Annotated in this window: 54 protein-coding genes; 29 read left to right on the top strand and 25 right to left on the bottom strand. The window is 72.3% G+C overall.

From position 1 onward, the window contains the following. Positions 1-161: 161 nt before the first annotated feature. From ACGFZK_RS19950 to ACGFZK_RS19960, 3 genes are all read right to left on the bottom strand, one after another. On the bottom strand, positions 162-1,184 hold the full coding sequence (locus ACGFZK_RS19950; RefSeq protein WP_393850189.1) for a LuxR C-terminal-related transcriptional regulator: 1,023 nt from the start codon (positions 1,182-1,184) through the stop codon (positions 162-164). A gap of 297 nt (positions 1,185-1,481) precedes the next feature. Further along, positions 1,482-1,853 (bottom strand): cupin domain-containing protein, encoded by a 372-nt coding sequence (locus ACGFZK_RS19955; RefSeq protein ID WP_393850190.1) that lies wholly within the window; start codon positions 1,851-1,853, stop codon positions 1,482-1,484. 71 nt (positions 1,854-1,924) lie between these two features. Beyond that, positions 1,925-2,659, bottom strand: coding sequence for an alpha/beta hydrolase (locus tag ACGFZK_RS19960; RefSeq protein ID WP_393850191.1), 735 nt, complete (start codon positions 2,657-2,659; stop codon positions 1,925-1,927). A gap of 114 nt (positions 2,660-2,773) precedes the next feature. On the opposite strand from ACGFZK_RS19960, the gene ACGFZK_RS19965 reads away from it, so the two are divergent. From ACGFZK_RS19965 to ACGFZK_RS19975, 3 genes are all read left to right on the top strand, one after another. After that, a complete protein-coding gene (locus ACGFZK_RS19965) occupies positions 2,774-3,922 on the top strand; it encodes an adenosine deaminase (RefSeq protein WP_393850192.1) in 1,149 nt (382 codons plus the stop codon). A 139-nt stretch (positions 3,923-4,061) separates the two neighbouring features. Continuing rightward, positions 4,062-4,319, top strand: coding sequence for a hypothetical protein (locus tag ACGFZK_RS19970; protein WP_393850193.1), 258 nt, complete (start codon positions 4,062-4,064; stop codon positions 4,317-4,319). Between the two features lie 118 nt (positions 4,320-4,437). Next, entirely contained in the window at positions 4,438-5,226 is a 789-nt protein-coding gene (locus tag ACGFZK_RS19975; protein WP_393850194.1) for a hypothetical protein, read from the top strand. Between the two features lie 25 nt (positions 5,227-5,251). Here ACGFZK_RS19975 and ACGFZK_RS19980 read toward each other — a convergent pair whose 3' ends face one another. The 5 genes from ACGFZK_RS19980 to ACGFZK_RS20000 all read right to left on the bottom strand — a co-directional run bounded on the left by ACGFZK_RS19980 (position 5,252) and on the right by ACGFZK_RS20000 (position 8,548). Next, entirely contained in the window at positions 5,252-5,452 is a 201-nt protein-coding gene (locus ACGFZK_RS19980) for a PspC domain-containing protein (RefSeq protein WP_393850195.1), read from the bottom strand. 38 nt (positions 5,453-5,490) lie between these two features. Continuing rightward, positions 5,491-6,069 carry a VanZ family protein gene (locus tag ACGFZK_RS19985; RefSeq protein WP_393850196.1) on the bottom strand — a complete coding sequence of 193 codons (579 nt, stop codon included), beginning with the start codon at positions 6,067-6,069 and terminating at the stop codon, positions 5,491-5,493. Between the two features lie 141 nt (positions 6,070-6,210). Beyond that, positions 6,211-6,855: a PH domain-containing protein gene (locus ACGFZK_RS19990; RefSeq protein WP_393850197.1), complete on the bottom strand. Its 645-nt coding sequence runs from the start codon at positions 6,853-6,855 to the stop codon at positions 6,211-6,213. Positions 6,856-6,880: 25 nt separating this feature from the next. Beyond that, positions 6,881-7,498: a class F sortase gene (locus ACGFZK_RS19995; RefSeq protein WP_393850198.1), complete on the bottom strand. Its 618-nt coding sequence runs from the start codon at positions 7,496-7,498 to the stop codon at positions 6,881-6,883. 81 nt (positions 7,499-7,579) lie between these two features. Further along, entirely contained in the window at positions 7,580-8,548 is a 969-nt protein-coding gene (locus ACGFZK_RS20000; RefSeq protein ID WP_393850199.1) for a hypothetical protein, read from the bottom strand. A 244-nt stretch (positions 8,549-8,792) separates the two neighbouring features. Between ACGFZK_RS20000 and deoC the strand changes: the two genes are divergently transcribed. From deoC to ACGFZK_RS20015, 3 genes are read left to right on the top strand one after another with little or no spacing between them, the layout of a single operon-like run. Next, a complete protein-coding gene (gene deoC, locus ACGFZK_RS20005; RefSeq protein ID WP_393850306.1) occupies positions 8,793-9,755 on the top strand; it encodes a deoxyribose-phosphate aldolase in 963 nt (320 codons plus the stop codon). Between the two features lie 5 nt (positions 9,756-9,760). Beyond that, the gene (locus ACGFZK_RS20010; RefSeq protein ID WP_393850200.1) at positions 9,761-11,197 is read left to right on the top strand and encodes an aldehyde dehydrogenase family protein; all 1,437 of its coding nucleotides are present in this window, start codon (positions 9,761-9,763) and stop codon (positions 11,195-11,197) included. After that, positions 11,190-12,089, top strand: coding sequence for an aldehyde dehydrogenase family protein (locus ACGFZK_RS20015; protein WP_393850201.1), 900 nt, complete (start codon positions 11,190-11,192; stop codon positions 12,087-12,089). Before ACGFZK_RS20010 ends, ACGFZK_RS20015 begins: the two co-directional genes overlap by 8 nt. Before the next feature lie 86 nt (positions 12,090-12,175). Here the strand turns inward: ACGFZK_RS20015 and ACGFZK_RS20020 are convergent, their stop codons facing one another. Then, on the bottom strand, positions 12,176-12,526 hold the full coding sequence (locus ACGFZK_RS20020; RefSeq protein ID WP_393850202.1) for a hypothetical protein: 351 nt from the start codon (positions 12,524-12,526) through the stop codon (positions 12,176-12,178). A gap of 51 nt (positions 12,527-12,577) precedes the next feature. Here ACGFZK_RS20020 and ACGFZK_RS20025 point away from each other — a divergent pair, with 51 nt between their 5' ends. Then, a complete protein-coding gene (locus ACGFZK_RS20025; RefSeq protein ID WP_393850307.1) occupies positions 12,578-13,279 on the top strand; it encodes a uridine kinase in 702 nt (233 codons plus the stop codon). A 41-nt stretch (positions 13,280-13,320) separates the two neighbouring features. On the opposite strand, the gene ACGFZK_RS20030 is transcribed toward ACGFZK_RS20025, so the two are convergent. Further along, complete coding sequence (locus ACGFZK_RS20030; RefSeq protein ID WP_393850203.1) at positions 13,321-14,217, bottom strand: hypothetical protein; 897 nt, start codon at positions 14,215-14,217, stop codon at positions 13,321-13,323. A gap of 359 nt (positions 14,218-14,576) precedes the next feature. Between ACGFZK_RS20030 and ACGFZK_RS20035 the strand changes: the two genes are divergently transcribed. Genes ACGFZK_RS20035 through ACGFZK_RS20050 form a run of 4 tightly spaced genes read left to right on the top strand, consistent with a single transcriptional unit; the run spans position 14,577 to position 19,989 of the window. Further along, entirely contained in the window at positions 14,577-16,835 is a 2,259-nt protein-coding gene (locus ACGFZK_RS20035) for a HAMP domain-containing protein (protein ID WP_393850308.1), read from the top strand. A gap of 6 nt (positions 16,836-16,841) precedes the next feature. After that, positions 16,842-18,398 (top strand): poly-gamma-glutamate synthase PgsB, encoded by a 1,557-nt coding sequence (gene pgsB, locus ACGFZK_RS20040; protein WP_393850204.1) that lies wholly within the window; start codon positions 16,842-16,844, stop codon positions 18,396-18,398. After that, entirely contained in the window at positions 18,395-18,877 is a 483-nt protein-coding gene (locus tag ACGFZK_RS20045) for a poly-gamma-glutamate biosynthesis protein PgsC/CapC (RefSeq protein ID WP_030009641.1), read from the top strand. The genes pgsB and ACGFZK_RS20045 overlap by 4 nt, the downstream gene beginning before the upstream one ends. Before the next feature lie 41 nt (positions 18,878-18,918). Continuing rightward, positions 18,919-19,989, top strand: a complete 1,071-nt coding sequence (locus ACGFZK_RS20050; RefSeq protein WP_393850205.1) for a C40 family peptidase — start codon at positions 18,919-18,921, stop codon at positions 19,987-19,989. A 152-nt stretch (positions 19,990-20,141) separates the two neighbouring features. On the opposite strand, the gene ACGFZK_RS20055 is transcribed toward ACGFZK_RS20050, so the two are convergent. Continuing rightward, entirely contained in the window at positions 20,142-20,840 is a 699-nt protein-coding gene (locus ACGFZK_RS20055; RefSeq protein WP_393850206.1) for a SigE family RNA polymerase sigma factor, read from the bottom strand. Between the two features lie 189 nt (positions 20,841-21,029). On the opposite strand from ACGFZK_RS20055, the gene afsQ1 reads away from it, so the two are divergent. The 3 genes from afsQ1 to ACGFZK_RS20070 are packed head-to-tail and all read left to right on the top strand — an operon-like array spanning position 21,030 to position 23,819. Next, on the top strand, positions 21,030-21,707 hold the full coding sequence (gene afsQ1, locus ACGFZK_RS20060) for a two-component system response regulator AfsQ1 (protein ID WP_063754818.1): 678 nt from the start codon (positions 21,030-21,032) through the stop codon (positions 21,705-21,707). Positions 21,708-21,760: 53 nt separating this feature from the next. Beyond that, positions 21,761-23,191, top strand: a complete 1,431-nt coding sequence (locus ACGFZK_RS20065; RefSeq protein ID WP_393850309.1) for an ATP-binding protein — start codon at positions 21,761-21,763, stop codon at positions 23,189-23,191. Then, positions 23,184-23,819, top strand: a complete 636-nt coding sequence (locus ACGFZK_RS20070) for a hypothetical protein (protein WP_393850310.1) — start codon at positions 23,184-23,186, stop codon at positions 23,817-23,819. Before ACGFZK_RS20065 ends, ACGFZK_RS20070 begins: the two co-directional genes overlap by 8 nt. 323 nt (positions 23,820-24,142) lie before the next feature. Here the strand turns inward: ACGFZK_RS20070 and ACGFZK_RS20075 are convergent, their stop codons facing one another. From ACGFZK_RS20075 to ACGFZK_RS20085, 3 genes are all read right to left on the bottom strand, one after another. Next, positions 24,143-25,795 (bottom strand): phospho-sugar mutase, encoded by a 1,653-nt coding sequence (locus ACGFZK_RS20075; RefSeq protein ID WP_393850207.1) that lies wholly within the window; start codon positions 25,793-25,795, stop codon positions 24,143-24,145. A gap of 28 nt (positions 25,796-25,823) precedes the next feature. Then, a complete protein-coding gene (locus ACGFZK_RS20080) occupies positions 25,824-26,630 on the bottom strand; it encodes a purine-nucleoside phosphorylase (RefSeq protein WP_393850208.1) in 807 nt (268 codons plus the stop codon). A gap of 176 nt (positions 26,631-26,806) precedes the next feature. Continuing rightward, positions 26,807-27,244 (bottom strand): gamma-glutamylcyclotransferase, encoded by a 438-nt coding sequence (locus ACGFZK_RS20085; RefSeq protein ID WP_030012228.1) that lies wholly within the window; start codon positions 27,242-27,244, stop codon positions 26,807-26,809. A gap of 173 nt (positions 27,245-27,417) precedes the next feature. Between ACGFZK_RS20085 and ACGFZK_RS20090 the strand changes: the two genes are divergently transcribed. Further along, a complete protein-coding gene (locus ACGFZK_RS20090) occupies positions 27,418-28,857 on the top strand; it encodes an NAD(P)H-quinone dehydrogenase (protein WP_393850209.1) in 1,440 nt (479 codons plus the stop codon). Between the two features lie 175 nt (positions 28,858-29,032). Next, positions 29,033-29,980: a DeoR/GlpR family DNA-binding transcription regulator gene (locus ACGFZK_RS20095; protein WP_393850210.1), complete on the top strand. Its 948-nt coding sequence runs from the start codon at positions 29,033-29,035 to the stop codon at positions 29,978-29,980. Between the two features lie 166 nt (positions 29,981-30,146). On the opposite strand, the gene ACGFZK_RS20100 is transcribed toward ACGFZK_RS20095, so the two are convergent. Then, the gene (locus ACGFZK_RS20100) at positions 30,147-31,910 is read right to left on the bottom strand and encodes an acetyl/propionyl/methylcrotonyl-CoA carboxylase subunit alpha (RefSeq protein ID WP_393850211.1); all 1,764 of its coding nucleotides are present in this window, start codon (positions 31,908-31,910) and stop codon (positions 30,147-30,149) included. Between the two features lie 569 nt (positions 31,911-32,479). Between ACGFZK_RS20100 and ACGFZK_RS20105 the strand changes: the two genes are divergently transcribed. Then, a complete protein-coding gene (locus tag ACGFZK_RS20105; RefSeq protein ID WP_393850212.1) occupies positions 32,480-32,743 on the top strand; it encodes a hypothetical protein in 264 nt (87 codons plus the stop codon). Positions 32,744-32,848: 105 nt separating this feature from the next. Further along, entirely contained in the window at positions 32,849-33,325 is a 477-nt protein-coding gene (locus ACGFZK_RS20110; protein WP_393850213.1) for a hypothetical protein, read from the top strand. On the opposite strand, the gene ACGFZK_RS20115 is transcribed toward ACGFZK_RS20110, so the two are convergent. The 4 genes from ACGFZK_RS20115 to ACGFZK_RS20130 all read right to left on the bottom strand — a co-directional run bounded on the left by ACGFZK_RS20115 (position 33,306) and on the right by ACGFZK_RS20130 (position 36,017). Then, positions 33,306-33,935 (bottom strand): nucleoside triphosphate pyrophosphatase, encoded by a 630-nt coding sequence (locus tag ACGFZK_RS20115; RefSeq protein WP_393850214.1) that lies wholly within the window; start codon positions 33,933-33,935, stop codon positions 33,306-33,308. The genes ACGFZK_RS20110 and ACGFZK_RS20115 overlap by 20 nt on opposite strands. A gap of 43 nt (positions 33,936-33,978) precedes the next feature. Continuing rightward, the gene (gene mmpB, locus ACGFZK_RS20120) at positions 33,979-34,113 is read right to left on the bottom strand and encodes a morphogenic membrane protein MmpB (RefSeq protein WP_257789492.1); all 135 of its coding nucleotides are present in this window, start codon (positions 34,111-34,113) and stop codon (positions 33,979-33,981) included. 80 nt (positions 34,114-34,193) lie between these two features. After that, positions 34,194-34,403, bottom strand: coding sequence for an acyl-CoA carboxylase epsilon subunit (locus tag ACGFZK_RS20125; RefSeq protein WP_393850215.1), 210 nt, complete (start codon positions 34,401-34,403; stop codon positions 34,194-34,196). Positions 34,404-34,421: 18 nt separating this feature from the next. Continuing rightward, positions 34,422-36,017 (bottom strand): acyl-CoA carboxylase subunit beta, encoded by a 1,596-nt coding sequence (locus ACGFZK_RS20130; RefSeq protein WP_393850216.1) that lies wholly within the window; start codon positions 36,015-36,017, stop codon positions 34,422-34,424. Positions 36,018-36,148: 131 nt separating this feature from the next. On the opposite strand from ACGFZK_RS20130, the gene ACGFZK_RS20135 reads away from it, so the two are divergent. From ACGFZK_RS20135 to hutH, 5 genes are all read left to right on the top strand, one after another. After that, complete coding sequence (locus tag ACGFZK_RS20135; protein WP_393850217.1) at positions 36,149-37,015, top strand: biotin--[acetyl-CoA-carboxylase] ligase; 867 nt, start codon at positions 36,149-36,151, stop codon at positions 37,013-37,015. Between the two features lie 206 nt (positions 37,016-37,221). After that, positions 37,222-38,391 carry an adenylate/guanylate cyclase domain-containing protein gene (locus ACGFZK_RS20140; protein WP_393850218.1) on the top strand — a complete coding sequence of 390 codons (1,170 nt, stop codon included), beginning with the start codon at positions 37,222-37,224 and terminating at the stop codon, positions 38,389-38,391. Positions 38,392-38,415: 24 nt separating this feature from the next. Continuing rightward, the gene (locus tag ACGFZK_RS20145; protein WP_393850219.1) at positions 38,416-39,231 is read left to right on the top strand and encodes an enoyl-CoA hydratase/isomerase family protein; all 816 of its coding nucleotides are present in this window, start codon (positions 38,416-38,418) and stop codon (positions 39,229-39,231) included. A 102-nt stretch (positions 39,232-39,333) separates the two neighbouring features. After that, entirely contained in the window at positions 39,334-40,449 is a 1,116-nt protein-coding gene (locus ACGFZK_RS20150) for a diguanylate cyclase domain-containing protein (RefSeq protein ID WP_393850220.1), read from the top strand. Between the two features lie 107 nt (positions 40,450-40,556). After that, positions 40,557-42,098, top strand: a complete 1,542-nt coding sequence (gene hutH / locus ACGFZK_RS20155) for a histidine ammonia-lyase (protein ID WP_393850311.1) — start codon at positions 40,557-40,559, stop codon at positions 42,096-42,098. A gap of 61 nt (positions 42,099-42,159) precedes the next feature. On the opposite strand, the gene ACGFZK_RS20160 is transcribed toward hutH, so the two are convergent. Then, positions 42,160-42,501, bottom strand: a complete 342-nt coding sequence (locus ACGFZK_RS20160) for a hypothetical protein (RefSeq protein WP_393850221.1) — start codon at positions 42,499-42,501, stop codon at positions 42,160-42,162. 152 nt (positions 42,502-42,653) lie between these two features. Between ACGFZK_RS20160 and ACGFZK_RS20165 the strand changes: the two genes are divergently transcribed. From ACGFZK_RS20165 to ACGFZK_RS20175, 3 genes are all read left to right on the top strand, one after another. Beyond that, positions 42,654-42,950 (top strand): hypothetical protein, encoded by a 297-nt coding sequence (locus ACGFZK_RS20165; protein ID WP_393850222.1) that lies wholly within the window; start codon positions 42,654-42,656, stop codon positions 42,948-42,950. A 133-nt stretch (positions 42,951-43,083) separates the two neighbouring features. Beyond that, positions 43,084-44,352: an Ig-like domain-containing protein gene (locus tag ACGFZK_RS20170; RefSeq protein ID WP_393850223.1), complete on the top strand. Its 1,269-nt coding sequence runs from the start codon at positions 43,084-43,086 to the stop codon at positions 44,350-44,352. 105 nt (positions 44,353-44,457) lie between these two features. Then, on the top strand, positions 44,458-45,420 hold the full coding sequence (locus ACGFZK_RS20175; RefSeq protein WP_393850224.1) for a GNAT family N-acetyltransferase: 963 nt from the start codon (positions 44,458-44,460) through the stop codon (positions 45,418-45,420). On the opposite strand, the gene ACGFZK_RS20180 is transcribed toward ACGFZK_RS20175, so the two are convergent. Next, the gene (locus ACGFZK_RS20180) at positions 45,410-46,324 is read right to left on the bottom strand and encodes a helix-turn-helix transcriptional regulator (protein WP_393850225.1); all 915 of its coding nucleotides are present in this window, start codon (positions 46,322-46,324) and stop codon (positions 45,410-45,412) included. The genes ACGFZK_RS20175 and ACGFZK_RS20180 overlap by 11 nt on opposite strands. 168 nt (positions 46,325-46,492) lie before the next feature. On the opposite strand from ACGFZK_RS20180, the gene ACGFZK_RS20185 reads away from it, so the two are divergent. Both ACGFZK_RS20185 and ACGFZK_RS20190 read left to right on the top strand, forming a co-directional pair. Then, positions 46,493-47,584 carry an NAD(P)-dependent alcohol dehydrogenase gene (locus ACGFZK_RS20185; RefSeq protein WP_393850226.1) on the top strand — a complete coding sequence of 364 codons (1,092 nt, stop codon included), beginning with the start codon at positions 46,493-46,495 and terminating at the stop codon, positions 47,582-47,584. Positions 47,585-47,677: 93 nt separating this feature from the next. Beyond that, a complete protein-coding gene (locus tag ACGFZK_RS20190) occupies positions 47,678-48,481 on the top strand; it encodes an NPCBM/NEW2 domain-containing protein (RefSeq protein WP_393850227.1) in 804 nt (267 codons plus the stop codon). A 181-nt stretch (positions 48,482-48,662) separates the two neighbouring features. Here the strand turns inward: ACGFZK_RS20190 and msrA are convergent, their stop codons facing one another. The 4 genes from msrA to ACGFZK_RS20210 all read right to left on the bottom strand — a co-directional run bounded on the left by msrA (position 48,663) and on the right by ACGFZK_RS20210 (position 53,673). Then, the gene (gene msrA, locus ACGFZK_RS20195) at positions 48,663-49,331 is read right to left on the bottom strand and encodes a peptide-methionine (S)-S-oxide reductase MsrA (RefSeq protein ID WP_393850228.1); all 669 of its coding nucleotides are present in this window, start codon (positions 49,329-49,331) and stop codon (positions 48,663-48,665) included. A gap of 78 nt (positions 49,332-49,409) precedes the next feature. Then, positions 49,410-50,549: a hypothetical protein gene (locus tag ACGFZK_RS20200; RefSeq protein ID WP_393850229.1), complete on the bottom strand. Its 1,140-nt coding sequence runs from the start codon at positions 50,547-50,549 to the stop codon at positions 49,410-49,412. Beyond that, the gene (locus ACGFZK_RS20205; RefSeq protein ID WP_393850230.1) at positions 50,546-52,144 is read right to left on the bottom strand and encodes a M48 family metallopeptidase; all 1,599 of its coding nucleotides are present in this window, start codon (positions 52,142-52,144) and stop codon (positions 50,546-50,548) included. Before ACGFZK_RS20205 ends, ACGFZK_RS20200 begins: the two co-directional genes overlap by 4 nt. 422 nt (positions 52,145-52,566) lie before the next feature. After that, complete coding sequence (locus ACGFZK_RS20210) at positions 52,567-53,673, bottom strand: hypothetical protein (protein ID WP_393850231.1); 1,107 nt, start codon at positions 53,671-53,673, stop codon at positions 52,567-52,569. 74 nt (positions 53,674-53,747) lie between these two features. On the opposite strand from ACGFZK_RS20210, the gene ACGFZK_RS20215 reads away from it, so the two are divergent. Next, positions 53,748-54,905, top strand: a complete 1,158-nt coding sequence (locus ACGFZK_RS20215; RefSeq protein WP_393850232.1) for a cystathionine gamma-synthase — start codon at positions 53,748-53,750, stop codon at positions 54,903-54,905. The last annotated feature ends 169 nt before the right edge of the window (positions 54,906-55,074 follow it).

Below are 55,074 nucleotides of genomic sequence, written 5' to 3' on the forward strand. Positions count from 1 at the left end.
GGCTCGACGGCCACCCCGCCACCCCGCCGGTGGCGGAGGTCTCGCGCGGCCTCCCCCCCCGCCCCGCCCGCCCCCCCCGGCACCGGGAACCCCCGCCCCCCCCGCCCCACCCCCCGGCGAGGCTGAATACGGCCCGGCGAGGCTGACGGTGGCCCAGGCCGTTACGGGACGGGGGGTGGGGTCGGTGGGGTCGAGAGCAAGTAGCCGGCCTGGAAGCGGGACTTGGCGCCCACCGCGCGCATGATCTCGGCGATGTGCCGCTGGCACGTCCGCTCCGACATGCCCAGGCGGCGCGCGATCACCTTGTCCTCCAGCCCCTCCGACAGCAGCCGGACGATCGTCTGCCGCAGCTCGTCCGAGATCGACCGGGCCGCCTCCGGGCTCACCGACGTGGGGAAGGGCTCCGCGCCCAGCCAGGACCGCTCGAAGGTCGCCGTCATGAAGTGCACGACGCTCGGCTCCCGCACCACCAGCGCCGCCCCGCTGCGGTCCGGCACCGCCATCAGGCCCGTGTGGTCGTCGAAGATCAGCATGCGCATCAGCCCGTCGCCCAGCGTCCGTACCTGCGCCCCCAGGGCCGTCACCCGCTCCACGTACGCCGCCGTGGGCCGCGAGTAGCGCGCCGTGTGCTGGTAGATCGTCCGCATCGCGACCCCGCGCGTCAGCAGCGACTCGTCCCGCCCGATCGACTCCTCCAGCGTCTCCAGGGGCCGGCCCCCGCCGGGCTGCGAGGTCAGCAGCTCCCGCTCGCACGCCGCGACCAGCTCGGCGATCAGCCCCCGTACCGCGCCGAGGTCCGTGACCAGCTCCAGGCGGCCCGACCCGCTCAGGTCCCGGTGCGCGGTCCCCGCCTCGTACGCCGGCACCAGCGCCTCCAGCCGCCCGCGCAGCCGGTCCATCTCGTCGTGGGCCTCCCGGACGAGCAGGGCCAGCGGGGCCAGGGCCCGGGCCGCCGCCGCCCGGGGCGCCACGGCGCTCCAGCGGTCCGGGGCGCCGCCCGGGGCCCGCTGCAGCAGGTGCGCGGCGGCCAGCTCGGTGACGGCGGTGGCCGCGCGCACGCCCAGGACCCCGATGGCCTCGGCCGTGTCGAAGGCGGGCCGCTCGACGGCGTACGCGTACAGGCGCAGGGCGGCTGGGCTCAGCTCCCCGGCGGCTCCGGCCGCCCCGGTTTCCTCGGCAGGCATATGCGTATGCGTCCCGAGTTGTGCGGATTTATAAACCCCTCGTGTTCCCGCAAGGCGGCAATACGACGCCTGGAAGGGCGCCGTCGGCAGATGCCGACGAGGCACAGTGGCCTTCACGGCGCGAGGGGGAAGCGCGGTGCGCGCAGCGGACGCCCAGGCGAGAACGGGGGCCGTGTCCTGCTGAGCCCGCGGCCCGCCGTGGTGGGGTGGTCGCGCCAGGTCCATCGGTGCCATCCGACCGTGAGGGGGCGGAGCGGCGGGTACGACGGACCGGCGCGACTCCCCAGGGGCCACCCGTCAGCCGGAGGCCGGCTTCGCGTAGTCGCTGTAGCCGGTCCAGTCCAGCACGACGCACGGTTCGTCCCCCAGGACCCAGGCGTCGTGCCCGGGTGCGATCTGGATGAACTCGCCCGGACCGAGGTCCGCGCTCTCCCCGTCGTCCATGACTAGCTTCATCCGGCCGCTCACGACGTACCCGGTGTGGGCGGACTCGCAGCTTTCGGTGCCGGCCAGCGGCTTGATGTGCATCGACCACCGCCACCCCGGCTCGAAGACCGCGCGCCCCACCGCCCCGCCCTCGGTGTTGAGCAGGTCCAGCCTGCCCGTCCTGGCTTCGAAGGGCCGTGTCTCGTCCGGCTCGTCGAAGTTCCTGTGGACCAATCCGGCCATGGCAGGTCGCCTCCGGGAGAAGAGAAGCACCCCGAGTCCACTCCTCACGGTACGCGCGCCGCGCCCGCCGTTCACCTCCTCAGGGACCTCCCGAAGCCCGAGGCCAGCGGCATCCGCAGGCCCAGCGGCGGTGGGGCGGCCAGGGCGTCCGTGACCGGCCGCGAGTACCGTCCGGAGAACACCGCGCCGAGGACGAAGTCCACGGCCAGCGCCACCACTTCCGGCTGGTGCTCGCGCAGCCCGTGCCCGTCCGAGTGCACCTCGAACCGGCACGTCGACCGGTTCGCCTTCTTCGCCCGCGCCGCCAGCCGGAAGGAGCTTTCCGGGTCGCTGCGCGCGTCGTTGGTGCCGTGGACGATCAGCACCTGGCGTCCCGACAGCTGTTTCACCGGTTCAGGGGAGCCGGACCGGGCCTCGGCCGCTAAGCAAGGGGCGATCGCCACCACCGAACTGACGGCCCCGTGCCCTGCCGCCCGCAGCGCGGCCAGGCCCCCTGCGTCATAGCCGGCCAGGCACACCGGCACGTCCCCGTACCGCCGGACCACCTCGTCCGCCGCCCACTCCGCCTGCTCCTCCCGGGCGGAGTCCCCGCCGTGGATGACCGTGTGCGTGACCAGCCCCTCCGCCCCGCCCGCCCGGGCCAGCGCCCGCGCGAGCGGACGTACTGGACCGGGGGAGAATCTGGACGCTCCGGGAAGCAGGAGCACCACCCCGTTGACCGGGCTTTCCGTCGAATCCGAGCCGGTTCTCGCGCCGGCCGCCCGCCCCAGACGGGCCCTGCGCGCCGGCGGCGCATGCTGTGCCATGGCGGAACAGTCTCAGACCCCGAGGTGTACGCCATCCGTCCGCACGGTCTCTGTTACATATCGACGCCCGCCGTGGGGACCCCGCTCTACGCGCGTAGGAGTTAGAGTGCGCAGATGACGAGCGAGACCCCCAACCTGCCGAGCCCGGATCAGATCCGCCGTTCCCCGAAGGTGCTGCTGCACGATCACCTCGACGGTGGACTGCGCCCCGGGACCATCATCGAGCTGGCCCGCGACGCCGGCTACGAGAACCTCCCCGAGACCGACGCCGACAAGCTCGGCATCTGGTTCCGCGAGGCCGCCGACTCCGGTTCCCTCCCGCGCTACCTGGAGACCTTCGCGCACACCTGCGCGGTCATGCAGACGAAGGAGGCGCTCTTCCGGGTCGCCGCCGAGTGCGCCGAGGACCTGGCCGAGGACGGCGTCGTGTACGCCGAGATCCGTTACGCGCCCGAGCAGCACCTGGAAGCCGGCCTGACCCTCGAAGAGGTCGTCGAGGCCGTGAACGACGGCTTCCGCGAGGGTGAGCGCCGTGCGAAGGCGAACGGCCACCGCATCCGCGTCGGCGCCCTGCTGACCGCGATGCGCCACGCCGCCCGCGCGCTGGAGATCGCCGAGCTGGCGAACCGCTACCGCGACAACGGCGTGGTCGGCTTCGACATCGCCGGCGCCGAGGCCGGGTTCCCTCCCACCCGCCACCTCGACGCCTTCGAGTACCTCAAGCGCGAGAACAACCACTTCACCATCCACGCGGGCGAGGCCTTCGGCCTGCCGTCGATCTGGCAGGCCCTGCAGTGGTGCGGCGCCGACCGCCTCGGCCACGGTGTGAAGATCATCGACGACATCGAGGTCGCCGAGGACGGTTCCGTGACCCTGGGCCGCCTGGCCTCGTACGTCCGGGACAAGCGCATCCCCCTGGAGATGTGCCCGACCTCGAACCTGCAGACCGCCGCGGCCGCCTCGTACGCCGAGCACCCGATCGGTCTGCTGCGCAAGCTGCACTTCAGGCTCACGGTCAACACGGACAACCGCCTGATGAGCGGCACCAGCATGAGCCGCGAGTTCGAGCACCTGGTGGACACCTTCGGCTACACGCTCGACGACATGCAGTGGTTCACCGTCAATGCGATGAAGTCCGCGTTCATTCCTTTCGATGAACGACTGGCCATGATCAATGAAGTGATCAAGCCCGGTTATGCGGAGCTGAAGTCGGAGTGGCTGTTCCGGCAGACCGCTTCGACCAGCGGTTCTGTCTCGGCCTAGGCCACGGCATGACGTTATGGAAGCGCCCGGGAGGGATAATCCCCGGGCGCTTTCTCGTATTTACGGATGTTTGCGGGCGGGGGTTTGAAGTGACTAGTTTGCGGAGCCGCTCATTTCCCCGTCGCAAGGACAACTTTTCATGAAGAAGTCAGCTGCCAAGACCCTCGGTACCGCCGCTCTCGGTGTCGCCTTCGCCGCGGTCGCCGCCGGTACCGCCTCCGCCGCCGTCCCGGCGGTCGGACTGACCGACGCGCTGGGCACCGCCACCGGCGCGCTCCAGGGCGTGACCAGCCAGCAGCACGTGAGCCCCGAAGGGCAGCAGTCGAGCGACCCCACCTCTCAGGTCACCGGAGCCCTGACCCCGCTGACCGGCGCGCTGAACGGCCTCGGCGGCTGAGACTGACGCCGCTGCGACGCGTACACGTGTGCGGCGGGAGCGTGCCCTTTCGAACGGGTATGTGTCCCGCCGCGCCGTGTGCCACGATCGCCACCAACTGCCCGCCGACGCTTTGGGTATGAGGTTCTCGGTCATGCGCATGAAGGCACGAGCGACGATGGTCGCGCTGGTCCCCGCCCTGCTGTTCGCCGCCGTGGGGTGCAGCGGTGCGAACACCCCCGCGACGGGCAAAACCCCCGACCCCAAGGGCTCCGCGGGCAGCTCCGGTGTGCCCGGAGCCCCGGCGCCGTCCGCCGCAGCGACCGGACCGGCGGCGCCGAAGACCGGTGGCAGCGCCCTGGAGCGGTCCGCGCTGGCACAGGGCGATCTGGCCGGGTACCAGGTCTCCGCCCAGGGCAAGAACCCCAATGCCCCGGACGGTCAGCCGCAGGCCGACAAGAAGGCCTGCCAGCCGCTGGCCGACGTCATGGGCGACGAGCCGGACCCGTCCGCGCGCGAGACCCTCAGCCGCGGCGTCGGGTCCCAGAAGCAGATCGGGCTCGCCGTGTCCGCCTCCGTCAGCTCGTACTCCGAGAGCGACGCCAAGGCGCTGATCGCCCGCCTCAAGGCCGCCGTCGCCGCCTGCGGTACGGGCTTCGCCGCCAAGGTCGAGAAGCAGACCGGCAGCTACCGCGAGGTGCGGGCCGCCGACTACCGCACGAGCGGGGACGAGAGCGTCAGCTGGACCATGACCGCGGCCGCGGAGGGCGTATCGGCGCAGGTCCACCTGGTCGTCGTACGCGAGGGCGACACCGTCGTACGGCTGATGGCCCTCAACGTGGCGGCGGCCCAGCAGAAGGCGCAGGTGCCGCAGGAAGTGGCGGACAAGCAGGTGGAGAAGGTCCAGAAGGTCCAGAAGACCGGCTGACCGGCCCGCCACCCGCCCGCCCGGTCTACCAGGCCGTGGAAGCCGCCTTCTCGTTCGGCAGCAGCACCCACAGCGCGATGTAGATCAGGAACTGCGGGCCGGGCAGCAGGCACGAGACGACGAAAATGGCGCGCATCGCGTTCGCGGATATTCCGAAACGCCGCGCCAGTCCGGCGCAGACTCCGCCGATCCAGCGGCCGTCACGGGGGCGGACCAGGGCGCTCATGGGGTTCTCCTTTGTCGGGATCGCTTTCTTGCGATGCCTCAATACTCCCGCTGGACCGCCGACAGAACGTCGGTCCAGGGGCCGAGCCCGACCCTGGAAATCTTCGGGGTGTCCCCCTGATAAACGGTGTGTGAGCGCCGCAGCCGGGCCCGCAGCGCCGGAACGACGGCCACGTGCGCGAGCACCACACCGAGGGTGTTCAGCAGCACCGAGTCCACGTTGACGACCTGACCGGGGACTGCGGTCTGGAGCATCTCGATGCACACCGAGACCAGCGCGCCCGCGGCGGCCGTGCGGGCCAGCGAGGACCACGCGGACAGGGCCGACGGCGCGAGCCTGCCGCTGATCAGCGGCAGCAGCACCCCGAGCGGAGCCAGCAGCGCGAGCCCCTCACCGATCCGCCGGGCGGCCTCCAGCGGCCCGAGGGCGAGGTCGGCGGTGATCCCCTCCAGCGGGCTCAGATTGGCCGCCGCGGCCCAGGGCACGTCCAGGGGCCGCAGGGTCAGCCAGCCGACGGCCACGAAATGGGCGGCGAGCAGGACCCCGGCCAGAAGACGGAGACGGAGGTGGATCGCGGTGGCGGTGGCGGCACTTTCGCCGTCCTCAAGACGCTGCACACCTGCGAGGACGCATCACCCGGTAGCCCCGGTTCCGGCCCGTAGGGGGGTGTGGCGCGAAGCACGCGAAACGGGCCGGGTGCGGCGTTCCGGCCGGTCAGCGGGTGCGGAGCCGGTGGGTGCCGAGTCGGCGGATGAAGATCAGCGGAGGGCGATGAGGACGATCAGGATCAAGGCGCCGGCCAGGGCGGGCGCGATGATCTCGTAGGACCAGCGCACGCGCACGCCGCCCTGCGCGCCGGGCCGTTCGGCGCCGCGCTCGGCCATGGCCTGCAGCTCGTCGACGATCCGGTCGGCGCCGGCCCGCATCGGCTCGGACGGGGCGGCGCTGCGGGCGCCCGCACCCGGGTCGCCCGGTTCGCGGCGGCTCTGCGCGCTGCGGCGCAGCTGCTGCCGGTTGGCCTTCTTCCGCTCCCGCAGCGAGACCGGCACGGACCACAGCTGGTACTTGGACCCCTCGGCCAGCACCTCGGCCGAGTACCCGGCGCGCACCGCGTCCACGGCCGCCCAGGGCAGCTCGATGATCCGGAAGGGGTTGCGCACGCGCATCCGGTCGTCATTGGCGAAGACGGCCGGGCGGATCGTGAACGCGACGATCAGCGGTACGGCGCACAGCGCCACCGCCAGCGCGATCCACGGGGAGTTGCCCGAGCCCCGCACCACGGCGTCGCCGCAGAGCCAGGCCGTCAGTGCGAGCAGCAGTACCCCCGAGACGACGCCCATGGAGGAGCGGTAGACCCGGTCGTCGTAGACCGGCTCATCGGTCGGCTGCTGCTGGCTGCTCATGGGGTCGATTCTGCCCCACGCCGTCTCAGCCCACGAGATCGGCGTACAGGATGATGTTGTCGGGCCGGTGGCCGTCCGTGATCTCGCCGCCGCAGGTGATGACGCGCAGCTCGGGACGGGCGGTGTTCCCGTACACCTTCTCGGTCGGGAACTCCTTCTTGCCGACCTGCTCCAGCTCGCGGACGCGGAAGACGGCGGCGGTGCCGTCCGCCCGGGAGACGGTGATCTCCTCGCCGGTGCGCACGCGCGAGACGTCCTTGAGCACGGCCGGTCCGCGCGCGGTGTCGAAGTGGCCGATCAGCACGGCGGGACCGGTCTCGCCGGGCGTGACGCCCTTGGTGTACCAGCCGATCCTGTCGGCGTCGGCCACCGAGGGCACCTCGACGGTGCCGTCGGCGGCCAGTCCCAGCTTCAGTACCGGGGAGGCGTCCACTCCGGCCGCGGGGATCCGTACGCGTACGGGCTCGGAGGCGGGCATCGGGGTGGCGGTCGCAGACGGTGCGGGGGCGGCGGTGGGTGCGACGGACGGCGCTGCGGTGGACGACGGCGCGGTGGCGGTGGGCGCACCGGTGGCCGCCCCGCAGCCGGTCAGGGCGAGGCAGAGGAGGGCGGCGGCGAGGGGGAGGCGTACGCGGTGGGCCATGAGGGTGCTCCGGAGACGACGTCCGGCGGGCCACCGGGTCGGTGGCCCGCCGGACGGAGGGCGAGGGAAGTGCCGGGTGCGTCAGCGCTGGGTGCGGGCGCGGCGGCGGGTCAGGAAGGCCGCGCCGAGGCCGGCGACGATGGCGGCGAGACCGGCGCCGGCGTAGACGGTCGTGGAGTCGTCGGTGTCCCGGGTGGCGATCTCGGCGCCCGCGGCGACGCCGCCCTTGGGGACGACGGAGGTCTGGCCGGCCGTCTGGGGCCTGGGCGCCGCAGAGGTGGTGGCGGACGGCTTCGTGGACGGTTCGGTGGACGGCTTGGGGTCCGGCTGCGGCTTCTCGGTCGGCGCCTGGAAGGTGTAGTCGAAGGTGCAGCCCTTGGGCAGCTTCGGGAACGTCGCGTGGCCGTACCAGTCGTTGCCGCCCTGGGTCTTCCACTCGAAGACCGGCTTGGCGGAGCTCGCGTTCAGGATGCGGGCGACGATGCCGGCGTCCTTCGGGAGCGAGGGCGTGTTGCGGTCCAGGACCTCGACGTTGTCCGTGGGCGTGGGGTCGAAGTCCAGCTGGACGATCGGGCCGTTCGGGGACATCAGCAGCCGGGCCAGCCCGCCCGCCCCGATGGACTCCGTCACGGGCTCGCTCGTGCACTGCGGGCCCTGGCCCTTGGGCAGCGGGTAGGAGCTGGTCTTCCCGTCCTTGGTCACCGACAGGACCGGGTGGTGGACGTCCTCCTCGACGAGCCTGAGCTCCAGGCCGGACACCGAGGCCGCCGGGTGCTCGGAGTCCAGCGTGGCGAGCACGCGGCTCATGTACTCGTCGCCCGGCTTCCAGTCCTCGGGGACCGCGCGGATCCAGGCCTCGGGACCCTCGGACTTGTTGCGCAGCACCGCGACGACGCCCTTGTCGATGGAGACGGGGGTGCCGGCGTAGCGGTCGGGGACGGCCGCGGCCGGCGCGGCGGTCGTGGCGGCGTACGCGGTGCCCGCGACCGGGGCGAGGAGGGCACCGGCGAGGAACGCGGTGGCGAGGGAGGTACGGAGGGCGGTACGCATAACGACTCCTTGAAGCGAGGTCTCGGGAAAGTGGAGGAGAGTCGCATGCCGCGGTTTTCTCTGTCCGTGAGAGCCGGGTGAGTGTCTGGCGGGCTGCTGGGAACAACGTTACGGATCCCGTGCGTGCGGACGATCCGGCTCCTGTCATGGGCCCGTAACGGAGAGTGGAGGTGTCAATTCCATAGCGGATTCGGGGGCGGGGGTGACAGGTCGCTACGCGCGTAGATATGCTCATCTGGTGACCATGCCCACCACCCTCACCGCATTCGCTGACGTGACGACGTCCGACAGTGCGCTGCGCCGCTTCCTGCACGGGCTGCCCGGCGTCGACGCTGTCGGCCTGGAGGCCCGCGCGGCCTCCCTCGGCACCCGTTCGATCAAGACGACGGCCAAGGCGTACGCCATCGACCTGGCCATCTCGATGATCGACCTGACGACGCTGGAAGGCGCGGACACCCCGGGCAAGGTCCGGGCGCTCTCCGCCAAGGCCGTCCATCCCGATCCGACCGACCGCACGACCCCGATGACGGCCGCCGTCTGTGTCTACCCCGACATGGTGGCCACGGCGAAGGCCGCGCTGAACGGCGCCGACGTCAAGATCGCCTCCGTCGCCACCGCCTTCCCGGCCGGCCGCGCCGCCCTGCCCGTCAAGCTCGCGGACACCCGCGACGCCGTCGCCGCGGGCGCCGACGAGATCGACATGGTCATCGACCGTGGCGCCTTCCTCGCCGGCCGCTACCTGGAGACGTACGAGCTGATCAAGGCGATCAAGGAGGTCTGCGTCCGCGAGGACGGCAGCGCCGCGCGCCTGAAGGTCATCTTCGAGACCGGCGAGCTGTCGACCTACGACAACATCCGCCGCGCCTCCTGGATCGGCATGCTCGCGGGCGCCGACTTCATCAAGACGTCGACCGGCAAGGTCGGGGTCAACGCCACTCCGGCGAACACCCTGCTCATGCTCGAGGCCGTACGCGACTTCCGCGCGCAGACTGGAATCCAGATCGGCGTGAAGCCGGCCGGCGGCATCCGCACCACCAAGGACGCGATCAAGTTCCTGGTCCTGGTCAACGAGACCGTGGGCGAGGACTGGCTGAGCAACCACTGGTTCCGCTTCGGCGCCTCCAGCCTGCTCAACGACCTGTTGATGCAGCGCCAGAAGCTGAGCACCGGCCGTTACTCCGGTCCCGACTACGTGACGGTGGACTGATCACCATGGCATCTGTATTCGAGTACGCACCGGCTCCCGAGTCCCGCTCGGTCGTCGACATCGCCCCCTCCTACGGGCTCTTCATCGACGGCGAGTTCACCGACGCCGCCGACGGCAAGGTCTTCAAGACCGTCTCGCCGAGCAGCGAAGAGGTCCTGGCCGAGATCGCCCAGGCCGGCACCGCCGACGTGGACCGCGCCGTGAAGGCCGCCCGCAGGGCCTTCGAGAAGTGGTCCGCGCTGCCCGGCTCCGAGCGCGCCAAGTACCTCTTCCGCATCGCCCGGATCATCCAGGAGCGCAGCCGCGAGCTCGCCGTCCTGGAGACCCTGGACAACGGCAAGCCGATCAAGGAGACCCGCGACGCGGACCTCCCGCTGGTCGCCGCCCACTTCTTCTACTACGCGGGCTGGGCCGACAAGCTCGACCACGCGGGCTACGGCGCGAACCCGCGTCCGCTCGGCGTGGCCGGCCAGGTCATCCCCTGGAACTTCCCGCTGCTGATGCTCGCGTGGAAGATCGCCCCGGCGCTCGCCACCGGCAACACGGTCGTCCTGAAGCCCGCCGAGACCACGCCCCTGTCCGCGCTGTTCTTCGCGGACATCTGCCGCCAGGCGGGTCTGCCCAAGGGCGTCGTCAACATCCTCCCCGGTTACGGGGACGCGGGCGCCGAGCTGGTCGCCCACCCCGACGTCAACAAGGTCGCCTTCACCGGCTCGACCGCGGTCGGCAAGGCCATCGCCCGCCAGATCGCCGGTACCGGCAAGAAGGTCACCCTGGAGCTGGGCGGCAAGGGCGCCAACATCGTCTTCGACGACGCCCCCATCGACCAGGCCGTCGAGGGCATCGTCAACGGCATCTTCTTCAACCAGGGCCAGGTCTGCTGCGCGGGCTCCCGCCTGCTGGTCCAGGAGTCGATCCACGACGAGCTGCTGGACTCCCTCAAGCGCCGCCTCTCCACGCTGCGCCTGGGCGACCCGCTCGACAAGAACACCGACATCGGCGCGATCAACTCCGCCGAGCAGCTCGCCCGGATCACCGCGCTCGCGGAGACCGGCGAGGCCGAGGGCGCCGAGCGCTGGTCCCCGGCGTGCGAGCTGCCGTCCTCCGGCTACTGGTTCGCCCCGACGCTCTTCACGAACGTCACCCAGGCGCACACCGTCGCCCGCGACGAGATCTTCGGCCCGGTGCTGTCCGTGCTGACCTTCCGTACGCCCGACGAGGCGGTCGCCAAGGCGAACAACAGCCAGTACGGCCTGTCCGCCGGCATCTGGACGGAGAAGGGCTCGCGCATCCTCGCGGTCGCGAACCAGCTCCGTGCCGGTGTGGTGTGGGCCAACACGTTCAACAAGTTCGACCCGACCTCGCCCTTCGGCGGCTACAAGGAGTCGGGCTTCGGCCGCGAGGGCGGCCGCCACGGCCTGGAGGGCTACCTCGATGTCTGAGTCTTCTGTGACCCGCCTGAACGTCTTCAAGACCTACAAGCTGTACGTCGGGGGCAAGTTCCCCCGCTCCGAGAGCGGCCGGGTGTACGAAGTGACGGACTCCAAGGGCAAGTGGCTGGCCAACGCCCCCCTGTCCTCCCGCAAGGACGCGCGTGACGCGGTCGTCGCGGCCCGCAAGGCCTTCGGCGGCTGGTCCGGCGCGACCGCGTACAACCGCGGGCAGATCCTCTACCGCATCGCCGAGATGCTGGAGGGCCGCCGCGAGCAGTTCGTCCGCGAGGTCGGCGAGGCCGAGGGCCTGTCCAAGTCCAAGGCCGGCGCGGTCGTCGACGCGGCCATCGACCGCTGGGTCTGGTACGCGGGCTGGACCGACAAGATCGGCCAGATCGTGGGCGGGGCCAACCCGGTCGCGGGCCCGTTCTTCAACCTCTCCACCCCGGAGCCGACCGGTGTGGTCACGGTCGTCGCCCCGCAGGAGTCGTCCTTCCTGGGCCTGGTCTCGGTGATCGCCCCGGTGATCGCGACGGGCAACACCGTCGTCGTCATCGCCAGCGAGAAGTCCCCGCTGCCCGCCCTCTCCCTGGGCGAGGTGCTCGCCACCTCCGACCTGCCCGGCGGCGTGGTCAACATCCTGTCCGGCAAGGCCGGCGAGATGGGCCCCCACCTGGCGTCCCACCAGGACGTCAACGCGATCGACCTGGCCGGAGCCGATGCGGCCCTCGCCAAGGAGCTGGAGATCGCGGCGGCCGACAACCTCAAGCGCGTCCGGCGTCCACAGCCTGTGGACGACTGGAGCGCCGACCCGGGCACGTCGCGCATGACGGCGTTCCTGGAGACCAAGACCGTCTGGCACCCCACCGGGTCGCTGGGCGCGGGCGGCTCGTCCTACTAGTCCTCCTCGGACAGGCCCCCGTACGAGACCGGCCCCGGCAGCGTCCCCCGCGCTGCCGGGGCCTTCCCGTACCCGCTTGCGCGCGGCTACTTCCCGGGGAGCACCGGACCGAGCAGCGAGGAGGCCGCCGCGGTCGGCAGCTCGCCGACCGAGGGCCCCTGGGTCAGGATGCCGGTGACCATGCCGGTCCCCACGGACGGGAAGTCCGCGACCTTCGTGGCGACGCCGTTGTCCAGCGGGTCCACGCCGGTGTGGGCCAGCGGGTTCACCTTGAGGTTCGCGATGGGGTCGGCGACCCCGGCCAGCGCCGCCGGGACGTCGAGCTCGCCGGCCTGGGCGCCGCCCGCGGCCATCGCCAGGGCCGCACCGGCCATCGAAACCGTCAGTCCGGCGCTGCGGAGCCGGTTCGGAAGGGAAGGGGCTGCGTGACGTGCCATGGAGATCCCGCCTGAGGTCGTAGTCGCGTGCGCACGCAGCGTAGTCGAGGTGTGTTCCTGGACACCAACCGGTCACCGGGAGGATCCCCTACCCGGGGGAATGGTTCAGACTGGTGTCCCGTGAGCTCCTCCTCTCCTGCGCCGACCCGAGTCGTCCTGCTGACCGGTCCGTCGGGCTCCGGCAAATCCTCGCTGGCCGCCCGCTCAGGGCTGCCCGTGCTGCGCCTCGACGACTTCTACAAGGAGGGCGACGACCCCACCCTCCCGCTCGTCGACGGCAGCTCCGACATCGACTGGGACTCCCCGCTGTCCTGGGACGCGGACGCGGCGGTCGCCGCGATCGCCGAACTGTGCGCGGCGGGCCGGACCGACGTCCCGGTGTACGACATCGCGACGAGCTCCCGCTCGGGCGCCGAGAGCCTCGACATCGCCCGTACCCCGCTCTTCATCGCGGAGGGCATCTTCGCCGCCGACGTGGCCGCCCGCTGCCAGGAGCTCGGGCTCCTGGCGGACGCCATCTGCCTGCGGGGGCGCCCCTCGACGACGTTCCGCCGCCGGCTGGCCCGTGACCTGCGGGAGGGCCGCAAGTCCGTGCCGTTCCTGCTGCGCCGGGGCCTGCGGCTGATGCGCGCCGAACGCGGCATCGTGGCCCGCCACGTCGCCCTGGGCGCGCACGCCTGCGCCCGCGACGAGGCCCTCGGCCGTCTGGCGGCAGCCGCGGCGGGCCGCCGCCGCACGACGACCTTGGCGTAGCCGCCGGGAAGCCCTACGGGTTCCGTTGCACGAAACCGGCGTCACCGGCGGGACCACCGGTCCGTCAGGGTGGTGATGGCGGCCGCGGCCCGGTCGAGGCCGCGGTCGTCGCCGCGGAGCGTCTTGTTCAGCTCGACGTGCAGGAAGCGGGACTGCCGGTCGGCGGCGGTCCGGCCCTGTTCGTTCTCCCGGCCGGCGAGCTTGCAGCGTGCGGAGTACGCCGTGCAGACCTCCAGGCCGTCGCGCCGCAGCGCGGCGGTCAGCTGTTCCGCGTCCGCCACGGCGCTGTCGCCGGCTCCCGTGGAGACCACCGCGTCCCGTCCGCGGAACGACTCGTCGGCGAATCCGTGCAGCTGGACCCCCGGCAGGTTCCTCCGTGCCAGCTCGTCCACCACGCCGTGGAAGACCGAGTCGTCGCGGTGTGCCACGTCCGCCGCGCCGTCCTCGCCCGCATCGCGGTGGGCCCCCGCGAGCACGAGCACTCCGCCGGGTGCGCCGCGCAGCACCCGTGCTCCCAGGAGCTCGGTGCGGGCATCGGCGACGGGGTGGGGGACCTGGACCGACCAGCGTGCGGGCCCGTCGAGGTCGACGTACACCCGGCCCCAGCCGCGGGCGGTGTGGCCCGATTCACTCACCGCGTCCGTCACCTCGGCGTACCGGCGTCCGCCGGCGGCGTCCGTGACGGTGCGGAGGGTGAAGTCGATCTCGGCCAGGCCGGTCCGCGCTGCTTCCGTCTCACCGTCGAGCAGGTGGGCGAACGCCTTGGTGAACGCCAGTCGTTCCTGGTCGGTGGGGGTGCGGTACCCCCCGCGCTCGCTGAAGCCGGCGGTGAAGCGGGCGATCCGCTGCTCCAGGTCGGTGTCGGCGGAGGGGTGGGGAGCGGGGCCGGCCGGGCGGGCCGGCGGTGCGCTTCCCGTACCTGCATCCCAAAGCGCCAAAACGGCACAAAGAGCGATGAAAGCGCCGCACAGAACCGCAATCGTTATTCGCCTGGTCAGTGGAGCTCTCATAGTCATATGAAAATAACGGAGTGATGTGCTCCGCTTCCCGGCCCTCCGCTCTTCGTTCCGGTTCGCCCGACCCCGTGCCCGACGGGAACACCCGCCCGGCCGGGCCCCGCCGACGGACCGGACCGCGCTGACCGGACGCACCGAGGCCCTCCCGGCACTCCGCGCGCCCCGTAAGCCCAGATCATCACACTCTCCAGGCCGCACCGGCTCCAGGACAGAACGAAGAGGAGCCCGCGTTGGCCGCGTCGCGATCGAAGCGGCGGCACCGGACCCGCCGGCGGGCTGACATGTCGCTGCTGGGCGGCATCCGTCCGCCCATCGCGGCCCTGTCCGCCCTGCTGCTGGCCCTCGCCGCCCTCACCGCGTTCCAACTCGGACACGTGGGCAGGGAGACCGTACCGCCGGCCGTTCTCAACTCCCAGCAGTACTTCGCGGAGGACGGCGCCATCGCTCTGCGCGCCTCCCTGGACGAGAGCATCACGGACATCGGCAGGACCGCCGCCCTGTTCAGCTCCGGCGAACCGGTCTCGCCCGACTCCGTGCTCGACAAGCTCGGCAGCGTCTACCAGAAGTGGCGTGGCACGGCCGTGATCGAGATCAAGTCGGGCCGCCTGGAGGCGCAGCGCGGCGAGAACCTCCCGCTGACCGCCCTCGACCTGACCGCGCTGGGCGGCGAGTCAGGCCTCGCCCCCCGCATGGTCCGGCTCGAGAACGGCGAGACCCGCCTGCTCACCCTCGCCCTGCTGTCCTGGCCCGACCGCCCCCAGCAACTCCTGGTCGCCTCCAGCAGCCTGAAGGTCCCGGGCATCAGCCTGGGCCGGTCCCGCGCCATCGCCGTCCTCGACTCCTCCGGCCAGGTCCTCGGCAGCGACGGCGTCGGCAGTTCCGGGCAGGAGAAGAAGCAGCTCGGAAAGTTCGCGAAGACCGTCGCCCAGAAGGCCGGGCGGCACCCCCTCCAGGCCAAGGAGCCCGGCTCCGGCGGCTTCGCCGGCGTCAGTGGCAGCCTGCTCGGGGACTCCAGGGACGGTCACCGCTCCGTGGCCGGCTACGCGAAGCTCACTGGTTCGCAGCCCGGTGAGGGCACCGACGCGACCGCCCTCGGCCTCACCGTCGTCTCGTTCGTCGGCGTCGCCGAGCAGCGTTCCGCCGCAGTCGACTCCTTCTTCTGGATCGCCGCGTCCGGCGCTCTGCTGGTGCTCGGAGCACTGGCCGTGGCCCTGCTCGTGGTCACCGTGCAGCGCCCGCTGCTCCGGCTGTTCCTGGAGAGCCGCCGGATCGGCCGCGGCGACCTGAACCGGCCGGTCACCGTGCCGAAGTACGGGGAGACCGCCCGCATCGGCGCCGCCCTCGACCGGCTGCGCCGCCAGCTCCTCGGCGAGCCCGGAGCGCAGACCCCGAGCCCTCGCGCGGGCCGCCGCGCCCGGATCGGGACCCGCGCCCTCCTCGCGGTGTGCGGAATCCTGCTCCTGGTGTGGTCGGCGCCGCTCCTGCTGACGCTCAACCGCGCGGGGGCCTCCGTCGCCGTGCCCCGGACGATCGTCGACGACCAGCGTGAACGCACCGACACCCTGGCCGACCGGGTACGCCGCGCCCTCAACGAAGGACACGCCGACCTCACCTCCGTCGCCTCCGTCATCGGCGACAAGACCACCCCCGCCGAGATGACGAAGCTGCTGGAGCGCACCCGGAGCCAGCACGGACGCTACGCATCCCTCTACGTCCTGAAGGCCGACGGCACCGTCCTGGCCCGCTCCGGCGGCAAGCCCCACCACCCCGTCGGCAAGGGCCCCTCGAAGCAGCCCGTCACCCTGGTCGACAGCGGCAACCAACCGGTCATCACCGAGTACGCCGAGGCACCCGGCCTGGCCGGCGCCGCCGTGGTCGGCGAGCTGCGCATCGACTTCCTCAACGCCATGCTCAAGCGGCCGGGCCTGGGCGAGGTCCGCGTCGTCGATGCCGGGCACCGGGTGATCGGCGGCAACAACGGCTACCTTGCCTTCGCATCGCTGTCGGACGCCAAGCTCGACGCCCTGGTGAACGCCGCGAACGAGAAGAGCGGCGCGAACGAGAAGAGCGGCGCGAACGAGAAGACGGGGAAGGGCCCGAGCGCCAGGAGCGCCCTCCTCCGCGACGGTGGCGTCTCCATCGCCGCCGCGGCACCCATGACCGGTGGGGGTGTGGCCCAGCCCCTGGACTGGACCGTCGTCACCCGGCAGCCGGCCGAGGGCCTGGAGATCCCCGCGTACACCGCGCAGAACCGCACCGTCCTGGCCGGACTGCTCGGCCTCACGGGCGCCGCGGCCTGCCTCGGCTGGATGCACGTCATCGTGGTGCGGCCGCTGCGCGACCTCGCCGAGCGGGCGGAGGCCCTCGCCGACGGAGACCGCCGCACCGTCGTCTACCCGACCCACCACGACGAGGTCGGCGCCGTCACCCGCAGCCTCGAAGTCATCCGCCAGCAGCTCCTGGAGCAGCGCAAGCGGGACGCCGCCGGCGGCGCCACCGGCCGGACGCCCGGCGGTGCCACCCCGGCCGGAAGGAACTGATCCACCGTGCTCTTCCTCTACTGCGTGCTGCTCTTCTGCTGCCTGGCCATGCTCGTCGCGGGCGTCGTCGAGCAGCGCCGGCACTACGCCAACCTCGCGCACATACCGAACCGGGTGCTGGTCAACGGCATCCGCGGCAAGAGCTCCATCACCCGGCTGTGCGCGGGAGCCCTGCGCGGCGGCGGGCTGGTGACGGTCGCCAAGACGACGGGCACCGCGGCCCGCTTCATCCACCCGGACGCCACCGAGGAGCCCGTCTACCGGAAGTTCGGCATCGCCAACGTCGTCGAACAGATCGGCATCGTCCGGCGCGCCGCCGCCTACCGGCCGCACGCACTGGTCATGGAGTGCATGGCGGTCATGCCCGCACTTCAGGAGATCAACCAGTCGAAGCTGATCCAGTCGACCATCGGCGTGCTGTGCAACGTCCGCGAGGACCACGTCGCCGAGATGGGACCCACCCTCGACGACATCGCGCGCTCCCTGTCGCGCTCGATGCCGCACGGCGGAATCTGCGTCACCGCCGAGAAGGAGCGCTTCCACGTGCTCCAGGAGGAGGCCGACGCGAGGAACTGCACGCTCGTCTACGCCGACCCCGACACGGTCAGCGACGAGGAGCTGCGGGGCTTCAGCTGGTTCACCTTCAAGGAGAACGTCGCCATCGCGCTCACCGTCGCCGACCTCCTCGGCGTCGACCGCGAGACCGCCCTCCAGGGGATGTACGACGCCCCGCCGGACCCCGGCGTGCTCTCCGTCGAGCGGTACGTGGCTCCCGGCGGCAAGCGGGTGCGCTTCGCCAACGTCTTCGCCGCGAACGACCCCGAGTCGACGCTGATGAACATCAACCAGCTCCTCGACCTCGGCGCCGTCGACCGCCCCCTCAACGTCGTGATCAACTGCCGCCCGGACCGCGTCGAGCGAAACGGCCAGATGGGCGCGATCGTCCCGGACCTGATGCCCGACAAGGTCTTCGTGATCGGGCACCCGGCCAAGAGCGCCATCGACGCGATCCCGGCCGATTGGCGCGGGCGCGCCGTCGACCTCGGCGGCGACCAGCGCGACGGTGAGGAGTTCATGAACGAGCTCCTCGGCCACCTGGGCGAGAGCTCCTCGCTGGTCGCCATCGGCAACATCCACGGCCAGGGCGAGATCCTCCTGGAACACCTGGCGGAACTCCCCGGCTTCGAGGACGAGCCCGACCGGGAGGAGCCCCACCGGGTGGCCCCGGACCGCGGGCCCGCCGTACCCCGGCAGGCCGCCCCCGCGCAGCCGCTGTACGTCCCGCACCTCGACCCGTACGCCGACCTCACCGCCGCGCAGGAGGCCCGGTTCGGGCAGCCCCCCGTGCCGAGGCAGTACGTCCACGTGCCCCAGCAGCACCCTCTGCCCACCCCCCAGGGCCGACCGCCGTACGAGGGGCAGGGCCCGTACCCGCGGCAGCCGGAGGGGCAGCGGCCCCAGGGGCCCCACCCGCAGCAGCAGCCGCACGAGCAGCCCTGGCCGCCCCACCCGTACGAGCCCCACCCGAATCCGCAGTGGCAGAGCCCAGGAGACCCCCGTTGATCCCCGCAGTCCTCACCCCCGAGATCGCCGCGATCGGCATCGCGCTGGGCCTGCTGTTCTCCCTGCTGTGCTACCTGACGACGAACCTCTCGCCCGGCGGCATGATCACCCCCGGCTGGCTCGCGCTCACCCTCATCGAGGACCTGCAGCGCGCGGCGCTCGTCGTCGGCATCACCGCCCTGACGTACGCGCTCACCCTCGTCACCCAGAAGTTCGTCATCCTCTACGGCAAGCGCCTGTTCGCGGCCGTCGTCCTCATCGGTGTGCTCCTCCAGGCCACGGTGGTGATCGTGCTCCAGATGAAGTTCCCCCTGCTGTACGCGAACCAGACCCTCGGCTTCATCGTCCCCGGACTGATCGCCTACCAGCTCGTCCGCCAGCCCAAGGGCGCCACACTGCTCGCCACCGGGTCCGCGACCCTCATGACGTACGTCGTCCTGACCTCGGGCATCCTGCTCGGCTTCATGCCGCACGCCTGACCGACGCCAGCCCGATCACCCGCACCGCCCGGAGCACACCGATGACCGCCAAGCCCGCCCGCCGCACCCGCCCCGTCCTGCACGCCGTCGTCGTGGCGCTCCTGCTGGCCGGCAGCGCGTACTTCACCTACGAGCTGCGCAAGGAGGAGCAGGCCAAGGCCCCGGCGGTGCTGCGCGTCACCGACCAGGCGCAGACCGGCGGCGGCCAGGAGGGCGCCCGGAAATGGGAGCGGTTGAAGAACCCGGAGCGCTCGGTCCTGCGGGGCGCGGACGGCGCCGTCCTCGCCACCTTCACGGACGGCGCGCGCACCGCGTCGCTCACCGGCAAGAGCCGTACCTTCTCCGAGCCGGCCACCACCCGGACCCGAGTCGTCACCGACAGCTGGGTCCGCCTGCTGCCGGAGAGCTGGCGCAGCGGCGCGGAACGCGAGCAGTGGTTCCAGGACTGGTTCAAGAAGTACTACGGGAGCGAGGAGGACGACCTCTTCGCCATCGCCTTCCAGTACGGGGACCAGGCACCGGTCAAGAAGGACGCGAACGGCGTCCAGTACGCGGGCGACGCGGCCTTCGGGCCGCTCAACCCGAACGGCTCCGCGGGCAACGACCTGCGCCTGGAGCAGTCGGACTTCTACGACTACCTCGGCACCCCGTACACCTTCCGCAACGGCACCACGGAACAGCCGGAGAAGGCCAAGCACCGGGCCCTGGACTGCTCCGGCTTCATCCGCACGGTCTTCGGCTACCGCGGCCGCTTCCCGCTGATGGCCTCCGACACGGGCGGCAACGGACTGCCGCGCACCGCCAACGGAATGGCCCGCTCGAAGGCCGGCGTGGACATCCTGGCCCTCAAGGGCGTCGGCCCGCAGGACCGGCCGGCCTCCGTCGACGTCCTCCAGCCGGGCGACCTGGTGTTCTTCAAGCTCGACGGGCGCACCGGCGAGCGTCTGGACCACGCCGGCATGTACCTCGGCAACGACACCGACGGGCACAAGATCTTCATATCGAGCCGCGAAGAGGCCAACGGCCCCACCATCGGCGACAAGGGCGGCGCCTCCCGCATCGACGGCAACGGCTACTACGCCGCCGCCCTGCGCAGCGCCAAGCGCCTCTGACCGGCCGTCCCGCGGGGCGCGCAGGCGCACCGGACATGTGAAAAGGCGGGATCAGGCGGACCCCCGGCCGCTTGATCCCGCCTTTTCCCCCCGCGGCCCCCGTCCCACCCCCGTAGGACGGGCCCCCTGGCCCGATGGCTTTCGTGTGCCCGTTACGCGACGAGCTCCCCGAAGGACTCCGCCTCGTCACGGCCGAAGCTCAGCGCCTCGTCCTCCCGCAGGCGGCGCAGCGAGCGCCAGATGCTCGACTTCACCGTGCCGACGCTGATGCCGAGGATCTCCGCGATCTCCGGGTCCGTGCGGCCCTCGTAGTAACGGAGCACCAGCATGGTGCGCTGCGGCTCCGGGATGCGGGTCAGCGCCTGCCACAGGACCGCGCGCAGTTCCGTGCCGCGCATCGCGTCCGTGTCGGAGGCCGTCTCCGGCAGTTCCTCGGTCGGGTACTCGTTCAGCTTCCGCCGGCGCCACGCGCTGATGTGCAGGTTGGTCATCGTTCGGCGCAGATAGCCGCCGACGGCCGCCTTGTCGCTGATCCGGTCCCAGGCGCGGTACGTGGAGAACAGCGCGCTCTGCAGCAGGTCCTCGGCTTCGTAACGGTCGCCGGTGAGGTGGAAGGCCGTCGCGTACAGGGCGGCCCGCCGCTCCTGGACGTACGCCGTGAACTCCGCCTCCGAGGTGGAGGAGGGCGTCTGCTCGGTGGCGGGAACCGCCTGGTACTGGTTTGCGTCAATGGCTACGACGTGGGCCGGCCGGGGACGGGCGACCGCCACCGTACGGACACCCGCCCGGCGGTTCACATCGTGCAGCCGCGTGACAACCGCGCTGGTCGTGGTGCTGTGCAGCGTGTTCATCTCGCGCCCCCCGTCGTGGAGTGTGTCTGCTTCGGTCCGTAGTGCGTTGATTAGAAGATTGCCCCGCCGACTTAACCGGGGTGTCCGTCGACTGTCACAGCCCTGTCACAGCGACTTCTGACAGGACGCGGACAGGATCGCGCGGCCCGACGGTCGAACTCCCGACTGCCGATGGGACAGAATGAGCCCGTGCCTTTCCTGTTGCTGATCGAGGACGACGACGCCATCCGCACGGCCCTCGAACTCTCCCTGTCCCGCCAGGGCCACCGTGTGGCCACCGCGGCGACGGGCGAGGACGGCCTGAAACTGCTGCGCGAGCAGCGGCCGGACCTGATCGTGCTGGACGTGATGCTGCCCGGTATCGACGGTTTCGAGGTGTGCCGGAGGATCCGCCGCACCGACCAACTGCCGATCATCCTGCTCACCGCGCGCAGCGATGACATCGACGTGGTCGTCGGCCTGGAGTCGGGCGCCGACGACTACGTGGTCAAGCCCGTCCAGGGCCGGGTCCTCGACGCCCGCATCCGGGCCGTGCTGCGCCGCGGCGAGCGCGAGTCGAGCGATTCGGCGAGCTTCGGCTCCCTGGTCATCGACCGGGCCGCCATGACGGTGACGAAGAACGGCGAGGACCTCCAGCTCACGCCGACCGAGCTGCGGCTGCTGCTCGAACTGAGCCGCCGGCCAGGGCAGGCGCTGTCGCGCCAGCAGCTGCTGCGGCTGGTCTGGGAGCACGACTACCTCGGTGACTCCCGGCTCGTCGACGCCTGCGTACAGCGGCTGCGCGCCAAGGTCGAGGACGTGCCGTCCTCGCCCACCCTGATCCGGACCGTCCGGGGCGTCGGCTACCGCCTGGACTCCCCGCAGTGATCCGGTCGTTGCTCGCGGGCCGGCGCTGGACCAGCCTGCGGCTGCGGCTCCTCATGGTCTTCTGCCTGGTCGCGCTGACGGCCGCGGTCTCGGCCTCGGGCATCGCGTACTGGCTCAACCGGGAGGCCGTCCTCACCCGCGTCCAGGACGCGGCCCTCGGTGACTTCCGGCAGGAGATGCAGAACCGGGCCGCCGCGCTGCCCGCCGACCCCACCGCGGAGGAGCTGCAGCGCACCGCCGAGCTGATGGCGGGCAGCAGCCCCGGCTACAGCGTGCTGCTGGTGCAGGTGGGCAAGGACAACCGGCAGGTCTTCGGCGCGGCGGGCCCCGACTCCTTCGGGCTGGCCAACGTACCGAAGTCCCTGCAGAACGCGGTGAACGACCGGCAGAAGACGACCGCCGCGAACGACGCCGAGTACCACATGTACTGGCAGCGGACGAAGCCGCGCGGCAACCCGTACCTGGTCGGCGGGACGCGGATCGTGGGCGGCGGGCCCACCGGCTACATGTACAAGTCGCTCGCGCAGGAGCGCGACGACCTCAACGCGCTCGGCTGGTCGCTGACCATCGCCACCGGTCTCGCGCTGCTCGGCTCCGCGCTGCTGGCGCAGGCCGCGGCCCGTACGGTGCTCAAGCCCGTGCAGCGGCTCGGGGACGCGGCGCGGCGGCTCGGCGAGGGCGAGCTGGACCACCGCCTCGACGTGTCGGGCACGGACGAACTCGCCGACCTGTCGCACACCTTCAACAAGACGGCCGAGGCGCTGGAGAAGAAGGTCGCCGACATGAGCGCGCGGGAGGAGTCGAGCCGGCGCTTCGTCGCGGACATGTCCCACGAGCTGCGGACGCCGCTGACCGCGTTGACCGCGGTGGCGGAGGTGCTGGAGGAGGAGGTCGACAACCTCGATCCGATGATCGCACCGGCCGTGGCGCTGGTCGTCAGCGAGACGCGCCGCCTCAACAACCTCGTGGAGAACCTGATGGAGGTCACCCGCTTCGACGCGGGGACGGCCAAGCTGGTGCTGGACGACGTGAACGTCGCCGACCAGGTCACGGCCTGCATCGACGCACGGGCCTGGCTCGACGCGGTCGAACTCGACGCCGAGCGGGGCATCGTGGCCCGGCTCGACCCGCGCCGCCTCGACGTCATCCTCGCCAACCTGATCGGCAACGCGCTCAAGCACGGCGGCTCGCCGGTGCGGGTGTCGGCGACGGTGGAGGGGGAGTGGCTGGTGATCGCGGTGCAGGACAACGGTCCGGGCATTCCCGAGGAGGTCCTGCCGCACGTCTTCGACCGGTTCTACAAGGCGAGCGCGTCGCGGCCGAAGTCGGACGGCAGCGGGCTCGGCCTGTCGATCGCCGTGGAGAACGCGCACATCCACGGCGGCGACATCACCGCCGCCAATGTGCCGGGCGGCGGGGCGCTGTTCACGCTGCGGCTGCCGGTGGACGTGGGGAAGGTGATCGAGGGTGACGCGGATGCGTAGGGCGCTGCCGGTGGTACCGGCGGTGCTGGTCCCGCTCATCGGCGTCGCGCTGCTCGCGACGTCGGCCTGCGGGATCCGGGCGACGACCGTGCCGGTGGACGTGGGCGCGGCGCCGTCGCGCGTGTCGTGTGACACGCAGGCACAGCCGAGCGGGGTGCAGGGCTTCCGGGCCACGGTGGAACTGGTCTGCGGGTCGCAGCTGGTGGGCGTGGAGCGAGTGGTTCCGGTGCCCGAGAAGAAGCCCGTACGGGACCCGTCGGCGATGGTCGCGCAGGCGCTGCTCGAGGCGCTGGAACGGACGCCGAGCACGGAGGAGCGGGACGCGGGCTTCACGAGCGAGGTCCCGGTCGGGCTGTCGGCGGGGACGCCGAGGGCGGGTGACCCGGCGGGCACGGTGCGGTTGAGCCGCAAGCCGGAGGACCTGCCGCCGGTGGCGCTCTCGCAGATCGTGTGCACGCTGGCGGGCAGCGAAGCCCTGAAGGCGGGGCCGGGCCCGGTGATCCTGGGCGGCCCGGATGCGGATCCGCCGCGGGCGTGGGAGTGCACGGACGCGGTGCGGTCGCGGCCGGAGTCGGTGCCGACGCTGGGCGAGATCGCCCGTCCGACGCCCAGCCCGGGCCCTTCCTGACGCCCCGTGGGCACGCTCGGCGCCGTTGCCGGGGGCGCCGCCCCCGGACCCCGCGCCTCACAGGCCGGCGAGGCTGACAGAGCGCCTCGAACGCCGCGGGGCTGAAGGAAGCGCCTGAGCGCCGAGGGGGCTGGCAGAGCGCCTCGAACGCCGGCGGGCTGGATGGGGCGGGGCCGGACATGCGAGGGCCCGGTCACGCCGGACGGGGCGGGACCGGGCCGGGCAGGGGGCCGAAGCCCCGGCACCGCGCCCGACGGACAAAGTCCGCGGCGCGAAGCCGGTGGGGCCCCTGGGTCCGGGGCGCGCGAGGGGCGCCGGAGGGATCAGATGCCCATGGCCGCGGAGAGGTCCTTCTTGATCGCGTCCAGGACCTCCTGGCCGCGGACGCGGGCCGGGGCCAGGTCGGAGGCCTCGGCCACCGGGACCACGACCTCCAGGTAGCACTTCAGCTTGGGCTCGGTGCCCGACGGGCGGGCGATGACCCGGGCCTTGTACGTGCCGTCCAGGTAGTAGCGCAGGCCGTCCGTGGGCGGCAGGGTCTCCGTGCCCTCGGCCAGGTCCTCCGCCGAGACCACCCGCAGACCCGCCAGCGACACCGGCGGCTGCGCGCGCAGCGCCGCCATCGCGTCGGCGATGATCGACAGGTCCGAGACCCGCACCGACAGCTGGTCGGTGGCGTGCAGGCCGTGGGCCATCGCCAGGTCGTCCAGCAGGTCGGTCAGGGTGCGGCCCTGCTCCTTGAGCACCGAGGCCAGTTCCGCCACCAGCAGGGCGGCGGTGACGCCGTCCTTGTCGCGGACGCCCTCGGGGTCCACGCAGTAGCCGAGCGCCTCCTCGTAGCCGTAGCGCAGGCCCTCGACCCGGGCGATCCACTTGAAGCCCGTCAGGGTCTCCTCGTAACCGACGCCCGCCGCCTCCGCGATCCGGCCCAGGAGGCTGGAGGAGACGATGGACTCGGCGAAGACACCCGTGGCGCCCTTGTGGACCAGATGGGCGGCGAGCAGCGCGCCGACCTCGTCGCCGCGCAGCATCCGCCAGCCGTCGCCGGCGGGGACGGCCACGGCGCAGCGGTCCGCGTCCGGGTCGTTGGCGATCACGATGTCGGGCTGGACCTCGGCGGCCTTCGCGAAGGCCAGGTCCATCGCGCCCGGCTCCTCCGGGTTCGGGAACGCCACGGTCGGGAAGGCCGGGTCGGGCTCGGCCTGCTCGGCGACGAGCACCGGCTCGGGGAAGCCGTGCCGGGCGAAGGCCGCCATCACGACGTCCTTGCCGACGCCGTGCATGGCCGTGTAGACGGTCCGTGCGCCCCGCGGGGAACCGGGGGTCAGGACGGCGTCCGTACGCGCCAGGTAGGCCTCCAGGACCTCGTCGCCGAGCTCCTGCCAGCCCGCCTCCGGGCGCGGTACGTCGGACAGCTTCTCGACCGCCGCGATCTGCGCCGCGATCTCGGTGTCGGCCGGGGAGACGATCTGCGAGCCGTCGCCGAGGTAGACCTTGTAGCCGTTGTCCCGGGGAGGATTGTGGCTCGCGGTCACCTCGACGCCGGCGACGGCGCCGAGGTGCCTTATCGCGTACGCGAGGACGGGCGTCGGCAGGGGGCGGGGCAGGAGGGCCGCGCGCAGCCCGGCGCCGGTCATGACGGCCGCGGTGTCGCGGGCGAAGTCCGCCGACTTGTAGCGGGCGTCGTAGCCGACGACGACGAGGCCGCCGTCGTGGCCCCGGGCCTTCAGGTAGGCCGCGAGGCCCGCCGCGGCCCGGATGACCACGCCGCGGTTCATCCGCATCGGGCCCGCGCCGATCTCACCGCGCAGTCCGGCGGTGCCGAACTGCAGGGTGCCCGAGAAACGGTCCGCGAGCTCCGTGGCGTCGCCCGACTCGAGGAGCGCGGCCAGTTCCGCGGCCGTCTCCGGGTCCGGGTCCTCGGCCAGCCAGGCCTGCGCCCGGGTGATCAGGTCGTCCTGTGCCTGTGCCTGCACTGCTTCCGCCTTACCTTTCGTACGTCGATCAGATGCGGGCGAGGACCTGCGTCAGCAGCGTGCCCATGCGGGCGGCCGAGTCGCGGCCGGCCTGGAGGACCTCTTCGTGGTTCAGCGGCTCGCCGGACAGGCCCGCGGCCAGGTTGGTGACCAGCGAGATGCCGAGCACCTCGGCGCCGGCCTCGCGGGCGGCGATGGCCTCCAGCACGGTGGACATGCCGACCAGGTCGGCGCCCATGACGCGGATCATGTTGATCTCGGCCGGGGTCTCGTAGTGCGGGCCGGGGAACTGCACGTAGACGCCCTCTTCGAGGGTCGCGTCGATCTCCTTGCACATCGTGCGCAGGCGCGGCGAGTACAGGTCGGTGAGGTCCACGAAGTTCGCGCCGACGATCGGCGAGGTGGCCGTCAGGTTGAGGTGGTCGCTGATCAGGACGGGCTGGCCGGGCTTCATGCCCTCGCGCAGGCCACCACAGCCGTTGGTCAGCACGACGGTCTTGCAGCCGGCGGCGACGGCGGTGCGCACGCCGTGGGCGACGGCGGCGACGCCGCGGCCCTCGTAGTAGTGGGTCCGGCCGAGGAAGACCAGGGCGCGCTTGTCGCCGATCTTGTACGAGCGGATCTTGCCGCCGTGGCCCTCGACTGCGGCGGGCGGGAAGCCGGGCAGCTCGGTGACCAGGAACTCGGTCTCGGGGGCGCCGAGCGCCTCTGCGGCGGGGGCCCAGCCGGAGCCCATGACGAGGGCGACATCGTGGGAGTCCACACCGGTCAGCTCACGCAGGCGGGCGGCTGCGGCGTCGGCGGCGGCGAAGGGGTCGGTAACAGATGCGTTCACGCGGACGAGCGTAACTCCTTCGGGCCTACGCGCGTAGATGGCACAGCTCACGGTGTTCGGATCGTTGCCTTGTCGTTTCCGCCGAATCGTCCCCGTGGGGGTGGCGGGGGCGGAGAAGGACCGGGGCTCCGCTTCGGAGCCCGCGCCTCGGACGCCGGCGGGGCCGGGGGCGGGACTCAGCAGGGGCGCTTGCGGATTTCCATCACGTAGTCGTGCGGAGCGCCCGCCGACTCGGCGGCGTCGGCGATCTCGCCGAGGTAGCGCGCGGAGGGCAGACCGCCCTCGTAGCCGTTCAGGACGTACACCCAGGCCGCCTCCTCGCCATCCAGCGTGTGCACGCGCACGCGCATCCGGCGGTAGATGTCGAGACCGACACCCTCCCAGCGGTCCATCGAGTCCTCGTCCAGCGGAGCGATGTCGTACAGGGCGACGAAGACCTGGTGGCGCGGGGCTTCCACGATCGTGGCGAGAGCGCCCTCCCACCCCATCTGCTCGCCGCCGAAGGTCAGCCGCCAGTCGTTGATCCAGCCCGTGCCGCGCAGCGGCGAATGCGGAGCGCGGCGCGTCATCAGCCGCGGGTCGAGGTTGCCGGCGTACGCGGCGTAGAGCGACATGAGGTCGAGGGTACGGGAGGGGTACCGGTGCACGCGTGCCCGGATGGCGGGACCGGGCGCGAAGCACCTTGAACCGTGCGGGACAATGGGGCACGGAATGCATCCCCCGGGGAGACCCCCCGGAACACCGGCCGGGGCGGCAGCCGGCCGGGTAGACGTGAGGCGGACTTTTCGTGACCCGGATCGTGATCATCGGCGGCGGACCCGGCGGGTATGAGGCAGCCCTGGTGGGGGCCCAGCTCGGCGCGGAGGTGACCGTCGTCGACTGCGACGGTCTGGGCGGGGCATCGGTGCTGACCGACTGCGTACCCTCCAAGACTCTGATCGCGACCGCCGAGGTGATGACGACCTTCGACTCCTCGTACGAGGAGCTCGGCATCGTCGTCGCGGACGACACCCCGCACATCGAGCAGGCCGCGCGCGTCGTCGGCGTGGACCTCGGCAAGGTGAACCGGCGCGTCAAGCGCCTCGCGCTCGCCCAGTCGCACGACATCACCGCCTCCGTCACCCGGGCCGGCGCCCGGGTGGTGCGCGGCCGCGCCAAGCTCGGCGGGCCCCAGGGCATCGACGGCACGCGGGACGTCATCGTCACCGCCGCCGACGGGTCCGAGACGATCCTGACCGCGGACGCCGTGCTGATCGCGACCGGCGGCACCCCCCGCGAGATCCCCGACGCCATGCCCGACGGCGAGCGGATCCTGAACTGGACCCAGGTCTACGACCTCGACGAGCTCCCCGAGGAGCTCATCGTGGTCGGCTCCGGTGTGACCGGCGCCGAGTTCGCCGGCGCGTACCAGGCCCTCGGGTCCCGGGTGACCCTCGTGTCCTCCCGCGACCGCGTGCTGCCCGGTGAGGACCCGGACGCGGCCGCCGTGCTGGAGGACGTCTTCCGGCGCCGCGGTATGAACGTCGTCGGACGCTCCCGGGCCGAATCGGCCAAGCGGGTGGGCGACCGGGTCGAGGTGACCCTCTCCGACGGCCGCGTGCTGACCGGAACGCACTGCCTGATGGCGGTCGGCGCGATCCCGAACACCCGGAACATGAACCTGGAGGAGTCCGGGGTCCGGCTCAAGGACTCCGGGCACATCTGGACCGACAAGGTCTCGCGCACCTCCGCACCCGGCGTGTACGCCGCCGGTGACGTCACCGGCGTCTTCGCGCTCGCGTCGGTCGCGGCGATGCAGGGACGCATCGCGATGTACCACTTCCTCGGTGACGCGGTGGCCCCGCTGAACCTGAAGACGGTGTCCTCGAACGTCTTCACCGACCCCGAGATCGCCACCGTCGGCTACACCCAGGCGGACGTGGACGCCGGCAAGATCGACGCCCGAGTGGTGAAGCTCCCGCTGCTGCGCAACCCGCGCGCCAAGATGCAGGGCATCCGGGACGGCTTCGTGAAGATGTTCTGCCGCCCGGGCACCGGGATCGTCGTCGGCGGTGTGGTCGTCTCCCCGCGCGCGAGCGAGCTGATCCACCCGATCTCGATCGCGGTCGACAACAACCTGACGGTCGAGCAGATCGCAAACGCGTTCACCGTGTACCCCTCGCTGTCGGGCTCGATCGCCGAGGTGGCCCGCCAGCTGCACACGCGGAAGGCCGCCGGGGAGGCGTGATCCCCGCTAACCGCCGCACACCGTAGGGGGTTTGGGGCGGGGCGCGATTCCGTGGCCAGATGTTCACGCAACTCTCGGGTCGCGTATACCACTAGTCGCCCCGCCTTATGGACAACTTCGGTATTCCGGCGTAAAGAGCTGAAAGCAGACGGTCGTTGGGGTTACTGTCAGTTTCGTGTTCGCTGCAGAACGTCGCCAATTGATCCTCGAAATGGTGCGGGCCAACGGAGCGGTATCGCTCCGGGAGCTCGCCCGCGTCGTCCAGACCTCCGAAGTGACCGTACGGCGGGACGTGCGGGCACTGGAGGCAGAAGGACTCCTCGACCGCCGACACGGCGGTGCGGTCTTGCCGGGCGGATTCACGCGGGAGTCCGGCTTTCCGCAAAAGTCCCATCTCGCGACGGCGGAGAAGACCGCCATTGCCGATGTCGCGGCCGGCCTCGTCGAAGAGGGCGAGGCCGTCGTCGTCGGCGCGGGCACCACGACGCAGGAGCTGGCCCGCCGGCTCGCCCGTGTGCCCGGACTGACCGTCGTCACCAACTCGCTGCTCGTCGCCCAGGCGCTGGCCCATGCGAACCGGGTGGAGGTGGTCATGACCGGCGGCACCCTGCGCGGGTCCAACTACGCCCTCGTGGGCAGCGGAGCCGAGCAGTCCCTCCAGGGGCTGCGGGTGTCCCGGGCCTTCCTCTCGGGCAGTGGTCTGACCGCCGAGCGCGGGCTGTCCACGTCCAACATGCTGTCCGCCAGCGTGGACCGCGCGCTGGTGCAGGCCGCGGCGGAGGTGGTGGTACTGGCCGACCACACGAAGCTCGGGACCGACACCATGTTCCAGACCGTGCCGACGGACGTGATGACGCGGCTGGTCACGGACGAGCCGCCGCCGCACGACGACCGGGCGGGTACGGAGCTGCAGGCGCTGGCGGACCAGGGCGTGCAGATCACCGTGGCCGGTGGCGCGGTGGCCTCCGGCGGGGACGGCATGGTCGGCCGCCGGCCGCGTCGGGAGTCACCGCTGCCGGTGCAGAGGCGGGGCGGCCCGACGGCGCAGTTGCGCAGTGCGGCCGGCGGGATGCTGGAGCCTCAGGCGGAGCGGGCACGGGTGGCCGACATGCGGCGGCGCTAGCCGCTGCGGGCCGCTGCTGGGGGCGCCGCCCCCAGACCCCCGCGCCTCAAGCGCCGGCGGGGCTGGGTTTGGTGCGCCTCACGTGCCGGCGGGGCTGGGTTTGGTGTGCTGCAAACGCCGGCGGGGCTGAGGTTCGGCCCCGCCGGCGTTTGAGGCGCTACGGACATCAGTCCTTGATCTCGCAGATCGTCGCGCCCGAGGTGACCGACGCGCCGACCTCGGCCGTGAGGCCGACGATCGTGCCGGAGCGGTGCGCGTTGAGGGGCTGCTCCATCTTCATGGCCTCCAGGACGACGACCAGGTCGCCCTCGTTGACCTGCTGGCCCTCCTCGACCGCGACCTTGACGATCGTGCCCTGCATCGGGGATGCCAGGGCGTCGCCGGAGGCGGCCGGGCCGGACTTCTTGGCCGCGCGGCGCTTCGGCTTCGCGCCGCCCGCCGCGGCCGTGCGGGCCAGGGTCATGCCCAGGGACGACGGGAGCGAGACCTCGAGGCGCTTGCCGCCGACCTCGACGACCACCGTCTCGCGGCCCGGCTCGTCCTCGGTGTCCTCCGCGGCCGGGGCCGTGAACGCCGGGATCTCGTTGACGAACTCGGTCTCGATCCACCGGGTGTAGACGGTGAACGGGTTGCCGTCCGTGGGGGCGAACGCCGGGTCGACGACGACCGCACGGTGGAAGGGGATGGCGGTGGCCATGCCCTCGATCTCGAACTCGGCGAGCGCGCGGGCCGCGCGCTGGAGGGCCTGCTCGCGGGTGGCGCCGGTGACGATCAGCTTGGCCAGGAGGGAGTCCCAGGCCGGGCCGATCACGGAGCCGGACTCGACGCCCGCGTCGAGGCGGACGCCCGGGCCCGACGGCGCGGCGAACTTCGTCACCGTGCCGGGAGCCGGCAGGAAGCCGCGGCCCGGGTCCTCGCCGTTGATGCGGAACTCGATGGAGTGACCGCGCAGGACCGGGTCGCCGTAGCCGAGCTCCTCGCCGTCGGCGATGCGGAACATCTCGCGGACCAGGTCGATGCCGGATACCTCTTCGGTGACCGGGTGCTCGACCTGCAGGCGGGTGTTGACCTCCAGGAAGGAGATCAGGCCGTCGGCGGAGACGAGGAACTCGACGGTGCCGGCGCCGACGTAGCCGGCTTCCTTCAGGATGGCCTTGGAAGCGGCGTACAGCTCCGCGTTCTGAGCCTCGCTCAGGAACGGCGCCGGAGCCTCCTCCACGAGCTTCTGGTGGCGGCGCTGGAGGGAGCAGTCACGGGTCGACACGACGACGACGTTGCCGTGCGAGTCGGCCAGGCACTGGGTCTCGACGTGGCGGGGCTTGTCGAGGTAGCGCTCGACGAAGCACTCGCCGCGGCCGAAGGCGGCGACGGCCTCGCGGACGGCGGACTCGTAGAGCTCGGGTACCTCTTCGAGGTTGCGGGCGACCTTCAGACCGCGACCGCCACCACCGAAGGCGGCCTTGATGGCGATCGGCAGGCCGTGCTCCTTGGCGAAGGCGACGACCTCGTCGGCCCCGGAGACCGGGTCCGGTGTGCCGGCGACCAGCGGCGCACCGGCGCGCTGGGCGATGTGACGGGCGGCCACCTTGTCGCCGAGGTCACGGATGGCCTGCGGCGGCGGGCCGATCCAGGTCAGGCCGGCGTCGATCACGGCCTGGGCGAAGTCGGCGTTCTCGGAGAGGAAGCCGTATCCGGGATGGATGGCGTCCGCACCGGAGTCGGCTGCGGCCTGGAGGACCTTGGAGATGTCCAGGTAACTGGCGGCCGGGGTGTCACCGCCCAACGCGAAAGCTTCGTCGGCCGCGCGGACGTGCAGAGCGTCCCGGTCCGGATCGGCGTAGACGGCTACGCTCGCGATCCCGGCGTCCCGGCAGGCCCGAGCAACGCGGACAGCGATTTCGCCACGGTTGGCGATGAGCACCTTGCGCACGATGGCTCCCTCCTTGAAACAAGCTGAGTTTAGGGACAGCCCACACGGCCTTTCGACCCTTCCCCGGTGGTGACCTTGCCCACACAGAGTGTGATGCGAGGGTCGATCCGCCGGAGAACCCTTGTGGCGCCCCAGGTCAGGGGGATCCCCGACTGCACAGTAACCCCGTCATGTATCCAAGGTCTCTGTCCCCCCGGTCAGCGGCCCCGGGTGATTCTTTGTCGAGTCCCTACGAACGGCCCACATTTTCTTTGCGGTCGTGAGAGGAGTTGTCCACTTGTTTACTGATTGGTAGCCCAGTCGTCCCGCGGGGCCAACCGGGACAACACCGTACCCACAGCGGTGTCGGCAGCCCGGCATTGCCTGTACCCGGCCGGATCCCCGACGGGACGGGGGCGCTGTCCTCGTGCAGCTCCGGGCCCCGGCTCCGGCCGCCGCGCATCAGCCGACGAGCCAGGACACGGTCCTCTCGACGACCCACCGGTGGTACGGGCCCGGTTACCGGCGAGCTGACAACCCGGGCGAGCTCCACGGCGTCCTGGGGACGACTGCGAGACAAGGACGAGGCAATGGCCTTGGCGCTCTTCTTCCCCGGGCTCGTTCCCACCCGATTCGACGCGATCAGCGAGTTCGTCACCACGAAGGGCGGTTCCCCTTCCGCCGTGGACGGGCGGCTGCTGACCGACCCCGAGGAGATCGCGCAGGACCTGCTGGACGGCTGGACCAGCCCCGTCCACGGGCAGGCGCCCCCGGCCCGGGCCGGGCCGGCGGCAGGGGGGACGAGCCGCCACGACGGCGTCCACCGGGTGGACCGGCTGCGGTGCGGGCCGTAGGGGGCGCCCGGGAACCAGGGGGTGCGGATGTCTTGCCCGCCGGGCTACCCGTTAGTAGCCTCCAGGCGTCGAACAGGCTTGTGACACGTGGGGGGTGGGGGCGTCGTGCTGCGAAGACTCGTGGCCGGACTGGCCGCGATCGTGCTCGTCGCGGAAGCGGCGGTACTCGTGCTCGTCCACATCGTGCTGGGCCGGACCACGGCGAACCAGTCGATGTCCATCGCGGGCAGCGATCCGGATGTCATGTCCAAGGCGACCTACGGGATGGGCGCCGGCATGGGCGCCTTCCTCGTCCTGTGCGCCGTGCTCGCCGCCGTCACCGCGATCCGCGACCGCTCCCCGAACCGCTTCGGCCGCATCGTGCTCATCAGCGGAGCCGTCGCCCACGGGGTCCTCGGCATCCTCGCCGTCGTCCTCGTCGGCTGGGCCGCCTTCGCGACGATGATGCTGATCCTGTGTCTCCTCGTACTGATCCTGACGCTCTACGCCGCCCGGCCCGGCGGCGAGGGCGACACCGGCGGGGACGCGCCGCCGCTGCCGCCACCGCCGCCGTACGGGGAGCTCAAGCCCACAAGTCCGTGATGGACACGTCCAGTTCGCCCAGCAGGGAACGCAGCAGCGGCAGCGACAGGCCGATGACGTTGCCGTGATCCCCGTCGATGCCGTCGATGAACGGCGCCGACAGCCCGTCCAGGGTGAACGCCCCCGCCACGTGCAGCGGCTCCCCGCTCGCCACGTACGCCGCCACCTCCGCGTCCGTCGGCTCACCGAACCGGACCGTCGTGGACGCCGTCGCCGAGACCTGACGGCCGTCCACCGTGTCGATCACACAGTGCCCGGTGCGCAGGACGCCGGCCCGCCCGCGCATCGACTTCCAGCGTGCGGTGGCCTCGTCGGCGTCCGCCGGCTTGCCCAGCGCCTCGCCGTCCAGCTCCAGCACCGAGTCGCAGCCGATCACCAGCGCGCCCGCGGCCTCCTCCAGGCCCGCCACGACGGCCGCCTTCGCCTCGGCCAGTGCCAGCGCCAGGGCGGCCGGCTCGTCGTGGTTCAGCGTGTCCTCGTCGAAACCGCTGACGATCACGTGCGGGGCGAGCCCGGCCTGCCGCAGCAGGTTCAGCCGGGCGGGGGAGGCGGAGGCGAGGACGAGCTTGCGCCCGGTCGCGGGCTCAGGTGTGGCAGTCATGGTGGCCATCGTAGGTGCGGCGCCCGCCGTGGCCGGCACCCCCGGACACGGCCTAGAAGTGGCCCACGCCCAGGACGTAGACCACCACGAGCATGGCGAGGGCGAGCACCAGGCTCAGCCGCCGGATCATCGCCTGTGCGTCGCGCATGTCCTTGGGCGGCTCGTTCTTCGGGTCGGACCAGAGCATGTCCCGATCCTGTCCCCGGGAAGGGGTGTGGCGCCTGAGTACCCGTACTCAGGCGCCACCGTCCGTTCACATCAATTCGGCTACCCGGGCCAGTACGTACGCCCCCACGCCCGCGGCCCCGGATACGGCACCCGCCGCCGCGCCACCCGGGCCGGCGCCGACCACTCGTCCGCGACCGGGGGCGCGCCCGGCGGCGCCATGGCCAGCGCCGCCGCGCGCGCCTGGACCACCGCCAGTGCGGCGGCCAGCTCCTCCGGGGTCGGGTTGCCCTTGACGACCTTGATCACCACAGAGTCCTCCTGGACGGGCTAGAGCGGGATGTTGCCGTGCTTCTTCGGCGGCAGGGACTCCCGCTTGGTGCGCAGCTGCCGCAGCCCCTTCACCACGTGCGCCCGGGTCTCGGACGGCATGGTCACCGCGTCGATGTACCCGCGCTCGGCCGCCGTGTACGGGTTGAGCAGCGCGTCCTCGTACTCGGTGATGAGCCGGGCCCGGGTCTCCTCGGCTTCGCCGGCGTCCCTCGCCTCCTCGATGGTGCGGCGGTGCAGGATGTTGACCGCGCCCTGCGCGCCCATGACGGCGATCTGCGCGGTCGGCCAGGCCAGGTTCAGGTCCGCGCCGAGGTGCTTGGAGCCCATGACGTCGTACGCGCCGCCGAAGGCCTTGCGGGTGATGACGGTGATCAGCGGCACGGTGGCCTCGGCGTACGCGTAGATCAGCTTCGCGCCGCGCCGGATGATTCCGTTGTACTCCTGGTCGGTGCCCGGCAGGAAGCCCGGGACGTCCACGAAGGTCAGGACCGGGACGTTGAAGGCGTCACAGGTCCGCACGAACCGCGCCGCCTTCTCGGAGGCGTCGATGTCCAGGCAGCCGGCGAACTGCATCGGCTGGTTGGCGACGACACCCACCGGGTGGCCCTCGACCCGGCCGAAACCGGTCAGGATGTTCGGCGCGAAGAGCGACTGCGTCTCCAGGAACTCCGCGTCGTCGAGCACGTGCTCGATCACGGTGTGCATGTCGTACGGCTGGTTCGCACTGTCCGGGATGAGGACGTCGAGCTCGCGGTCGGTGTCGGAGACCTCGGTGTCCGCGTCCTCCGGGAAGGCGGGCGGCTCGGAGAGGTTGTTCGACGGCAGGTACGCGAGCAGCGACTTCACGTACTCGATGGCGTCCTTCTCGTCGCCCGCCATGTGGTGTGCGACGCCGGACGTGCTGTTGTGCGTGCGCGCCCCGCCCAGCTCCTCGAAGCCGACGTCCTCGCCGGTGACCGTCTTGATGACGTCCGGGCCGGTGATGAACATGTGCGAGGTCTGGTCGACCATGACCGTGAAGTCGGTGATGGCGGGGGAGTACACGGCGCCGCCCGCGCAGGGCCCGACGACCAGGCTGATCTGCGGGATCACGCCGGAGGCGTGGACGTTGCGGCGGAAGATCTCGCCGTACATGCCGAGCGCGCTGACGCCCTCCTGGATACGGGCGCCGCCGGAGTCGTTGATGCCGACGAGCGGGCAGCCGGTCTTCAGCGCGAAGTCCATGACCTTCATGATCTTCTGCCCGTAGACCTCGCCGAGGGCTCCGCCGAAGACGGTGAAGTCCTGGGAGAACACGGCCACCGGGCGGCCGTCCACCGTTCCGTAGCCGGTGACGACGCCGTCGCCGTAGGGGCGGGTCTTCTCCAGCCCGAAGTTGGTGGAGCGGTGCCGGGCGAACTCGTCCAGCTCGACGAAGGACCCTTCGTCCAGCAGCAGGGCCACCCGCTCACGCGCCGTCAGCTTGCCCTTGGCGTGCTGCTTCTCCACGGCACGCGAGGATCCGGCGTGGGTGGCTTCGTCGATGCGGCGCTGCAGATCCGCGATCTTGCCCGCGGTGGTGTGCATGTCGATCGGCTCTGACGGATGTGACATCGGGGTCGCGGCTCCCTGCGTGGTGTCAACTGCCTGGTCAATTGATTGACTACTGCTGGCTACTGGTGCGTAGCGTATCGGCGGGCATGGCGCTCGGCAGTGCGGCGTTTGACACACCTAATCTGGGTTGCATGACGCCATCAGATGCCTCAGCAGGTGCTTCCGCCGGTCGTTGGTCCAACCTTGACCGGCCGCCCCTGAATGCCGCCGCCCTCCAGCGGGCCGTGGTCGTCGACGGGGGGCTGTGGACCTCCCTGGAGGTCGTCGGCAGCACCGGGTCCACCAATACCGACCTTGCCACCCGGGCGGCGCGGCTGCCCGAGGGGGCCGTGCTCGTCGCCGAGGAGCAGAGCGCGGGGCGGGGGCGGCTCGACCGGAGCTGGGTCGCGCCCGCCCGGTCCGGGCTGTTCTTCTCGGTCCTGTTCAAGCCGGGTGACGCCGTGCCGCAGGAGCAGTGGGGGTGGCTGACCCTGCTGGCCGGGGTGGCCACCGCGACCGGGCTGTCCAGGGCGGCGGGCGTGGACACCGCCCTCAAGTGGCCCAACGACCTGCTGGTCAGCGTGGACGGGGAGGAGCGCAAGACCGGCGGGATCCTCGCCGAGCGGGTCGAGGACGGCGTGATCGTCGGGATCGGGCTCAACGTCTCCCTGACCGAGGACGAGCTGCCGGTACCCGCGGCGGGCTCGCTGGCGCTGGCCAAGGCCTCCGTGACCGACCGCGACCCGCTGCTGCGGGCCGTCCTGCGGTCCCTGGAGGACTGGTACGGGAGGTGGCGCGCGGCCGGTGGCGACCCCGCGGCCAGCGGCCTCCAGGAGACCTACGCGGCCGGCTGCGCGACCCTCGGCCGGCACGTCCGCGCGGAGCTCCCGGGCGGGCGCACCCTCACCGGAACGGCCGAAGCGGTGGACACCGATGGCCGCCTGGTGATCCGTACGGCCGAGGGACAGCACGAGGCGGTGGGCGCGGGCGACGTCATCCACCTGCGTTCCGTGCACTGACGCGGGCCCGGGCCGGGAGCGGCCCGGCCCGGGGGCGCCGCCCGCGGGCCGGGCCCCGGACCCCGCACCCCGGTCGCGGGCGGCCCTGAAGTGGGGAGCGGGGAGTGAGCTACGGCACACCTGCCGTATGGTTTAGGCGATCCCGGTGCTCGTGGTGATCAACCGGTTCGCAGGGCAGTGCGCACGGAATGGACAGGAGGCGGCCCTTGACCGTCGACGACCCTACGTCCGGCGCGTCCGCAGCCGCAGGCGGCGGCTCCGCGTCCGGCCCGGGCACCCCGATCGGCCGTGACCAGCACACTCCGCACCACGAGGTGGATCACACGGTCCAGCCGACGGCGGATCCCCTGGCCATCCGGCTGGAGCAGCTGATCCTCGGTGCCGAGCGCCGGTACACCCCGTTCCAGGCGGCCCGGAGCGCGGGCGTGTCCATGGAGCTGGCCTCGCGCTTCTGGCGGGCCATGGGCTTCGCCGACATCGGCCAGGCCCGGGCGCTGACCGAGGCCGACGTGCTGGCCCTGCGCCGGCTGGCCGGCCTGGTGGAGGCCGGGCTGCTGTCCGAGCCGATGGCCGTGCAGGTGGCGCGGTCCACCGGGCAGACCACCGCCCGGCTGGCGGAGTGGCAGATCGACTCTTTCCTGGAGGGGCTGACGGAGCCGCCGGAGCCGGGCATGACCCGTACGGAGGTCACGTACCCGCTGGTGGAGCTGCTGCTGCCCGAGCTGGAGGAGTTCCTCGTCTACGTGTGGCGGCGCCAGCTGGCGGCCGCGACCGGGCGCGTGGTGCAGGTGGCCGACGACGACGAGATGGTCGACCGGCGGCTCGCGGTGGGCTTCGCCGACCTGGTGGGCTTCACCCGTCTGACGCGGCGGCTGGAGGAGGAGGAGCTCGGCGAGCTGGTCGAGTCCTTCGAGACGACCGCGGCGGACCTGGTGGCGGCGCACGGCGGCCGGCTGATCAAGACCCTCGGTGACGAGGTGCTGTACTGCGCCGACGACGCGGCGACCGCGGCGGAGATCGCGCTGCGGCTCATCGAGACGATGGAGCTCGACGCGCAGATGCCCGAGCTGCGGGTCGGCATCGCCTTCGGCACGGTGACCACCCGGATGGGCGATGTCTTCGGGACCACGGTGAACCTGGCCAGCCGGCTGACGTCGATAGCCCCCAAGGACGCGGTGCTGGTGGACGGGGCGATGGCCGAGGAGCTCGCCCGGACCGGGGCCGCTCCGGTGTCCGAGAAGGAGGCGGAGACGGCGCCCGACGAGGGTGCGAACTACCGCTTCGCCCTGCAGCCGATGTGGCAGCGGCCGGTGCGCGGGCTCGGTGTCGTGGAGCCCTGGTCGCTGACGCGGCGGAAGCCTAAGATCCCCGGGTAACGTTCGTTAACCGGGAGGGTTCCAATGGCGTCCGAGTCCGAGTCCGAGGCCCAGTTCGAGTCGGAGTTCGTGGCGGTACGCCGCCACGAGGGCGGGGTCGCCGAGCTGGTCCTGGACCGCCCCAAGGCGATGAACGCGGTGTCGACCGCGATGGCCCGCGCTATCGGCGCGGCCTGCGCCGCGCTGGCCGCCGACCGTTCCGTACGCGTCGTCGTGCTCTCCTCCGCGGCGGAGCGGGCCTTCTGCGTCGGGGCCGACCTCAAGGAGCGCAACTCGCTCTCGGACGCCGAGCTGGTGCGGCAGCGGCCGACCACGCGGGGGGCGTACGGGGGCGTGCTGGAGCTGCCGATGCCGACGGTCGCGGCCGTGCACGGGTTCGCGCTGGGCGGCGGCTTCGAGCTGGCCCTGGCCTGCGATGTGATCGTCGCCGACGAGACCGCGGTGGTCGGCCTGCCCGAGGTGTCGGTCGGGGTGATCCCCGGAGGCGGCGGTACGCAGCTGCTGCCGCGCCGGGTGGGTGCGGCGCGGGCCGCGGAGCTGATCTTCACGGCGCGCCGGGTGGAGGCGGCCGAGGCGCTGTACCTGGGCCTGGTGGACTCGGTGGTCGCGGCCGGCCAGGACACGGCCGAGGCACTGGCGCTGGCGTCCCGGATGGCGGCGAACTCCCCGGTGGGTCTGCGGGCGGCCAAGCGGGCGCTGCGGCTGGGGCACGGGATGGACCTGGCGGCCGGTCTGGAGATCGAGGACGCGGCCTGGCGGACGGTGGCCTTCTCCGGTGACCGGGCGGAGGGCGTGGCGGCGTTCAACGAGAAGCGCAAGCCGAACTGGCCGGGGGAGTAGACCCCGGGGCACCGCCTCCACCGGCCACCCTTGGTGATCTTGACGGCACCGAAAGTCGCGCCGATTGTCACCAAATCAGACAAAAGTCCCTAGCCTGGGGTGATGGGAGTTGACGGGCGGCTACGAGCCGTGGTGGGACTCGCGCAGGCGATGGCCGCGGCGTGCGCGCCGCGGGACAGTGTGCGGGCGGCCGCGCGGGGGGCGCGCGTGGCGCTGGACGGCTCGTTCGCCGCGATCTCCGCGTGGGAGCGCGAGCGGGGGCGCCTGCGGGTCCTGGTGAACGAGGGCGAGCGCCGGCCGGGCGAGGAGGAGTTCCCCGAGGACGAGTCCTACCCCGTGCACGACTTCCCGGAGATCACCGAGTTCCTGCACGAGCGGTGGGTGGGCGGCGGCGGCCCGCACGCCTGGGTCGAGAGCGCCGTCGGCGACCGGCCGGGGCGGCGCGGGGAGGCCCTGCGCCACCGCGGCCGCGGGACCTGTGTGGTCGCGCCCGTCGTGCTCAGCGGGCGGGCCTGGGGCGAGCTGTACGTCGCCCGGGACGAGGGGCTGCCCGACTTCGACGAGGACGACGCCGAGTTCGCCACGGTGCTCGCCGCCGTGGTCGCGGCCGGGCTCGCGCAGAACGAGCGGCTGGAGGAGGCCCGGCGGCTCGCCTTCACCGACCCGCTGACCGGGCTCGCGAACCGGCGGGCGGTCGACATGCGGCTCGACGAGGCCCTGGAGGAGCACCGCCGGACCGGGGTGGTCGTCAGCCTCGTCGTCTGTGACCTGAACGGCCTGAAGAAGGTCAACGACACCCTCGGGCACGCCATGGGCGACCGGCTGCTGGAGCGCTTCGGGTCGGTCCTGAGTCTGTGCGGGGCCATGCTGCCCGGCTCGCTGGTGGCCCGCCTCGGCGGCGACGAGTTCTGCCTGGTCGGGGTCGGCCCGACGGCGGACGAGATCGTGCGCGTCACCGAGGAGGTGTGCACCCGGGCCGCCGAGCTGGAACTGGGCGAGGGCGTGGCCTGCGGGGTGGCCTCCACCGGGGATCCGATCGGGCTGGTGAAGTCCTCCCGGCGGCTCTTCCGGCTGGCGGACGCCGCCCAGTACAAGGCGAAGGCCGCGCGCTCGCCCAAGCCGGTCGTGGCGGGCCGGGACACCGCGGTGGTCCGGCTCGCGGACGCCGCCGCCCAGGAGGCTCCCGGGGAGCGGCGCCGCTTCCGCGGCCGGCCGTGAGCGCCCGCCCGGGGCGTCGGACCGTAAGGGGTCCAGCCGCGGCGCGATCGTGACAGTTTCAGCTAGTGACATGAAGCGATTCAATCCGTAGGGTGCTGAATATGGATATGCACACTGTCGTGGTGGGGACGTCCGGGACCACTGCCGAGGACGTCATCGCCGTAGCCCGCGGCAACGCACGCGTCGAGCTCTCCGGCGAGGCGCTCGACGCACTCGCGCGCGCCCGCGAGATCGTCGACGCCCTCGCCGCCAAGCCCGAGCCCGTCTACGGGGTGTCCACCGGGTTCGGTGCCCTCGCCTCCCGGCACATCAGCCCCGAGCTGCGTGCCCAGCTCCAGCGCAACATCGTCCGCTCGCACGCCGCCGGCATGGGCCCGCGCGTCGAGCGGGAGGTCGTCCGCGCGCTGATGTTCCTGCGCCTCAAGACCGTCGCCTCCGGTCACACCGGCGTACGCCCCTCCGTCGCGCAGACCATGGCCGACGTGCTCAACGCCGGGATCACCCCCGTCGTCCACGAGTACGGCTCCCTCGGCTGCTCCGGCGACCTCGCGCCGCTGTCCCACTGCGCGCTCGCGCTCATGGGCGAGGGCGACGCCGAGGGCCCGGACGGCACCGTCCGCCCCGCCGGGGAGCTGCTCGCCGAGGCCGGCATCGCCCCCGTCGAGCTCCGTGAGAAGGAGGGCCTCGCCCTCCTCAACGGCACCGACGGCATGCTCGGCATGCTGGTGATGGCCCTCGCCGACCTCGGCAAGCTCTACACCTCCGCCGACATCACCGCCGCCCTCACCCTGGAGGCGCTGCTCGGCACCGAAAAGGTCCTCCAGCCCGAGCTGCACGCCATCCGCCCGCACCCCGGCCAGGGCGCCTCCGCCGCCAACATGGCCGCCGTGCTGAAGGGCTCCGGGCTGACCGGGCACTTCCAGGAGGAGTCCGCCCCGCGCGTGCAGGACGCCTACTCGGTGCGCTGCGCCCCGCAGGTCGCCGGCGCCGGCCGCGACACCATGGCGCACGCCGCCCTGGTCGCCTCCCGCGAGCTGGCCGCCGCCGTCGACAACCCGGTGGTGCTGCCCGACGGGCGCGTGGAGTCCAACGGCAACTTCCACGGGGCCCCGGTCGCCTACGTGCTGGACTTCCTCGCCATCGCGGCCGCGGACCTCGGCTCCATCGCCGAGCGCCGTACCGACCGGCTGCTCGACAAGAACCGCTCGCACGGCCTGCCGCCATTCCTCGCGGACGACGCCGGCGTGGACTCCGGTCTGATGATCGCCCAGTACACGCAGGCCGCCCTGGTCAGTGAGATGAAGCGGCTCGCGGTGCCGGCCTCGGCCGACTCCATCCCCTCCTCCGCCATGCAGGAGGACCACGTCTCGATGGGCTGGTCGGCCGCGCGCAAGCTCCGTACCGCCGTCGACAACCTGACGCGGATCATCGCCATCGAGCTGTACGCGGCCACCCGCGCCATCGAGCTGCGCCACGGCCTGACCCCGGCCCCGGCCAGCCGGGCCGCGATCGCGGCCGCCCGCGCGGCGGGCGTGCAGGGCCCCGGGCCGGATCGTTTCCTCGCCCCCGACCTGGCCGCCGCGGACGAGTTCGTCCGCAGTGGCGGGCTGCTCGCCGCGGTGGAGCCGGTGACGGGTCCGCTCGCCTGACGGCAGGCGTCGCACGCGGCGAAGGGCCGCCCCGGGATCGCTCCCGGGGCGGCCCTTCCCGTTACGGCGCGTGCGAGCGGCGGACCGAGAAGGTCACGAAGGCGGCCCCGACGCCGAGGAAGAGCGTGCCGCCCAGGAGGTAGGGGGTGGTGTCGACGGAGCCGGTGTCGGCGAGCAGGGACTGCGGTCGGGCCGGCCCGGCGGACGTCCCCGTGACCGTCCCGGGGGCGTCGGCGGAGTCGCCGGCGCCGGTGGCCGTCCCGGCGGTGTTCGCGCCCGTGGGCGCGCCGGAGCGGGTCTCCGCGGCGCCCGGTGAGGTGGCGCCCGCCGAGGGCACGAACCACAGGGCGGCGAGGAGGGTGGTCGCTCCGAGAGCGGTGAGCAGCGGTCGGCGTGCGGACACGGTGCGATCCCCCTTGTGGCAGCAGCGAATTGGCCGTGTGCGGTGATGCTACGGAAAGGGGCGGGTCGTGGGAAAGTCGGGGCTTCCGCGGGCTTACTCTCCGTCGTATGAACTCTTCTGAGACATCACGATACGTACGCCTTAGGGTCGATTTGGTACTTGAGGTACCGGACGTCCAGGCACTCACCGGAGCCGCGCTCGCGCACATCAAGGCCGACGAGTTCATGCCGGACGAGGAGCGCGGCCACGCGGAGTCGGCCGTCGAGGAGGACGAGTCGGAGGCCCTCGCCTACCTCGTCGACCCCACTGACCTGGTCGCGGACATCCCCGGCGTGGAGCTCGCACAGGCCTCCTGGAGCAGCGAGCCCGTCGAATACGACCCCGAGTCGATGGAGTGGGACATGGACGAGGAAGATGGGGACTTCGACGAGGAACCCGACAACGCCTGACCGTGTGGTGGACCACATCCGAATGGAATGTGGAACCGGCCGGCGCCGTTAACGCGTTGTCAGGACCAGGCAGGGGGTGTGTCCCCCTGCCCGGCCAACCCCGGGACGGCAGCCTCCGGGGCATCCGGCAACGATGGAGTGGCGTGTGAGGACGGACAGTAAGCGGCGGAGAAGGTCCCTGGTGGCCATATCCGCCGTTCTCGGTGGGGTACTGATGCTCTCGGCGTGCGGCGGCGGGGACGACGACAAGCCCAAGGGCGGCGAGTCCGCCAAGGCCCAGGCGGACGTCGACGCGGCGGCGGCCAAGGACGCCTCCAAGGCCAAAATAACCATCACGCCGAAGGACGGCGCCACCAACGTCGGCCTCAACGACGCGGCCAACGTCGCCGTCAGTGACGGCACCCTCACCCTGGTCGAGCTGAAGACCGGCGAGGGCACGGCCGTACCCGGCAAGATCGCCGCCGACGGCAAGAGCTGGAAGCCCGACGCCGCGCTGAAGCGCTCCATGAAGTACGCCCTGGCGGCGACCGCCAAGGACGACGACGGCCGCGAGGCGCACGAGAACGCCTCCTTCACCACCGTCTCCCCGGAGAACAGCTTCGTCGGCTCGTTCATACCGGACGACGGCCAGACGGTCGGCGTGGGCATGCCGGTCTCGATCAGCTTCAACAAGCCGATCAAGGACCAGAAGGCCGTCCAGGCGGCGATCTCGGTCACCTCCAGCAGCGGCCAGGAAGTCGTCGGCCACTGGTTCGGCGCGCAGCGCCTGGACTTCCGCCCGGAGAAGTACTGGCAGGCGAACTCCACCGTCACGATGAAGCTGGCGCTGGAGGGCGTCCAGGGCGCTCCCGGCGTCCAGGGCGTCCAGAACAAGACCGTCACCTTCAAGATCGGCCGCAGCCAGGTCTCCGAGGTCGACGTGAAGACCAAGAAGATGACGGTCAAGCGGGACGACGCGGTCCTCAAGACCATCCCGATCTCGGCGGGCTCCCCGGAGAACCCGACGTACAACGGCCAGATGGTGATCTCCGAGAAGTTCAAGGAGACCCGGATGGACGGCTCCACCGTGGGCTTCAAGGACAGCGAGGGCAAGGGCGAGTACGACATCAAGGACGTCCCGCACGCCATGCGGCTGTCCCAGTCCGGCACCTTCATCCACGGCAACTACTGGGGCGCCGACTCGGTCTTCGGCAGTGCCAACACCAGCCACGGCTGTGTCGGCCTGAACGACGCCAAGGGCGCGGGCGACCCGAACCAGCCCGCCGCGTGGTTCTTCGACAACTCCCTCATCGGCGACGTGGTCACCGTGATCAACTCCCCGGACAAGACGATCAAGCCCGACAACGGCCTCAACGGCTGGAACATGAGCTGGTCGGAGTGGAAGGCCGGCTCGGCCGCCTGACCTCCGTACCGAAGCCGTGAACGGCGGGGATCCCTCACGGGGTCCCCGCCGTTCGTCGTACCAACCCCCGGGTCCCTCGTCACTAGATCATCTAGGGTCCCCGGTATGACCGTTCGCGCGCTGTCGCTGCCCCCGACCGATACCGAAGTCGACGCCTGGACCGCGGTGCTCGTCGCCGCCCAGGCCGTCGACCTGCCGCAGGTGCCGCCGCCCGCCCGGACGGAGGTGGCCGGACGGCTGTGCGTGACACCGGCCCGCGGCAGCGCCGCGCTCTGGGCCGCGGACGGTGGAGCGGGCGTGGCCGCACTGCTCCTGTTCTCGGACGAGGCGAACGCGCACACCGCCTTCCTCGACGTGCTCGCCGTACGTCCGGACGCCCGGCGCCGCGGGCTGGGCCGGGCCCTGTGGGAGCAGGTCCGGGCCGAGCTGCTCGCGCAGGGCCGGACCTCCGTCCTGACCCTGGTGGACCTGGGCGGACCGGGGCAGCTGTTCGCGCAGTCGCTCGGGTTCGAGAACGCCCTGCCCATGGCCTGGTACGAGCAGGACGTGACCCGGCAGCGGGCCGAGGCCCCGGCCCCCGTCGCCCCGGGGTACGAACTGCGCGCCTGGCACGGCCCGGTGCCGGACGACTGGGCCGGGCCGCTGGCCACGGCGCACGGGGCGATGGAGGACGCACCCATGGGCGACGTCGACGAGAAGGCCGAGACCTGGACGCCGCAGCGGCTGCACGCCGCGCACCAGCTGATCCTGGACCGCGGCGGCGAGATCACCACGGTCGCCGCGGTGACCGCGCAGGGCGAGGTGGCCGCGTATACGGAACTGGTCCTGCCCGACCCGGCCGGCCCGCGCGCCCTCCAGTACGACACCGTGGTCGCCCCCGCCCACCGGGGCCAGGGCCTGGGCCGCTCGGTCAAGCTGCACATGCTGGAACGGGCCCGCGGCCGGTACCCGGGCCTGCGCCGGATCGCCACCACGGTGGCCGACGAGAACACCGCGATGCGGGCGGTCAACGAGCGCCTCGGCTACCGCCTCGACCGCCCCGCGGCGTACTTCCAGCTCAGCCTGTAGCCGTCGAATGCCGGTCGGCCCCGGCCTCCTTCGCAGGTGCGGACGGGGCCGGTGGGGCCGACGGGGCCGACCACGCCGAGAGCAGACGCAGGGCGTCCGCCGACGGCGAGCCGGGGACCGCGTGGAAGGTGACCAGGGACTGCGCCGGGTCGTCCGGGAGCGTCAGCGTCTCGAACGACAGCCGCATCTCCCCCACGAGGGGGTGCCGCAGCAGCTTCTCCCCGTGCGTCTTGTCCGCCACCGTGTGCGCCGCCCACAGCCGCCGGAACTCCTCGTTCTTCACCGACAGCTCCCCGACCAGCGCCGACAGCCGCTCGTCGTCCGGGTGCTGACCCGCGTACACCCGGAGATTGCTCACCACCTCGCACGCCCGGCACTCCCACTCCCCGTACAGCTCCGCCGTCGCCGGATCCAGGAACACCAGCCGCACCAGGTTCCGCTCGGCGGCCGGCAGCGCCCCGAAGTCCCCGAAGACCGCGGCCGCCAGCCGGTTCCAGCCGATGACGTCCTGGCGGTGCCCCACGAGGTACGCCGGTACCCCGCACATCGCGTCCATCAGCGTGCGCAGCTCCGGACGCACCTGCTGCGGGCGCCGGCTCTGGCGGCGCCGGTGCGCCTTCGGCCGCGCCAGGTCCATCAGGTGCGCCCGCTCGGTCCCGTCCAGCCGCAGGGCCCGCGCGAGCGCGTCCAGGACCTCCACCGACACGTTGTGCCCGTCGCGCTGCTCCAGCCGCGTGTAGTACGCGACCGACACCCCCGCCAACTGCGCCAGCTCCTCACGGCGCAGCCCGGGCACGCGCCGGCGGCGCCCGTGGTCCGGCAGGCCCACGTCCTCGGGGCGCAGCCGCGCACGGCGGGAACGGAGGAACTCTCCGAGGCAGGCTCGCTGATCAAGCTGGTCCATCCCGCCAGTATCCCCGGGCGGCGCACCGCGGAGCAGGCGTGAGCCTGACCCCGTCAGGGGTAGGTTCACCGGTCGTAGGCAGGACAGGGGGATGGCCGGATCCCGTACGAACCGGCAACGTGGGGGCCACACCAGACGCAGTTCACCGTTCGAGGAGCACCCACCCCGATGTCCGTCACCCAGACCACTCAGCCCGCCCAGGCCCCCCAGCCCGCCCAGGGCACCCGGGTCGCCGCGTACGCAGCCCCCGCCGCCAAGGCCCCGCTGGAGCGCACCACCATCACGCGCCGCCCCGTCGGCGACCACGACGTGCTCATCGACATCAAGTACTCGGGCATCTGCCACTCCGACATCCACCAGGCGCGCGACGGCTGGGGCGAGGGCATCTACCCGATGGTCCCCGGCCACGAGATCGCCGGTGTCGTCTCCGAGGTCGGCGCGGCCGTCACCGGGTTCTCCGTCGGGGACCGGGTGGGCGTCGGCTGCTTCGTCGACTCCTGCCGCGTGTGCGAGTACTGCCTGCGCGGTCAGGAGCAGTACTGCGCCGAGGGCATGACCGGCACGTACAACGCCCTCGACCGCAACGGTGAGCCCACGTACGGCGGTTACTCCACCCACCTCGTCGTCGACGAGAAGTACACCGTCCGCATCCCCGACGGCCTCGCCCTCGACGTCGCCGCCCCGCTGCTGTGCGCTGGCATCACCCTCTACTCCCCGCTCAAGCACTGGCAGGCGGGCCCCGGCAAGAAGGTCGCGGTCGTCGGCCTCGGCGGCCTCGGCCACATCGGCGTGAAGATCGCGCACGCGCTCGGCGCGGAGGTCACCGTCCTGTCGCAGACCCTCCGCAAGAAGGAGGACGGCCTGAAGCTGGGCGCCTCCCACTTCTACGCCACCGCCGACAAGGCCACCTTCGAGGAACTGGCCGGCCGCTTCGACCTGATCCTTTCCACCGTCTCGGCGCCGCTCGGCCTGGACGCGTACCTGGGCCTGCTGAAGGTCGACGGCGCGCTGGTGAACGTCGGCGCCCCGGAGGAGCCGGTCGCGCTCAACCTCTTCTCCGTCATCAACGGCCGCAGGACCCTCGCCGGTTCGATGATCGGCGGGATCGCCGAGACCCAGGAGATGCTGGACTTCTGCGCCGAGCACGGGCTGGGCGCGGAGATCGAGCTCATCGGTGCCGACCGGATCAACGAGGCGTACGAGCGGGTGCTGGCGAGCGACGTGCGCTACCGCTTCGTGATCGACGCGTCGACGATCTGACCCGGAGCGCCGGAGCGCCGGAGCGCCGGGCCGTCGGGCCGTCGGAGCGCCGGAGGCCGGCTGCGGGTGTCACACGTTCTGCATGCCGCGTGCATGGCCCCGGCGGCCATGCTGCGGGCCTCGTGGGCGGACACGTACGCGCGCCGCGCGTGGGGACTGACGGCGGTCGCCGACGCGCCGGCCTCGACGCTCACCACGACGCTGTCGAACGGCACGGCCCGCGCCTGGCCCGAGGTACGCGTCACCCTCCCGCTCCCGCCCGGCTGGACGGCCACGCCCACCGGCCCCACGGCCGCGGCCTCCCTCGCCCCCGGCCGGGCCCTGACCACCACCTGGAGGGTGAGCGCGCCGACCACGGCCCCGGCCCTGCTCACACCGCAGGCGAGCACGTCCTCACCGTTCCGCTTCACGGCGCCGACGCGGTTCACCCCGCTCCCGGCGCCGCCCACGAAGGACAGCCACCTCAGCGACCTCCCGTGGGTCCCGGCCACCAACGGCTGGGGCCCGGTGGAGATCGACCGCTCCAACGGCAAGCAGGGGGCGGGCGACGGCACCCCGATCGCCTTCGGCGGTGTGACGTGCCCCAAGGGCCTCGGCGTCCACGCCCCCTCGGAGATCGTCTGCCACCTGGGCGGCCGCGCGTCCCGGTTCACCGCCCTCGTCGGCATCGACGACTTCTCCACGCACCAGTCGCCGGCCGGCGCCACCCGCGCCGTCGTCCGGGCCGACGGCCGGACGCTGCTGACCACGGCCACCCTGACCGGAGCCGGCGGCCCGACCGCGATCGACCTCGACGTGAGCGGCGTCCGCCTCCTCCACGTGCTGGTCGAGGACGCGAACGCCCGCTCCTCCTTCGACCACACTTCCTGGGCCCGCCCCTACGTGACGCTCACCTGATCCGGGGCGGCCTTCAGTACCCCGACGGGTGCGCGGACAGCCATCCCGAGTGCCGCTCGCGCATCCGGTTCGGGTCGTCGGCTTCGTCCAGAGTGGTCGTGCGGGAGCAGCGGGCCCGGCGGCCGGTGCTCCCGCCAGAAACGGGTCAGCCGCTCGTGCGCGGGATCGGCGAGCGGGACGCTCAAGCCCCGGGGGCCTTCGCCACGCCGATCGGGCAGGAGACGCCCGTGCCGCCGATGCCGCAGTAGCCGCCCGGGTTCTTGTCCAGGTACTGCTGGTGGTGTGCCTCAGCGGGCCAGAAGGGGCGCTCGGCCGCCGGGAGGACCGCCGTGGTGATTGGGCCGTAGCCCGAGGAGGCCAGGACCTGCTGGTAGGCGGTGCGGGAGGCCTCCGCCGTCGCCTGCTGGGCGGGGGAGTGGGTGTAGGCCGCAGAGCGGTACTGGGTGCCCACGTCGTTGCCCTGGCGGAAGCCCTGGGTGGGGTCGTGGGACTCCCAGAACAGCTTCAGGAGCGCCGCGTAGGACACCTGGGACGGGTCGAAGACCACCCGCACGACCTCGGTGTGCCCGGTCAGGCCCGAGCAGACCTCCTCGTAGGTCGGATTCTCGGTGAAGCCGCCCTGGTAGCCGGCCAGCGTGGTCCACACCCCGGGGGTCTGCCAGAACTTGCGCTCGGCGCCCCAGAAGCAGCCCAGGCCGAAGTCGGCCACCTCGAGGTGCGCGGAGTAGGGGCCGGACAGCGGGTTGCCCAGCACGGTGTGCCGGTCGGGCACGGCGAACAGCGGCTCCGTGCGGCCCGTCAGGGCCTCCTCGCGGGTGGGGAGCTCGGGCGTACGGCGGTACGAGAACATGGATTCCCTCCTTGTGGCAGTGACAACGTGCGGAGGGCGGGCCGGGATTCCCCGACCCGCCCTCCGCCGCCGCATCCGTCAGAAGCCCGGCGTGCTCACGCCCACCGCCCAGTCACGGGCGTACAGGTACCGGCCCTTCGGCGATCCCGCGTAGGACCACGGCAGGCAGCCGATGTACCCGTCGATGTGACGGAACTGCTCGACCGCCTGCTCGTCGCGGTCCTGCCAGAACAGCAGGTACGCCAGCAGGTGCCGGATGCGCGCCGTCCCCGGGTGGTCGTCCCCGGCCGCAGCCAGGTCCAGCAGCGCCGCGTCCACCGCTGCGACGATCTCCGGCTCCTTGAAGAACGTCTCGGCCGTCAGGTCGTCCTCGTGCGTCTCCTGCTCGAAGTACGCGATCAGCGGCAGCAGCGACAGCAGGTCACCGGGACGTCCGGCGGCCGCCGACTCCCGCGCGAAGGCGAGCGCCAGCTCGTGCGAGCCGCGCCACTTCCGGCACCAGTACTGCAGGCCGCTGATGTGCGACCACAGGACCTTCGGGTCGCGCTCGACGACCTGCGCCCACAGCTCTAGGTACCGCTCGTGCGAGTAGCCCAGGCCCTGCCCGATGGGCTGCTCCACGATGTACGGGGTCGGGTCGGCCGGGTCGGCGAGGCGCTGGGCCTCGTGCGCGACCTCCTGCGCCTTGACCAGCAGTTCGCGGAAGAGCCGGAACTGCTCCTGCGTGGTGCGGCTGCCCGACTGCCCACCGCGTACGTTCCACGCCACCATGATCGCGGTGTCGGCGTCGACCAGGGCGGCCGTCGGGTCCTCGGGCCGGGCCGCGCGCCAGGCCAGCAGCCACGCGTCGTCCTCGGCGGCCGCCTCGGCCAGCGGGCGGACCCGCTCCATCCGCTCCTGCCAGTCCTTGCCGGCCGCCTCGATGTAGGCGGCGCCCGCCTCCCAGTCGCCCGACCGGACGGCCTCCAGGGCGGCCGTCCGCTCCGGCGGCACCGGAGCGGGGTTCTCGGTGTCGAGGTCGGCCTCCGCCACGAAGCCCAGGGCGACGACCTTCGCCGCCTTCTCGGCCTTCTGCTCGGCCTTGACGGCATCGGTACCGGCGTTCAGGGTCCCGATCTCGGCCTCGAGGGCCTTCGCCTTGCGGATGTAGTAGGCGCCGCGCAGGAACTTGAACGCGCCGAACAGCAGCACGGCGCCCAGGATGTAGAGGCCGATCACGGGGCAAGCACCAGCTTTCGCAGGGATTCGGTGTCGGGCTGGTCGGCGACGGCCGCGTCCAGGACCGGGCCCAGCCGGTCCTCGAAGCCGTCGGCCGTGTAGCGCAGGGCGGCCGAGTCGGACCAGGACAGCTGCCAGCGGGCGGCGCCGCGCTCCGTCAGCTCGACGGTGACCAGCTGGTTCAGGGCGCGCCGGACGACCGGGCGGGCGAACTCGCGGGCCGTGCGGCCGGTCGCGGCCGCCGCCTCCTCGGACTTCGGGAAACGGTCGGCGATGCGCCAGCGCACGGCCGGGTCGGCGTCGATCGCGTCGAGCAGCGCTTCGAGCCCGGGGCCCGCGCCCTCGGCGGCGAGGGCCTCACGGATGTCCTCCGCGCCCTGGCCGACGTACAGGGTCATGGACCGGTGGACGAGTTCGTCCCAGTCGACCCGCTGGAGCGCGAGCGCCTCCGGAGTGAGGACGACCTGCTCCAGCGCGGCCAGCGCCGCGCCGGCGTCGGCCAGCAGCTCCAGGGCCGGGCGGGCGGCCCGCCCACCACGGCCGTCGTCGGGCAGCGCCTCGATGCGGGCCACGCGCTCGGCGAGCGCGGGGTGGGAGTCGTAGGGGGAGGTGGGCTCGGTCGACAGTTCCCGGCGCAGCTCCTCCAGATCGGCCGACCGCGCGTCCAGGAGCCGGCGCAGACCGCCGAAGACCTCACCGGGGCGGGGCAGCAGACCGGCGCCGACGCCGAGGGTGGCGTACGAGCTCATGTAGAAGTCGTGCGCCGAGTCGAGGGCGTTCAGCTCGCGCAGCGCGGAGGCGGCGGAGTCACGTCCGGCGACGCGGACCGAGGCGAGGTCGGCGGCGAGCTCCTGGCGGCGGGAGGTGGAGCGGGTGGCGCGCATGTAGAAGTTGCCGTACGCGATGTAGATCTTGGCCATGGCGCGGTACATCGCACCCTCGCCCGCGGTGTCGACGCCCTTGGCCTTCTTGCCCTTGGCGATCCGCTTCTCGTCCTTGCGCTCCTGCTTCGCGCGCTCCTTGGCGACCTTCTTGTCGGCACGCTCGTGGAAGTAGCCGATGGTACGGATCAGCTGGGCGCGACCGCGGGCGATCAGCGGGGTGAGGCGGGTGTCGAAGTTCGCGTAGTGGCCCATCTCGTGGGCGAGGACGGCGCGCAGCTGCATCTCGTCCAGGCCCGTCATCAGCGGCAGGCCGAGGTACAGGCGGCGGGTGCCGGGCCGCAGACCCAGCAGCCTGGCGTCCTCGGCGACGGCCGCGTTCACCTCGTCGATCAGCACGATCTCGTCGGGGGCGCGGGTGCCGACCTGCTGCGCGACGTCGCGCACGGCCCGCCACAGCTCGGGCTCCTGCGCCTCGCTGACGGCGACACCGGCCGGGGCATCGCCCCTGGGGGTGCGCAGCATGAACAGGCCGCGCACGATCGGGACGGTGAGGACGACGGAGACGAGGAGCAGCTTCGCCACGACCGGGCCGTGCAGGTGGGTGACGAGGGCGTAGTCGATTCCACCGAGGGCGGCCAGCAGGAACACGCCGAGCAGATAGAAGCCGGCGAGCAGGACGAGAGCGCGCAAGGCGCGCAGTGAAGCGCCCATATGGACAGATCCCCCCACGGGAACGAAAAGAGTGGGTGGCAGGGCAGAAGGCCACGGCCACCGCCGCATCATGCGGCCTGTGATTACTTACAGCAACCTTATTCTCCATGGATCCCCGCCCACAGGCGGGGTGGGGCACTGTGCGGCGTCCCGGCAGGCGGGGCGAACCGCTGGCGGCGGTGGGCAGTGCGCTGCGGGGTGGGGGCGCTCGGGGACGTCCCCGCAGGTCGAGCGAACCCACCGCCGCCCGCCGGACCGGTCCGGCTCAGGGTTCGCGAGCCGAGGAGACGTCCCGGAGGGACCCCACCCCACCCCGCGCCGCCGCGCCGCCGCCGGGCCGGGCAGGGCCGCCGCCGGGCCAAGGGCAGGGCCGCCGCCAGGCACAAGGGCAAGGCCCGGGATCCGCCGACCCGCCCGGAGGGCTACCGCGGCAGGGTCGCCGGCGACCCGCCGTTCGCCTCGTACCCCGCCACCGCCATCGCCCGGTACACGGCGTACACCGCCGCCGGGTCCTCCGCCTCCGACCACGGCAGCGCGCCCACGTACCCGTCCACGTGCCGCACCTGCTCCATCGCCTCCGCCCACCGCTCCATGCAGACCAGGAACATCATCAGCAGGTGCCGCACGTGCGCCAGCACCGGGTCGTCCTGCCGCGCCGTGTGCACCGTGTACAGCGCGCCCTCCACCGCCCGCGTGACGACCGCGCTCCGGTAGAAGCTCGGGCTCAGCACGATGTCGGGCTGGTTCTCGCGCAGCGCGAACATCGGCAGGGCCGCCAGCAGCGAGCCCTGCGGGGCGCGCGCCGCGGCCGCGTGCGCGAAGGCGTCGGCCTTCTCCCGCGAGCCGTGCCACTGCGCGCCCCAGTAGTGCAGCGCGGCGAGATGGGCGCCCATGTGCTCCGGGGCCCGGTCGATGACCTTCGCCCACAGCTCGTCGAACTCCGCCTCCGGGTAGGCCAGTCCCCGCGCGACCGCCAGCTCCGTGATGTACGGGACCGGGTCCCCCGGCGCCAGCAGCGCGGCCTTGCGGCACGCCTCCCGCGCCTCCTCCAGGATGATCCGGTGGTCATCGGAGCCGACCCCGCCCGACTGCCGCCACGCCTGCTGCACCAGCAGCTCCGCGTGGACCTGCGCGCCGCCCGGGTCCTTCTCAGCCTCCAGCCGCCACGCCTTCAGCCACTGGGCGCCCACCCCGGGCTGCGCCGCCAGGTCCAGGGCCGCCGCACCGCCGAAGGCCTGTACCCGCTGCCAGCGCCGCTCGCCCTCCCGCGGGGTCCCGGCGAGCAGCTGCGAGGCCGCCTGCCACTGCCCGGTGCGCTGCACGTTGTCGAGGGCGTCCATCAGGTCCTGGTCGGGACCGGGGACCCGGACGTCGAGCTCCTCCTGCCGGGCGAATCCGTAGTTCTCCGGGTCGGCGGCATCGGGGCTGCCCGGCGCGACCAGGCGGATACCCCCGCGCCGACGCCGGATGTACGGACCGAGAATGAACGCGATCATGACCATCGCGAACACCAACCACAGAATCTCCATGCCTCCAGCGAACCAGACCGAGGGGGGAGCGGGCCAATAGGGGTGCGGGTCCCGGGCGGGCATAGCATCGGACCATGAGCGACGACAGCCACGAGCACCAGAGCTTCGAGACCCGCGCGATCCACGCGGGCAACACGGCGGACCCGCAGACCGGCGCGGTCGTACCCCCGATCTACCAGGTTTCCACCTACAAGCAGGACGGTGTCGGAGGACTCCGCGGCGGCTACGAGTACAGCCGCAGCGCCAACCCGACCCGTACCGCGCTGGAGGAGAACCTCGCGGCCCTGGAGGGCGGCCGTCGCGGCCTCGCCTTCGCGTCCGGGCTCGCCGCCGAGGACTGCCTGCTGCGTACGCTGCTCGCGCCGGGCGACCACGTGGTCATCCCGAACGACGCGTACGGCGGCACCTTCCGCCTCTTCGCGAAGGTCGTCTCCCGCTGGGGCGTCGAGTGGTCGGTGGCCGACACCTCCGACCCCGAGTCGGTACGGGCGGCCCTCACCCCGAAGACGAAGGTCATCTGGGTCGAGACCCCCTCCAACCCGCTGCTCGGCATCACCGACATCGCCGTCGTCGCCGACATCGCGCGGACGGCCGGCGCCAAGCTGGTCGTGGACAACACCTTCGCCTCGCCCTACCTCCAGCAGCCCCTCGCGCTCGGCGCGGACGTGGTCGTGCACTCGCTGACCAAGTACATGGGCGGGCACTCCGACGTGGTCGGCGGCGCACTGGTCACCGCGGACGCGGCGCTGGGCGAGGAGCTGGCCTACCACCAGAACGCGATGGGCGCGGTGGCCGGGCCGTTCGACTCCTGGATCGTGCTGCGGGGCATCAAGACCCTGGCCGTGCGCATGGACCGGCACGCGGAGAACGCGGGCAAGATCGTCGAGATGCTCGCGCGCCACCCGAAGGTCACCAAGGTCCTCTACCCGGGCCTGGCCGAGCACCCGGGGCACGAGGTCGCGGCCAAGCAGATGCGCAACTTCGGCGGCATGATCTCCTTCCAGGTCGCCGGCGGCGAGGAAGAGGCGGTCGCGGTCTGCGGCCGCACCAAGATCTTCACCCTGGCCGAGTCCCTGGGCGGCGTCGAGTCCCTGATCGAGCACCCGGGCCGCATGACGCACGCGTCGGTGGCCGGCTCGGCCCTGGAGGTCCCGGCGGACCTCATCCGCCTGTCGGTGGGCATCGAGAACGGCGATGACCTCCTCGCGGACCTGACCCAGGCCCTGGGCTGACCCCCCCGCCGGGCCCCACCCGCCCCCGCCGGGGCCCGGCCCCTCCCGCCCATTCCGGCTGCGCCGGGCCGTATCAGCCTCGCCGGGGGGGGGGGGGGGGGGGGGGGGGGGGGGGGCCCCCCCCCCCCCCGCCGCCCGGGGGGGGGGGGGGGGGGCGGCCGGCCGGGCG

This window comes from Streptomyces sp. NPDC048257, from assembly GCF_043201855.1.
In the GTDB taxonomy this organism is placed as follows: domain Bacteria; phylum Actinomycetota; class Actinomycetes; order Streptomycetales; family Streptomycetaceae; genus Streptomyces.

What these genes read in the sequence shown, in the direction of transcription:
- ACGFZK_RS19990 (WP_393850197.1), bottom strand. Translation starts at nt 6,855, where the DNA reads ATGAGCAGCCAGCAGCAGCCGACCGATGAGCCGGTCTACGACGACCGG.
- ACGFZK_RS20185 (WP_393850226.1), top strand. Translation starts at nt 46,493, where the DNA reads ATGTCCGTCACCCAGACCACTCAGCCCGCCCAGGCCCCCCAGCCCGCC.
- ACGFZK_RS20150 (WP_393850220.1), top strand. Translation starts at nt 39,334, where the DNA reads ATGGGAGTTGACGGGCGGCTACGAGCCGTGGTGGGACTCGCGCAGGCG.
- ACGFZK_RS20175 (WP_393850224.1), top strand. Translation starts at nt 44,458, where the DNA reads ATGACCGTTCGCGCGCTGTCGCTGCCCCCGACCGATACCGAAGTCGAC.
- ACGFZK_RS20130 (WP_393850216.1), bottom strand. Translation starts at nt 36,017, where the DNA reads ATGTCACATCCGTCAGAGCCGATCGACATGCACACCACCGCGGGCAAG.
- ACGFZK_RS19975 (WP_393850194.1), top strand. Translation starts at nt 4,438, where the DNA reads ATGAGGTTCTCGGTCATGCGCATGAAGGCACGAGCGACGATGGTCGCG.
- ACGFZK_RS20210 (WP_393850231.1), bottom strand. Translation starts at nt 53,673, where the DNA reads ATGGAGATTCTGTGGTTGGTGTTCGCGATGGTCATGATCGCGTTCATT.
- mmpB (WP_257789492.1), bottom strand. Translation starts at nt 34,113, where the DNA reads ATGCTCTGGTCCGACCCGAAGAACGAGCCGCCCAAGGACATGCGCGAC.
- ACGFZK_RS20065 (WP_393850309.1), top strand. Translation starts at nt 21,761, where the DNA reads ATGGTCTTCTGCCTGGTCGCGCTGACGGCCGCGGTCTCGGCCTCGGGC.
- ACGFZK_RS19970 (WP_393850193.1), top strand. Translation starts at nt 4,062, where the DNA reads ATGAAGAAGTCAGCTGCCAAGACCCTCGGTACCGCCGCTCTCGGTGTC.
- ACGFZK_RS20055 (WP_393850206.1), bottom strand. Translation starts at nt 20,840, where the DNA reads ATGAACACGCTGCACAGCACCACGACCAGCGCGGTTGTCACGCGGCTG.
- ACGFZK_RS20070 (WP_393850310.1), top strand. Translation starts at nt 23,184, where the DNA reads ATGCGTAGGGCGCTGCCGGTGGTACCGGCGGTGCTGGTCCCGCTCATC.
- ACGFZK_RS20145 (WP_393850219.1), top strand. Translation starts at nt 38,416, where the DNA reads ATGGCGTCCGAGTCCGAGTCCGAGGCCCAGTTCGAGTCGGAGTTCGTG.
- ACGFZK_RS20115 (WP_393850214.1), bottom strand. Translation starts at nt 33,935, where the DNA reads ATGGCCACCATGACTGCCACACCTGAGCCCGCGACCGGGCGCAAGCTC.
- ACGFZK_RS19960 (WP_393850191.1), bottom strand. Translation starts at nt 2,659, where the DNA reads ATGGCACAGCATGCGCCGCCGGCGCGCAGGGCCCGTCTGGGGCGGGCG.
- ACGFZK_RS20000 (WP_393850199.1), bottom strand. Translation starts at nt 8,548, where the DNA reads ATGCGTACCGCCCTCCGTACCTCCCTCGCCACCGCGTTCCTCGCCGGT.
- ACGFZK_RS20050 (WP_393850205.1), top strand. Translation starts at nt 18,919, where the DNA reads ATGACCGCCAAGCCCGCCCGCCGCACCCGCCCCGTCCTGCACGCCGTC.
- ACGFZK_RS20085 (WP_030012228.1), bottom strand. Translation starts at nt 27,244, where the DNA reads ATGTCGCTCTACGCCGCGTACGCCGGCAACCTCGACCCGCGGCTGATG.
- ACGFZK_RS20215 (WP_393850232.1), top strand. Translation starts at nt 53,748, where the DNA reads ATGAGCGACGACAGCCACGAGCACCAGAGCTTCGAGACCCGCGCGATC.
- ACGFZK_RS19980 (WP_393850195.1), bottom strand. Translation starts at nt 5,452, where the DNA reads ATGAGCGCCCTGGTCCGCCCCCGTGACGGCCGCTGGATCGGCGGAGTC.
- ACGFZK_RS20020 (WP_393850202.1), bottom strand. Translation starts at nt 12,526, where the DNA reads ATGGCACGTCACGCAGCCCCTTCCCTTCCGAACCGGCTCCGCAGCGCC.
- ACGFZK_RS20105 (WP_393850212.1), top strand. Translation starts at nt 32,480, where the DNA reads ATGGCCTTGGCGCTCTTCTTCCCCGGGCTCGTTCCCACCCGATTCGAC.
- ACGFZK_RS20170 (WP_393850223.1), top strand. Translation starts at nt 43,084, where the DNA reads ATGGAGTGGCGTGTGAGGACGGACAGTAAGCGGCGGAGAAGGTCCCTG.
- ACGFZK_RS20135 (WP_393850217.1), top strand. Translation starts at nt 36,149, where the DNA reads ATGACGCCATCAGATGCCTCAGCAGGTGCTTCCGCCGGTCGTTGGTCC.
- ACGFZK_RS19965 (WP_393850192.1), top strand. Translation starts at nt 2,774, where the DNA reads ATGACGAGCGAGACCCCCAACCTGCCGAGCCCGGATCAGATCCGCCGT.
- hutH (WP_393850311.1), top strand. Translation starts at nt 40,557, where the DNA reads ATGCACACTGTCGTGGTGGGGACGTCCGGGACCACTGCCGAGGACGTC.
- ACGFZK_RS19950 (WP_393850189.1), bottom strand. Translation starts at nt 1,184, where the DNA reads ATGCCTGCCGAGGAAACCGGGGCGGCCGGAGCCGCCGGGGAGCTGAGC.
- msrA (WP_393850228.1), bottom strand. Translation starts at nt 49,331, where the DNA reads ATGTTCTCGTACCGCCGTACGCCCGAGCTCCCCACCCGCGAGGAGGCC.
- ACGFZK_RS19995 (WP_393850198.1), bottom strand. Translation starts at nt 7,498, where the DNA reads ATGGCCCACCGCGTACGCCTCCCCCTCGCCGCCGCCCTCCTCTGCCTC.
- ACGFZK_RS20010 (WP_393850200.1), top strand. Translation starts at nt 9,761, where the DNA reads ATGGCATCTGTATTCGAGTACGCACCGGCTCCCGAGTCCCGCTCGGTC.
- ACGFZK_RS19955 (WP_393850190.1), bottom strand. Translation starts at nt 1,853, where the DNA reads ATGGCCGGATTGGTCCACAGGAACTTCGACGAGCCGGACGAGACACGG.
- ACGFZK_RS20205 (WP_393850230.1), bottom strand. Translation starts at nt 52,144, where the DNA reads ATGGGCGCTTCACTGCGCGCCTTGCGCGCTCTCGTCCTGCTCGCCGGC.
- deoC (WP_393850306.1), top strand. Translation starts at nt 8,793, where the DNA reads ATGCCCACCACCCTCACCGCATTCGCTGACGTGACGACGTCCGACAGT.
- ACGFZK_RS20035 (WP_393850308.1), top strand. Translation starts at nt 14,577, where the DNA reads ATGTCGCTGCTGGGCGGCATCCGTCCGCCCATCGCGGCCCTGTCCGCC.
- ACGFZK_RS20180 (WP_393850225.1), bottom strand. Translation starts at nt 46,324, where the DNA reads ATGGACCAGCTTGATCAGCGAGCCTGCCTCGGAGAGTTCCTCCGTTCC.
- ACGFZK_RS20015 (WP_393850201.1), top strand. Translation starts at nt 11,190, where the DNA reads ATGTCTGAGTCTTCTGTGACCCGCCTGAACGTCTTCAAGACCTACAAG.
- ACGFZK_RS20190 (WP_393850227.1), top strand. Translation starts at nt 47,678, where the DNA reads ATGGCCCCGGCGGCCATGCTGCGGGCCTCGTGGGCGGACACGTACGCG.